Annotated in this window: 58 protein-coding genes and 2 pseudogenes (1 of these 60 running past the window's edge); 20 read left to right on the top strand and 40 right to left on the bottom strand. The window is 63.9% G+C overall.

The window, feature by feature from the left end:
* From FJ414_RS11095 to FJ414_RS11075, 5 genes are all read right to left on the bottom strand, one after another.
* Positions 1–162: the 5' portion of an ROK family transcriptional regulator gene (locus FJ414_RS11095; RefSeq protein ID WP_140644430.1), read on the bottom strand. It extends 996 nt beyond the left edge of the window; 162 of the gene's 1158 nt are visible here — the first part of the coding sequence; the start codon lies at positions 160–162; its stop codon lies off the left edge, out of view.
* A 73-nt stretch (positions 163–235) separates the two neighbouring features.
* Positions 236–718, bottom strand: coding sequence for a DoxX family protein (locus FJ414_RS11090; RefSeq protein ID WP_140644429.1), 483 nt, complete (start codon positions 716–718; stop codon positions 236–238).
* Between the two features lie 170 nt (positions 719–888).
* Positions 889–1350: a tetratricopeptide repeat protein gene (locus tag FJ414_RS11085; RefSeq protein ID WP_140644428.1), complete on the bottom strand. Its 462-nt coding sequence runs from the start codon at positions 1348–1350 to the stop codon at positions 889–891.
* Between the two features lie 36 nt (positions 1351–1386).
* Positions 1387–2358, bottom strand: a complete 972-nt coding sequence (locus FJ414_RS11080) for an MBL fold metallo-hydrolase (RefSeq protein WP_140644427.1) — start codon at positions 2356–2358, stop codon at positions 1387–1389.
* 300 nt (positions 2359–2658) lie between these two features.
* Positions 2659–2868, bottom strand: a complete 210-nt coding sequence (locus FJ414_RS11075) for a DUF680 domain-containing protein (protein WP_140644426.1) — start codon at positions 2866–2868, stop codon at positions 2659–2661.
* Positions 2869–3207: 339 nt separating this feature from the next.
* Between FJ414_RS11075 and FJ414_RS11070 the strand changes: the two are divergent.
* Positions 3208–5797, top strand: a pseudogene (locus FJ414_RS11070) (EAL domain-containing protein).
* Positions 5798–5998: 201 nt separating this feature from the next.
* The gene (locus FJ414_RS11065) at positions 5999–6994 is read left to right on the top strand and encodes a transporter (protein WP_140644425.1); all 996 of its coding nucleotides are present in this window, start codon (positions 5999–6001) and stop codon (positions 6992–6994) included.
* A 4-nt stretch (positions 6995–6998) separates the two neighbouring features.
* Here FJ414_RS11065 and FJ414_RS11060 read toward each other — a convergent pair whose 3' ends face one another.
* The 9 genes from FJ414_RS11060 to cysS form a co-directional block, all read right to left on the bottom strand.
* Positions 6999–7685 (bottom strand): glutathione S-transferase family protein, encoded by a 687-nt coding sequence (locus FJ414_RS11060; protein ID WP_140644424.1) that lies wholly within the window; start codon positions 7683–7685, stop codon positions 6999–7001.
* 60 nt (positions 7686–7745) lie between these two features.
* The gene (gene rarD, locus FJ414_RS11055; RefSeq protein ID WP_140644423.1) at positions 7746–8675 is read right to left on the bottom strand and encodes an EamA family transporter RarD; all 930 of its coding nucleotides are present in this window, start codon (positions 8673–8675) and stop codon (positions 7746–7748) included.
* Positions 8676–8974: 299 nt separating this feature from the next.
* Complete coding sequence (gene cimA, locus FJ414_RS11050; RefSeq protein ID WP_140644422.1) at positions 8975–10591, bottom strand: citramalate synthase; 1617 nt, start codon at positions 10589–10591, stop codon at positions 8975–8977.
* 49 nt (positions 10592–10640) lie between these two features.
* Entirely contained in the window at positions 10641–11609 is a 969-nt protein-coding gene (pip, locus tag FJ414_RS11045; RefSeq protein WP_140644421.1) for a prolyl aminopeptidase, read from the bottom strand.
* The gene (locus tag FJ414_RS11040) at positions 11606–12082 is read right to left on the bottom strand and encodes a GFA family protein (RefSeq protein WP_140644420.1); all 477 of its coding nucleotides are present in this window, start codon (positions 12080–12082) and stop codon (positions 11606–11608) included. Before FJ414_RS11040 ends, pip begins: the two co-directional genes overlap by 4 nt.
* A complete protein-coding gene (locus FJ414_RS11035; RefSeq protein WP_140644419.1) occupies positions 12082–12570 on the bottom strand; it encodes a GFA family protein in 489 nt (162 codons plus the stop codon). Before FJ414_RS11035 ends, FJ414_RS11040 begins: the two co-directional genes overlap by 1 nt.
* Positions 12571–12603: 33 nt before the next feature.
* Positions 12604–12990 (bottom strand): VOC family protein, encoded by a 387-nt coding sequence (locus FJ414_RS11030; protein WP_140644418.1) that lies wholly within the window; start codon positions 12988–12990, stop codon positions 12604–12606.
* Entirely contained in the window at positions 12987–13385 is a 399-nt protein-coding gene (locus FJ414_RS11025) for an endonuclease domain-containing protein (RefSeq protein ID WP_140644417.1), read from the bottom strand. The genes FJ414_RS11030 and FJ414_RS11025 overlap by 4 nt, the downstream gene beginning before the upstream one ends.
* A gap of 271 nt (positions 13386–13656) precedes the next feature.
* Complete coding sequence (gene cysS / locus FJ414_RS11015) at positions 13657–15099, bottom strand: cysteine--tRNA ligase (RefSeq protein WP_140644415.1); 1443 nt, start codon at positions 15097–15099, stop codon at positions 13657–13659.
* A gap of 391 nt (positions 15100–15490) precedes the next feature.
* On the opposite strand from cysS, the gene FJ414_RS11010 reads away from it, so the two are divergent.
* A complete protein-coding gene (locus FJ414_RS11010) occupies positions 15491–15646 on the top strand; it encodes a hypothetical protein (protein ID WP_140644414.1) in 156 nt (51 codons plus the stop codon).
* Positions 15647–15759: 113 nt separating this feature from the next.
* Here the strand turns inward: FJ414_RS11010 and FJ414_RS11005 are convergent, their stop codons facing one another.
* Positions 15760–16521 (bottom strand): SOS response-associated peptidase, encoded by a 762-nt coding sequence (locus FJ414_RS11005; protein WP_140644413.1) that lies wholly within the window; start codon positions 16519–16521, stop codon positions 15760–15762.
* Positions 16522–16637: 116 nt separating this feature from the next.
* Here FJ414_RS11005 and FJ414_RS11000 point away from each other — a divergent pair, with 116 nt between their 5' ends.
* The 4 genes from FJ414_RS11000 (at position 16638) to FJ414_RS10985 (ending at position 19034) form a co-directional block, all read left to right on the top strand.
* On the top strand, positions 16638–17057 hold the full coding sequence (locus FJ414_RS11000; RefSeq protein WP_140644412.1) for an NUDIX domain-containing protein: 420 nt from the start codon (positions 16638–16640) through the stop codon (positions 17055–17057).
* A gap of 75 nt (positions 17058–17132) precedes the next feature.
* Entirely contained in the window at positions 17133–17510 is a 378-nt protein-coding gene (locus tag FJ414_RS10995) for a TIGR02301 family protein (protein ID WP_140644411.1), read from the top strand.
* A gap of 352 nt (positions 17511–17862) precedes the next feature.
* Entirely contained in the window at positions 17863–18120 is a 258-nt protein-coding gene (locus tag FJ414_RS10990) for a hypothetical protein (protein ID WP_040984202.1), read from the top strand.
* Between the two features lie 131 nt (positions 18121–18251).
* Positions 18252–19034 carry a hypothetical protein gene (locus FJ414_RS10985; RefSeq protein ID WP_140644410.1) on the top strand — a complete coding sequence of 261 codons (783 nt, stop codon included), beginning with the start codon at positions 18252–18254 and terminating at the stop codon, positions 19032–19034.
* Between the two features lie 66 nt (positions 19035–19100).
* Here FJ414_RS10985 and FJ414_RS31750 read toward each other — a convergent pair.
* Positions 19101–19324, bottom strand: a pseudogene (locus FJ414_RS31750) (hypothetical protein).
* A gap of 52 nt (positions 19325–19376) precedes the next feature.
* Positions 19377–20708, bottom strand: coding sequence for a dihydroorotase (locus FJ414_RS10975; RefSeq protein WP_140644409.1), 1332 nt, complete (start codon positions 20706–20708; stop codon positions 19377–19379).
* An 84-nt stretch (positions 20709–20792) separates the two neighbouring features.
* On the opposite strand from FJ414_RS10975, the gene FJ414_RS10970 reads away from it, so the two are divergent.
* The 3 genes from FJ414_RS10970 (at position 20793) to FJ414_RS10960 (ending at position 24495) form a co-directional block, all read left to right on the top strand.
* On the top strand, positions 20793–21656 hold the full coding sequence (locus tag FJ414_RS10970) for a folate-binding protein YgfZ (protein ID WP_140644408.1): 864 nt from the start codon (positions 20793–20795) through the stop codon (positions 21654–21656).
* Positions 21656–22294: an HD family hydrolase gene (locus FJ414_RS10965; protein ID WP_140644407.1), complete on the top strand. Its 639-nt coding sequence runs from the start codon at positions 21656–21658 to the stop codon at positions 22292–22294. The genes FJ414_RS10970 and FJ414_RS10965 overlap by 1 nt, the downstream gene beginning before the upstream one ends.
* 65 nt (positions 22295–22359) lie before the next feature.
* Entirely contained in the window at positions 22360–24495 is a 2136-nt protein-coding gene (locus FJ414_RS10960; protein ID WP_140644406.1) for an EAL domain-containing protein, read from the top strand.
* A 149-nt stretch (positions 24496–24644) separates the two neighbouring features.
* Here FJ414_RS10960 and FJ414_RS10955 read toward each other — a convergent pair whose 3' ends face one another.
* A complete protein-coding gene (locus tag FJ414_RS10955) occupies positions 24645–25535 on the bottom strand; it encodes a fatty acid desaturase family protein (RefSeq protein ID WP_140644543.1) in 891 nt (296 codons plus the stop codon).
* A 111-nt stretch (positions 25536–25646) separates the two neighbouring features.
* On the opposite strand from FJ414_RS10955, the gene FJ414_RS10950 reads away from it, so the two are divergent.
* Positions 25647–26570 (top strand): LysR substrate-binding domain-containing protein, encoded by a 924-nt coding sequence (locus tag FJ414_RS10950; protein WP_140644405.1) that lies wholly within the window; start codon positions 25647–25649, stop codon positions 26568–26570.
* A gap of 19 nt (positions 26571–26589) precedes the next feature.
* Here the strand turns inward: FJ414_RS10950 and FJ414_RS10945 are convergent, their stop codons facing one another.
* From FJ414_RS10945 to FJ414_RS10925, 5 genes are all read right to left on the bottom strand, one after another.
* Entirely contained in the window at positions 26590–26862 is a 273-nt protein-coding gene (locus FJ414_RS10945; RefSeq protein ID WP_140644404.1) for a DUF3303 family protein, read from the bottom strand.
* A 52-nt stretch (positions 26863–26914) separates the two neighbouring features.
* Positions 26915–28378, bottom strand: coding sequence for a RimK family protein (locus FJ414_RS10940; RefSeq protein WP_140644402.1), 1464 nt, complete (start codon positions 28376–28378; stop codon positions 26915–26917).
* A 4-nt stretch (positions 28379–28382) separates the two neighbouring features.
* Positions 28383–29480 carry a peptidase C39 family protein gene (locus tag FJ414_RS10935; protein WP_140644400.1) on the bottom strand — a complete coding sequence of 366 codons (1098 nt, stop codon included), beginning with the start codon at positions 29478–29480 and terminating at the stop codon, positions 28383–28385.
* Positions 29481–29688: 208 nt separating this feature from the next.
* Complete coding sequence (locus FJ414_RS10930; RefSeq protein ID WP_140644398.1) at positions 29689–30483, bottom strand: anti-sigma factor; 795 nt, start codon at positions 30481–30483, stop codon at positions 29689–29691.
* Positions 30480–30998, bottom strand: coding sequence for an RNA polymerase sigma factor (locus FJ414_RS10925; RefSeq protein ID WP_140644396.1), 519 nt, complete (start codon positions 30996–30998; stop codon positions 30480–30482). Before FJ414_RS10925 ends, FJ414_RS10930 begins: the two co-directional genes overlap by 4 nt.
* A 213-nt stretch (positions 30999–31211) precedes the next feature.
* Between FJ414_RS10925 and FJ414_RS10920 the strand changes: the two genes are divergently transcribed.
* Entirely contained in the window at positions 31212–31463 is a 252-nt protein-coding gene (locus FJ414_RS10920) for a type II toxin-antitoxin system Phd/YefM family antitoxin (RefSeq protein WP_140644394.1), read from the top strand.
* Positions 31456–31851 carry a hypothetical protein gene (locus FJ414_RS10915; RefSeq protein ID WP_181175229.1) on the top strand — a complete coding sequence of 132 codons (396 nt, stop codon included), beginning with the start codon at positions 31456–31458 and terminating at the stop codon, positions 31849–31851. The genes FJ414_RS10920 and FJ414_RS10915 overlap by 8 nt, the downstream gene beginning before the upstream one ends.
* A 28-nt stretch (positions 31852–31879) precedes the next feature.
* Here FJ414_RS10915 and FJ414_RS10910 read toward each other — a convergent pair whose 3' ends face one another.
* Entirely contained in the window at positions 31880–34654 is a 2775-nt protein-coding gene (locus FJ414_RS10910; protein WP_140644392.1) for a DUF2339 domain-containing protein, read from the bottom strand.
* Between the two features lie 299 nt (positions 34655–34953).
* Between FJ414_RS10910 and FJ414_RS10905 the strand changes: the two genes are divergently transcribed.
* Positions 34954–35418, top strand: a complete 465-nt coding sequence (locus tag FJ414_RS10905) for an NUDIX domain-containing protein (RefSeq protein ID WP_140644390.1) — start codon at positions 34954–34956, stop codon at positions 35416–35418.
* A 13-nt stretch (positions 35419–35431) separates the two neighbouring features.
* Here FJ414_RS10905 and recO read toward each other — a convergent pair whose 3' ends face one another.
* The 6 genes from recO to FJ414_RS10875 all read right to left on the bottom strand — a co-directional run bounded on the left by recO (position 35432) and on the right by FJ414_RS10875 (position 39713).
* Positions 35432–36190, bottom strand: a complete 759-nt coding sequence (gene recO, locus FJ414_RS10900; protein ID WP_140644388.1) for a DNA repair protein RecO — start codon at positions 36188–36190, stop codon at positions 35432–35434.
* Between the two features lie 58 nt (positions 36191–36248).
* Positions 36249–37181 (bottom strand): GTPase Era, encoded by a 933-nt coding sequence (era, locus tag FJ414_RS10895; protein ID WP_181181587.1) that lies wholly within the window; start codon positions 37179–37181, stop codon positions 36249–36251.
* Entirely contained in the window at positions 37166–37882 is a 717-nt protein-coding gene (gene rnc, locus FJ414_RS10890; RefSeq protein WP_140644384.1) for a ribonuclease III, read from the bottom strand. The genes era and rnc overlap by 16 nt, the downstream gene beginning before the upstream one ends.
* Before the next feature lie 4 nt (positions 37883–37886).
* Positions 37887–38636 (bottom strand): signal peptidase I, encoded by a 750-nt coding sequence (gene lepB / locus FJ414_RS10885; RefSeq protein ID WP_140644382.1) that lies wholly within the window; start codon positions 38634–38636, stop codon positions 37887–37889.
* A gap of 79 nt (positions 38637–38715) precedes the next feature.
* Positions 38716–39129, bottom strand: a complete 414-nt coding sequence (gene acpS, locus FJ414_RS10880; protein WP_140644380.1) for a holo-ACP synthase — start codon at positions 39127–39129, stop codon at positions 38716–38718.
* Complete coding sequence (locus FJ414_RS10875) at positions 39126–39713, bottom strand: DUF2062 domain-containing protein (protein ID WP_140644378.1); 588 nt, start codon at positions 39711–39713, stop codon at positions 39126–39128. Before FJ414_RS10875 ends, acpS begins: the two co-directional genes overlap by 4 nt.
* Positions 39714–39929: 216 nt before the next feature.
* Here FJ414_RS10875 and FJ414_RS10870 point away from each other — a divergent pair, with 216 nt between their 5' ends.
* The gene (locus FJ414_RS10870) at positions 39930–40460 is read left to right on the top strand and encodes a GNAT family N-acetyltransferase (RefSeq protein ID WP_140644376.1); all 531 of its coding nucleotides are present in this window, start codon (positions 39930–39932) and stop codon (positions 40458–40460) included.
* Here FJ414_RS10870 and FJ414_RS10865 read toward each other — a convergent pair.
* From FJ414_RS10865 to rpoZ, 4 genes are all read right to left on the bottom strand, one after another.
* On the bottom strand, positions 40438–40821 hold the full coding sequence (locus FJ414_RS10865; RefSeq protein WP_140644373.1) for a VOC family protein: 384 nt from the start codon (positions 40819–40821) through the stop codon (positions 40438–40440). The two genes, FJ414_RS10870 and FJ414_RS10865, sit on opposite strands and share 23 nt — an antisense overlap.
* Positions 40822–40896: 75 nt before the next feature.
* The gene (gene pyrE, locus FJ414_RS10860) at positions 40897–41475 is read right to left on the bottom strand and encodes an orotate phosphoribosyltransferase (protein ID WP_140644371.1); all 579 of its coding nucleotides are present in this window, start codon (positions 41473–41475) and stop codon (positions 40897–40899) included.
* Between the two features lie 57 nt (positions 41476–41532).
* Positions 41533–43764 (bottom strand): bifunctional (p)ppGpp synthetase/guanosine-3',5'-bis(diphosphate) 3'-pyrophosphohydrolase, encoded by a 2232-nt coding sequence (locus FJ414_RS10855; protein WP_140644369.1) that lies wholly within the window; start codon positions 43762–43764, stop codon positions 41533–41535.
* Between the two features lie 124 nt (positions 43765–43888).
* Positions 43889–44290 (bottom strand): DNA-directed RNA polymerase subunit omega, encoded by a 402-nt coding sequence (rpoZ, locus tag FJ414_RS10850; RefSeq protein ID WP_140644367.1) that lies wholly within the window; start codon positions 44288–44290, stop codon positions 43889–43891.
* A 304-nt stretch (positions 44291–44594) separates the two neighbouring features.
* Here rpoZ and FJ414_RS10845 point away from each other — a divergent pair, with 304 nt between their 5' ends.
* Together FJ414_RS10845 and FJ414_RS10840 are read left to right on the top strand one after the other, a co-directional pair.
* Positions 44595–45176 carry an NYN domain-containing protein gene (locus FJ414_RS10845; protein WP_140644365.1) on the top strand — a complete coding sequence of 194 codons (582 nt, stop codon included), beginning with the start codon at positions 44595–44597 and terminating at the stop codon, positions 45174–45176.
* Positions 45177–45188: 12 nt separating this feature from the next.
* Positions 45189–45845: a uracil-DNA glycosylase gene (locus tag FJ414_RS10840; RefSeq protein WP_140644363.1), complete on the top strand. Its 657-nt coding sequence runs from the start codon at positions 45189–45191 to the stop codon at positions 45843–45845.
* A gap of 32 nt (positions 45846–45877) precedes the next feature.
* On the opposite strand, the gene FJ414_RS10835 is transcribed toward FJ414_RS10840, so the two are convergent.
* Positions 45878–46351 carry an Lrp/AsnC ligand binding domain-containing protein gene (locus tag FJ414_RS10835; RefSeq protein ID WP_140644361.1) on the bottom strand — a complete coding sequence of 158 codons (474 nt, stop codon included), beginning with the start codon at positions 46349–46351 and terminating at the stop codon, positions 45878–45880.
* A gap of 274 nt (positions 46352–46625) precedes the next feature.
* On the opposite strand from FJ414_RS10835, the gene FJ414_RS10830 reads away from it, so the two are divergent.
* Entirely contained in the window at positions 46626–47426 is an 801-nt protein-coding gene (locus FJ414_RS10830) for a DMT family transporter (RefSeq protein WP_246672362.1), read from the top strand.
* A gap of 60 nt (positions 47427–47486) precedes the next feature.
* Here FJ414_RS10830 and FJ414_RS10825 read toward each other — a convergent pair whose 3' ends face one another.
* The 3 genes from FJ414_RS10825 to dapA all read right to left on the bottom strand — a co-directional run bounded on the left by FJ414_RS10825 (position 47487) and on the right by dapA (position 49735).
* Complete coding sequence (locus tag FJ414_RS10825) at positions 47487–48197, bottom strand: GH25 family lysozyme (RefSeq protein WP_140644359.1); 711 nt, start codon at positions 48195–48197, stop codon at positions 47487–47489.
* A gap of 151 nt (positions 48198–48348) precedes the next feature.
* The gene (smpB, locus tag FJ414_RS10820; RefSeq protein WP_041002108.1) at positions 48349–48828 is read right to left on the bottom strand and encodes an SsrA-binding protein SmpB; all 480 of its coding nucleotides are present in this window, start codon (positions 48826–48828) and stop codon (positions 48349–48351) included.
* A gap of 25 nt (positions 48829–48853) precedes the next feature.
* Positions 48854–49735, bottom strand: coding sequence for a 4-hydroxy-tetrahydrodipicolinate synthase (dapA, locus tag FJ414_RS10815; RefSeq protein WP_140644357.1), 882 nt, complete (start codon positions 49733–49735; stop codon positions 48854–48856).
* A gap of 466 nt (positions 49736–50201) precedes the next feature.
* Here dapA and FJ414_RS10810 point away from each other — a divergent pair, with 466 nt between their 5' ends.
* The gene (locus tag FJ414_RS10810) at positions 50202–52235 is read left to right on the top strand and encodes a lytic transglycosylase domain-containing protein (protein ID WP_140644355.1); all 2034 of its coding nucleotides are present in this window, start codon (positions 50202–50204) and stop codon (positions 52233–52235) included.
* A gap of 200 nt (positions 52236–52435) precedes the next feature.
* Positions 52436–53335, top strand: a complete 900-nt coding sequence (locus tag FJ414_RS10805) for an alpha/beta hydrolase (protein ID WP_140644353.1) — start codon at positions 52436–52438, stop codon at positions 53333–53335.
* Positions 53336–53412: 77 nt separating this feature from the next.
* Here the strand turns inward: FJ414_RS10805 and FJ414_RS10800 are convergent, their stop codons facing one another.
* Together FJ414_RS10800 and FJ414_RS10795 are read right to left on the bottom strand one after the other, a co-directional pair.
* Positions 53413–54489, bottom strand: coding sequence for a site-specific integrase (locus tag FJ414_RS10800; protein WP_140644541.1), 1077 nt, complete (start codon positions 54487–54489; stop codon positions 53413–53415).
* Between the two features lie 242 nt (positions 54490–54731).
* A partial coding sequence (locus tag FJ414_RS10795; protein WP_140644351.1) for a porin occupies positions 54732–55226 on the bottom strand: 495 nt, incomplete at its 5' end.

Below are 55226 nucleotides of genomic sequence, written 5' to 3'. Positions count from 1 at the left end.
GACAAGGCCGGCATCGAGCAGGACGCGCATGGCGTTGCCGATCGTGGCCCTTGTCAGGCCGAGCTGGCGGGCCATGTCGGCGCGGGAGAGCTGCCGGCCGTTTTGCAGCAGTCTCAGGCAACGCCTGGCGTTGATATGGCGCAGTAGGCTTGTCGTATTCAAGGCGACGTCTTCAGTTTGGGACCCGAGCAAATAGCATCCGGCGCCAGCAATCCAAAGAGGTTTCCGTGCCGCCTCAAACCGGCAGGCTCGTCTCCCCCACCGACAGATGCTGCTCAATAGGCGGATCGATCTTGGTGTCCTTCGCGAGCCCGGCCAACACCCTGTCCACCGACAGCCTGCCGGAACCGGAAAGCGCCAGGATGAACATGCCGCCGGCGATGGCGAGATCCTTCTCGAAATGCAGCAATTCGTTCTGGCTGGCGAAATTGGTGTGGAAGAGGCCGGCCGTCATCAGGCAGAACAGGCCGAGGCCGATCGCGCCGAGCCGCGCCAGGATGCCGAGCGCCACAGAGAGGCCGGCGCCGAGCTGCAGCGCGATGGTGGCCAAAAGCAGCGGCGTGCCGACGCCGAGCGCGGCCATCGCCTTCTGAGCGCCTTCGAAATGGGTCGCCAGCTCCAGTCCCTCATGCACGAAGATCAAGGACAGGAGCAGCCGGCCGGCCAGCAGGACCGCGTCCCTGGCGTGAAGTTTTTCGGCAAGTTCGATCGGTGTCATGGTCGGCTCCAATCTTTGGAAAAGGGGTTGGCGCCGCGCGTCCGTATCGACGCGCACCTGCGCGCTCCGAGTTGAAAGGTCGGAGCCGGCGCGAGGGAGAGGAACGCCGGCTCCGGTTTTCGGGCGCTACCGCCGTGGCGCCAAAAGGATGACGAGGCCTTATGGGCCACCTACTTCGTCACCTTGGTGTCGATGGCCTGCTTGAGGTCCGAAAGCTCCTCGCAGCCGGCCGGGCAGAGTTTTTGCAGCGAGGCGAGCTGCTCGTTCGCCTTGGCCATGTCGCCGGTCTCGACATAGAGCTCGCCCAGATATTCATGCGCGGCCTTGTGGTCGGGCTGAAGTTCCAGCGCCTTGGTGTAGTAAGTGAGCGAGGTCTGGTAGTCGCCGGTCTTGCGCAGCGTGAAGCCGAGCAGGTTGTAGACGTCGGCCTGCTGGGTGTCCTGCGCAAGGTCGCGCAGGTCGGCCAGCGCGCCCTTGTAGTCCTTGGCCTCGATCTTGGCCTTGACGGCCGTCAGGTCCGGCGCGTCGGCGCCTTCGATATCGTCCACCGCATAGGCCGGAACGGCGATGGCGATGGGGGCCGCGATCAGGACCGCAATGGCGCCGAGCACCGCGAAAAGTGCGTGTTTCATTGGAGTTGTCGCTTTCTGTTCAGGATCCGATTCTGATCAGATCTGGGTTGGGGTGAAGGCGTAGGCGTTGCCGTCCTTGACGAAGCTGCCTGTGCCGGGGAACGGGAAGTGCGAACCGCAGATGCGGACATTGTCGGCGATCACCTGGTCGATGATCCGGTGGCGCGTGGTGATCGCCATCGGCCCGTCCTGGTCATAAGCGCCCTGCCATTCGGGATGCGGGGCAAGCAGCGCCGGCACGTACATGGTGTCGGCCGAGACGAGGAACTGCTCGGAGCCGGCATCGACATGGTAGACGGAATGGCCGGGCGTGTGGCCGGGCGCCGCCATGAGGCGGATGCCGGGCACCACTTCCGCGCCGTCGTCGACCAGCTTCCAGTTCTTCCATTTCGGAAAGTTCTCGGCGATGCGCTTGCCCGCCGGCTTGCGGCCCTCGGGCAGCTTGGCGAGGCGGCTCGGATCCGTCCACCAATTGTATTCGGTGGCGTTGACGATCAGCTCGGCATTCGGGAACACCGGATTGTTGGTGCCTTTCTCCATCAGGCCCCAGACATGGTCGGGATGGAAATGCGAGATCATGATGGTGTCGATCGCCTTGTAGTCGATGCCGGCGGCCTTCATGTTGGCCGGAAGATGCGTGGCGTTGGCCTGCCACTGGCCGACGCCTGAACCGGCGTCCATCATGATGGTGTGGCCGTTCATCTGGAGCACCACGACGGTGAGCGGGATCGGCATGAATTCGGTGGTCAGTCCGGCCTTGGCGAGTGCCGCCTTGGTGTCGTCGATCGACACATCCTTGATGAAGGCCGGGTCGTGCGGCTTGCGCCAGATGCCGTCATAGACGGCGGTGACCTCGAGCGAGCCCACCTTGTATTTGTAGAAGCCGACCAGCGGCTCGACCGGGGTTTCGGCGTAAGCCGCGGGCGCGAATTCCAGCTTGCCGGCAATGCCGAAGGCGGCCGCGGCGGCGGCGGAACCGAGCACCATGCGGCGTGTCATGTTGAACATCAGAAATCTCCTCTTGTGGCTTGGGCGTTTGCTTCAGGTTTCAGGCGGTATGAGAGAATGGCGGAGGGCCCGGTGCGACCCTCCGCCGGCTGCGGAACCGGAGCCGGCCGGTCCGACTGAAGACCGGCCGGCTCCGGGGAGATCGGGACGTCTGGTCGTTGACCCAGGGCGAGGCGTGCCTTCCTCACACCGGCATCAGGACCTTCGATCCCGCCTCCTGGGCGATGACCTTTCGGTCCCGCCGGGGATCAGGACCTTTTGGTCCTGACTCCTGGGCGAGAACCTTTCGGTCCCGCCGGCTCAGCGACCCCAGGTGCCCTGGCCGGGCTCTTCCGCAGCAATCCTAGCCGCCGGCTTCATATCGGGCTTCGCGATGGAGGCAGTGGTGGTGGTGGTGTCGACGGCCGCGGCCTGCTGGCCGCCATTCGTCCAGGGGAAGCAGTCGCTGCCGGCAAAGGCGCTGCCGGTGGCAACGAGGATGGCGAGAGCGATGAAGACGGTTCTGTTCATACGCGTATTCCTTCCGGGTTGGTTGATGCGTGCCTTGGGAGGACGGCCTCGCTACAGCCAAGACCCGGAAGGCCCGGGCTTTATTCCCGGGACGCGGAAGATTTTTTTGGGAGCAACGGAAGATCGCGATTTTTGCGGGATGAACGGCCCAGTTAGCCGGCGTTAATCATGGCTCGAATTTGTTGGCTCAAGGCAAGCCTCCCAGGCCGTGAACGGCGCAATTTGAGGCGGGCATGGAAGTTCTAATTTAAGCACTTTCCTTTAACTCCGATCGATGGAGCGTCGTCCAGGAAAGCTATTCGGGTTGAATTGACAGCGACAAATTTCAACATCGGCCGTATCAGGCAGGCCGTTTTCTCTTCCGCCAATGTGCCGGCGGCGATTGCTTTCGTCGTGCTCTTGATCTGCGCGATCTTCGTCGACCAGCAGAACAAAACGGTTTCCGATCAACTCACGCGCGCGGACGTCCTCTACAAGGTCAATATCATCCGCGCCAAGCTGGAAGGAAACATCAACGGCAATCTCCAGCTGGTTCAAGGCCTCGTCTCGGCCATCGTCACCGAGCCCTATATGGGGCAGCAGAGATTTGCCTCCCTCGCTGCCAATCTCTTCAAGCAGAAATCGCAGTTGCGCAACGTTGGCGGCGCGCCGGATCTCGTCATTTCGCTGATGTATCCGATGGAGGGCAACGATCGGGCTCGACTACCGCAAGAACGAGGCGCAACGCTTGGCGGCGCTTAGGGCCCGCGACCAGCGCATATCGGTCCTTGCCGGTCCCGTCGACCTCAGGCAGGGCGGGCGCGCCTTCATCGGCCGGATCCCTGTCTTCGTGCCGACAGCGGGGGGCGGCGATCGCTTCTGGGGCCTTGTCTCGGCGGCTATCGATATCGATCGGCTCTACGCCGCAAGCGGCCTCACCGACCCTGATCTTGACATAGATGTGGCGCTTATCGGAAAGGATGCCCTTGGCGGTGGCGGCCAGCGCTTCTTCGGTAGCGCCGACATCGTCAAGAACAATCCGGTGACGGCAGACGTGCAGCTGCCGTTCGGTTCCTGGCACATATCGGCAATCCCCAAGGGCGGTTGGCCGACCGTGCCGAAGAACGAGCGGGGCTTGCAGGCGCTCATGGCGCTCGCCGCTGTGCTGGTGGTGCTGCCCATCCTGGTGGCCGGACGGCTGTTCGGCGAAAGGCAGAAAAACTATGCTGAATTGAGGCGCCTGTCCGGGAGACTGGAACTGGCGCTGGAGGCTTCAGGCATCGGCGTGTGGGAGCAAGATCTCTTCACCGACGAGCTGCTTTGGGACGATCGCGTCAATGAGATCTACAACAAGCCCGCCGACGGGAAGCCGCGCGGCTATGACGACTGGGCACTGGCGATCCACCCCGAGGATGTCGCGCGGGCACGGCGCGAGTTCGACCTTGCCGTGGGTGCAAAAGGTCCCTACTCGTCGCAGTATCGACTGCTTCGCCCAGACGGCACCGTCCGCCATGTGCGCGCGCGCGCAAGCTACTTCCAGGACAGCGACGGCACGCCGAAGATGGTCGGGGCCGAATGGGACGTGACCAGCGACGTTCTGCTCAACGAGAATCTGGTGCGTGAACGGCAATTGTCGGAATCGAAGAATGCCGAGCTCAAGACCGCCAAGGCGCGCATCGAGCATGTCGCGCTGCACGATTCACTGACCGGCCTGCCCAATCGCCGTTACCTCGATGAGATGCTGGCCAACTCGCCCGAGGATCGCACTGCGCTGCTGCATCTCGACCTCGACCGCTTCAAGCACATCAACGACACGCTCGGCCATGCGGCGGGCGACGCCATGCTCATGCATGCCTCGAAGGTCATCAAAGCCAACGCCCGCGCAGGCGACTTCGTGGCGCGCATCGGCGGGGACGAGTTCGTTGTGGTTTGCCAGGGGCGCGATGACAACGAGCTCGCCGCGCTAGCGGATCGTATCATCGAAGAAATGCGCCAGCCCGTCGACTATAAAGGCCACCAATGCCGCTTTGGGGTCAGCATCGGGATTGCGGCGCTTAGCGGCGTCGATGCGAAGCAGTTGCTGGTCAACGCCGATCTCGCGCTCTATCGAGCCAAGAGCCGCGGTCGCAACCGCTATGAGTTCTTCAACGAAGAGCTGCAGAGCGAGATCGTCAGGACCAAGCAGACCGCTGACGAGATCCTCAGCGGGCTGGAGCGCAACGAGTTTATCGCCTACTATCAACCACAGTTCGATGCCAAGACGCTCGAGATCGTCGGCGTCGAGGCGCTGTCGCGCTGGCGCCATCCACGGCGCGGCATCCTCGCCCCCGACATCTTCCTCAAAGTGGCCGAGGAATTGAATGTGGTCTCGCTGATCGACCGCACGATCCTCGAACAATCGCTGGAGAATTTCCAGCGCTGGTCGCGCGACGGCCTCAACATCCCGCGCTTTTCCGTCAACGTCTCAGCACGAAGGCTGGAGGACAAAGACCTGATCAACGGCCTGCGCATGCTGGCGATCAAGGAGGGAACCGTCTCGTTCGAGCTCGTGGAATCCATTTTCCTGGACGAAAATGACGAGCTTGTCGCCTGGAACATCGAGCACATCAAGGAGTTCGGGATCGACATCGAGATCGACGATTTCGGCACGGGCCATGCATCCGTCGTCAGCCTGCTCAAACTGCAACCGCGCCGTCTCAAAATCGACCGGCAGCTCGTCACGCCGATAACGGGCTCGGCGGCGCAGCGGCGGCTGGTGTCGTCAATCATCGAGATCGGCAAATCGCTCGGCATCGGGGTCGTGGCGGAAGGCGTCGAGACGATGGAACATGCGCGCATCCTGAAAGAGCTTGGCTGCGACATCCTGCAAGGCTACGCTTTCGGGCGTCCGATGGACCCAAAATCTTTCAGGACCTTCGCGATGTCGCGCAAATGGCTGGCGACTGGATAGGCAGGCGATGCGAGCTGCCGTTTGATCGCAACGCCACGGCTGCGCAGCCAGTTCGGCCAACGATAGGACGGCTCTGTCGAGAGTGGCTGCAGCCGTAAAGACGGTCACCAAACTGTCACACTGGGCGGCAATCGCCATGGTAGGTTTGCCCTGGCCGCCCCCCCGCGACCCCTGACCGCACCAAGAGCCGGCGAAGCCGCCATGAACATCGCCTTCCCCGCCGACGGCACCGACCTCTCACCCTATCTGCCGGACGAGCACGGGCTGTTCTTCATCTATCATTTCAAGGCCGATGGCTCCCGCACCAAGGATCCCGCCGAGGCGCATTGGAGTTGGCGCAGCTACCAGATCACCGACATGCGCGCCCGCCAGGAGATCGGCGCCGAGCAGGCCCTGCCGGCGCCGGTGCGCGATGCCTTCCTGTCGCCCAGCCATGGCTGCCAGATCGATTTCGAGGACGACTTCCTCTATGGCGACCTGCCCGACCTCAGGCACGATTTCGCCGAGGCGCGCGGGCTCACCCATTTCCGCTTCGCCTTCAACGATAGGATGCTGATCGGCGCCCGCAAGCAGCCGCTGGAATCGGTCGACAAGATCCGCAAGCTGGTGGAGAGCGGCTCGCGAAAATTCCGCACGCCGGCCGAGCTGATCGAGGCGGTGATGGGCCAGTCGCTCGACGGCATGGCGGCCGAGCTCGACAAGATGGGCGACACGCTCGACGGCATCGAGGACCGCATCGTGTGCGATGCATGGCACAATGAGCGCCAGGCGCTGGTCGACGCGCGCCGGCAGCTGGTGCTGATCCACCGGCAGATGGCGACGCTCACCAGCCTCTTCCGCCATCTCGACCATTCGCATCGCAACGAACTGCCCGACCCCATCAACGACATGGCGACCCGGCTTTCGCACCGGGCGCACACGCTGCATCACGACGGCGAGCAACTGCAGGCGCGCACGCGCCTGTTGCAGGACGAGCTGATGGCCAAGCTGACCGAGCAGTCGAACCAGCTGCTCTATATCCTCTCCGTCATGACGGCGGTGCTGTTGCCGATGACCATCATCTCCGGGCTGTTCGGCATGAATGTCGGCGGATTGCCGCTGGTCGGCACGCCGCTGGGATTCTGGGTGGTGACGGCGATCTCGGTCGTCATCGCCGGCATCATCTATATGTTCGTGCGACGGCTGGGGCGCGTGTAGCGTTTCAGGCGGTTGCCCGCAAATCCTCGACGATCGTGCCGGCGGCACGGACTTCGGCTTCGTGGCCAGGCTCGCGCCACGTCTCGGCAAGTCCGGCCGCGTACCATTCGCGCATGGCCGGCAGGTCGAGCAGCCGCCGCGGATAGTTAGCCGCTTCGCCTTCGAAAGTCAGGCCATAGGACTGCGCCCTGAGTGCAATCGGAGCAAAGAAGGCATCGACGGCACCAAAACGGTCGCCGGCCAGGAAAGGTCCGCCGAAACGCGCAAAGCCATCGTTCCACAAGTCTCCCATGCGGAAGATGTCGTGCTTCAGCGCGCCGGACATGGGCGAAAGCTTTACCCGCACGCCGCAGCTCATCGGGCAGTCATTGCGCAGCGCGGTGAAGCCCGAATGCATCTCGGCGACGGCCGAGCGCGCCCAGGCGCGCGCCTTCGTCTCCGACGGCCAGACGCCCTGATGGCGTTCGGCAAGGTATTCGACGATCGAGAGCGTATCCCAGACGGCCCAGCCATCATCGACAAGACAGGGCACGCGTCCATTTGGCGAGAACTGCCGGTAGAGGCCGAAACTCGATCCGGTCGGGAACGGCGTCAGCCGCTCCTCGAAGGGAATACCGAGGACACGCATCAGCAGCCACGGGCGCAGCGACCACGACGAATAGTTCTTGTTGCCGATATGCAGAACGTACATCGGGCGCCCTCTGCTCCTTGTTTACGCAATGCCAGACGGAAAACCGTCTCGCACTTTTGCTTATCTCGTCGCGGGAGCCGGCGGGCGGACCTCGCGCCCCCTGAACATCGACCAGCTATACATGGCCAGAGCTGCCCAGATCAGCGCAAAGGCGACAGCCTGGGTGCCGCCGAACGGCTCGTCGAAGATCAGCACGGCGATCAGGAATACCATGGTCGGCGCGATATATTGCATGATGCCGATGGTGGACAGGCGCAGCAGCCTGGCGCCGAAGGCAAAGAGCAGCAGCGGCACCGCGGTGACCGGGCCGCAGCCGATCAGCAATGCGGTGTCGGCGCCTGTGCCGGAAATCAGATGATCCTGGCCGGTGGCGATCAGGTAGACGATGTAGCAGAGCGCCGGCACCGACAGCAAAAGCACTTCGAGCAGGAACCCCTGGCTCGGGCCGATCGGCAGTGTCTTGCGGAAGAAGCCGTAGGCGGCGAAGGAGAAGGCGAGCGCCAGCGACACCCAGGGCAATTTGCCGGCCTCGATTGTGAGCACCATCACCGCGACCGCGGCCAGCGCCACCGCGGCGATCTGCAACCGGTCGAGCCGCTCGCCGAGCAGCACCGCACCGACAACGACGACCACCAGCGGGTTGATGTAATAGCCGAGCGCGGTTTCGACGGTGCGGTCGACCGCGATCGCCCAGACATAGATGCCCCAGTTGATCGAGATCAGCACCGCCGTCAGCGCCGCCATGGCAAGGCTCTTCGGCGAGCGGATCGCCGCCTTGAAGTCGGCGGTGCGGCCGGCCCAGATGAGCACCGCCGCCGCGATCGGCACCGACCAGACGACGCGGTTGGCGATCACCTCGGCAAGCGGCAGATGCGCCACCGCCTTCATGTAGAAGGGCAGCAGTCCCCAGAGGAAATAGGCGCCGAGCGCCAGGAGGAAACCGCGGCGGGCCTTGGCATCCTGATCGAGATCGGCTGTAGCGGTGACCATGGCCTGACGCTATGGCCCAGCGGATCGCCCAAGACCATCACAAAATTATGATGGATCAACGGACTTTTCGTGATGGTTCAAACGCCTCGCGCAAGTTCCTCGCCCCACGCAGTGGGGAGAGGTGGCCCGGCGAAGCCGGGACGGAGAGGGGTTTTCGCAAAGTGTAGAAAATGGGGAACTAGCGACCTTGCTGCGCCCTTTCCTTCTTGGACCCTGGCTTCGCGCAGGTCGCTCCCCCGCTCCGTCCCGGCTGCGCCGGGCCACCTCTCCCCCGCTTTGCGGGGGCGAGGAAAGGAGCCCTATTCCGCCGCCACCAACCCCGCCATCTCGCGGTTCTTCATCAGCTTGTAGACGATCGAATCCATCAGCGCCTGGAAGGAAGCGTCGATGATGTTTTCCGACACGCCGACCGTCCACCAGCGGGCGCCGGTGGAATCGTGCGATTCGACCAGGACGCGGGTGATGGCCTCGGTGCCGCCGTTGAGGATACGCACCTTGAAGTCGGCGAGCTCGAGGTCGACGATCTCGCTCTGGTATTTGCCGAGGTCCTTGCGCAGCGCGATGTCGAGCGCGTTGACCGGGCCATGGCCTTCGGCCACCGACATCTTCTCCTCGCCGTCGACCTCGACCTTCACGATCGCCTCGGAGACGGTCTTCAGATTGCCGTTGGCGTCGAAGCGGCGCTCGACCATGCAGCGGAACGAGGTGACGTTGAAGAACTCCGGCAGGCCGTGCAGCGTCTTGCGGGCCAACAATTCGAACGAGGCGTCGGCGCCTTCATAGGCATAGCCTTCGGCCTCGCGCTCCTTGACCACGGCGATCAGCGCGTCGAGCCGGTGATCGTCCTTCGGCACGTCGATGCCGCGCCGCTTCAGCTCGGCGAGGAAGTTGGCCTTGCCGCCCTGGTCGGAGACCATGACGCGGCGGCGGTTGCCCACGGCTTCCGGCGGGACATGCTCATAGGTCGCCGGCTCCTTGGCCAAAGCCGAGGCATGGATGCCGGCCTTGGTGGCAAATGCCGATGAGCCGACATAGGGCGCCTGCGCTTCCGGCGCGCGGTTGAGCAATTCATCGAACGCACGGGAAAGCCTCGATATTCCGGTCAGCGCCTCGGCCGAAATGCCGGTCTCAAAACGATCGGCGAAGGCGGGCTTCAGCGCCAGCGTCGGGATGATGGAGATGAGATTGGCGTTGCCGCAGCGCTCGCCGATGCCGTTCAGCGTGCCCTGGATCTGGCGCACGCCGGCCTCGACCGCGGCAAGGGAATTCGCCACCGCTTGTCCAGTGTCGTCATGGGCATGGATGCCGAGATGGTCGCCGGGGATGCCGTGCGCGATGACCTTGCCGACGATGGCGCGCACTTCCGAAGGCTGCGTGCCGCCGTTGGTGTCGCACAGCACCACCCAGCGCGCGCCGGCTTCATAGGCCGTCCTGGCGCAGGCCAGCGCATAGTCCGGATTGGCCTTGAAGCCGTCGAAGAAATGCTCGCAGTCGACCATGGCTTCCTTGCCGGCCGCGACAGCGGTTTCCACCGAAGTCTTGGTCGACTCCAGGTTCTCCTCGTTGGTGCAGCCGAGCGCGACGCGCACGTGATAGTCCCAGCTCTTGGCGACGAAGCAGATGGCGTCGGACCTCGACTGCACCAGCGCCGCCAACCCCGGGTCGTTGGAAGCCGAGACCCCTGCCCGCTTGGTCATGCCGAAGGCGACGAATTTCGCGCGCTCAGTCCGCTTCTTCTGGAAGAAAGCTGTGTCGGTCGGATTGGCGCCCGGATAACCGCCCTCGACATAGTCGATGCCGAACTCGTCCAGCAGTTTGGCGATGGCGATCTTGTCCTCGACGGAAAAGTCGATGCCCGGCGTCTGCTGGCCGTCGCGAAGCGTCGTGTCGAAGAGATAAAGGCGTTGCTTTGTCATGGCTGCGTGGGTGCTTCAGCACCCTCCTCTGGCCTTGCGGCCGGTAATATCATTTCTTGCCGGCGAACCCATCCGTCGCCCGGATCAGCCGATCCAGAATCCCCGGCTCCGAATAGGCATGGCCGGCGCCTTCGACCAGGTGGAAATCCGCCTTCGGCCAGGCCTTGTGCAGCGCCCATGCATATTTTGCCGGACACGGCATGTCGTAGCGGCCGTGGACGATGGTGCCCGGAATGTCCTTCAGCTTCCAGGCATCGCGCAGCAACTGCCCTTCCTCCAGCCAGCCGGCATGGACGAAATAATGGTTCTCGATGCGGGCGAAGGCCACCGCGTAGTCGTCCTGGCCGAACGGCGTGCTGGTTTCCGGCTCTGGCAGCAGCGTGATCGTCTCGCCTTCCCAGAGGCTCCAGGCAAGGGCTGCCTGAACTTGAGCCTTGCGGTCGGACCCGACCAGCCGCTTGCGATAGGCGGCCATCATGTCGCCGCGCTCGGCCTCGGGGATCGGCGCCAGAAAACGCTCCCATTTGTCGGGAAACATTTCCGAGACGCCGAACTGATAATACCATTCGAGCTCGGCGCGGGTCAGCGTATAGATGCCGCGCACGACCAATTCGCTGACGCGGTCCGGATGCGTCTCGGCGTAGGCGAGCGCCAGCGTCGAGCCCCAGGAGCCGCCGAAGACAAGCCATTCGTCGAAGCCCGCCATTTCGCGCAGGCGCTCGATGTCGGCGACGAGATGCCAGGTGGTGTTGGCCTCGAGCGAAGCGTTGGGCGTCGACTTGCCGCAACCGCGCTGGTCGAACAGGATAACGTCGTAGAGCTTCGGGTCGAACAGACGCCGGTGTTTTGGCGAGATCGTGCCGCCCGGGCCGCCATGCAGGAACACGGCGGGCTTGGCGCCCTTGGTGCCGCAGCGTTCCCAATAGATGGTGTGGCCGTCGCCGACATCGAGCATACTTGACTCGAACGGCTCGATCTCCGGATAGAGCATACGCAACGAACTGCCGTGGATCGTCATAGTTTCAAGCCCTGCTGCGGCCAGTTGGCCGTCTCGTGGTCGGGATGCTGGAAGGAGATGATCTGCTCCTGCCGTCGATAGAAGTCGGGATCGTCGAGGATCGGCGCCTCGAAGATCTTTTCCACCCAGGGCAGACGAACCGCGTAGTTGACCTGGATCTGCGGCGCGAGGTCGGAGCGGTCGTCGAAGGCGCCGATGGCGATCTCCAGCGCGCCGGGCTGGCGATAGGTCAGCGGCGTGCCGCAGCGGGGGCAGAAACCGCGATCGATGTTGACCGAGGACTGGAAATAGCTCGGCTCCTCATGGGTCCATTCGACGCCGTCCTTCGGCACCGTCACCAGCGCGCCGAAGAAATTGCCGAACTGTTTCTGGCACATGCGGCAATGGCAGATGGAGGGGCGCCCGAGCTTGCCCTTGATGCGGAAGCGCACGGCACCGCACTGGCAGCCACCGGTTCGAACGTTTTCTGTCATCATCTTTCCTCCGGTGGCCATTGGTCGGTGTCGTGATCGGGATGCTGGTAGGAGACGAGCTCGGCGAGGTAAGGCGCCGAGGCGATATCGGCCATCGTGTCCTCGGACGGCAGCTTGGGGATGCCGTCGACATAGGGAAGTTTTGCCTCCGTCCCCCACTGGATGGTGGGCGCGATGCCGGTCGGGTCATCGAAGGCGGCGATCGCAAGCGCCACGCCGTCGGGGGCCTCGAAGGTCAGCGGCGTGCCGCATTCGGCGCAGAAGCCGCGCCAGGCGGCATTGGACGAGCGGAAGCGTTTGGGCTCGCCGCGCGTCCAGTCGAGCGTGGCGCCGCGCACCGAGACCAGCGGCAGGTAGAAGTTCCCGCTCGCCTTCTGGCACATGCGGCAATGGCAGACAGAGGCTTCGCCCAGCGCCCCTTCGACGCGGAAACGCACGGCGCCGCACTGGCAGCCGCCGGTGTAGACAGGCCGGTTGTCAAGGCTCATGACACACTCCCGATCATGGGCTGCTTTTGGCGCTCACTCCGGATCATGGCAGACCGCCTCGACATTGTTGCCGTCGGGATCGAAGACGAAGGCGCCGTAATAGTTGGGGTGGTAATGCGGGCGCAGACCCGGTCCGCCATTGTCCTTGCCGCCGGCGGCAAGTGCCGCCGCGTGGAAAGCGTCGACCTCGGCGCGGCTGCGCGCAGTGAAGGCGACATGCTGGGCGGATTTCGGCTTGTCCGTGCTGTCGCTCAGCCAGAACACCGGCCGGTCGCGGCCATAGCCGCCTACCTTGGCGCCGCCGGTATATTCCTGAGGCACCATGTAGAGCAGCGATGCCCCCAGCGGCGCCATCGCCTTGTCGTAGAAGGTCTTGGATGCGTCGAAATCGGATACGTTGATGCCAAGATGGTCGATCACGAGACGAGCTCCTCCGTTGGTGGCGCGGGCGCGACGGCCAGGCCGGCCACGATGACGATGTGCTGGCAGACATTGTCGATATCGCGGATCACGTCGTCGTTCCAGAAGCGCAGGATGGTCCAGCCAGTGGCGGCTAGATAGGCAGTTCTCTCCTCGTCGCGACGGGAGTGTTCCCCATCGCCATGCTGGCTGCCATCGACCTCAACTATGAGGCAATGCGCAGAACAAGCGAAGTCAACAATGTAAGGTCCAATCGGCACCTGCCGCCGAAAGCTCATGCCCATGAGCCTGTGCGCACGCAATTCGTTCCAGAGCTTCAGCTCGGCATCGGTCATCGCGCGCCGCATCGATTTGGCGTTTTTGCGCTGATGAGAGGGAACGCGGTCGTGACCCATGCTCAGGCCGCCCTACGCTGGAGATTAGCGAAACCGCACGCGACATCTGATCTCCCCCCTTGCGGGGGAGATGTCCGGCAGGACAGAGGGGGGTGCTGTCCCGCCGGCGTAGCAACTAGGGAGCGCTGCACTCTCAGGAAATGGCTGGCATGAGAGTGGGGAAGTTTGAACGCTGGCGTTCCTTCACACCCCCCTCTGTCCTGCCGGACATCTCCCCCGCAAGGGGGGAGATTGGCCGTCGCCGATGGTTTCGCCAATCGCCGAAGTTGTCTCACCGCTTGATCTCCCACGTCGTCACGCGCTCGCCGGTGGCGGGGTCCTTGCCGTCTTTCAGTTGCACGCCTTGCGCCAGCAGCTCATCACGCAGGCGGTCGGCTTCGGCCCAGTTCTTGGCGGCGATCAGCGCGAGCCGATCGGCTATCGCCTTGGCGATCGTTTCCTCGTCCACCTTGGCCGCGCCGACGTCGAAGCCCAGGAAAGCCAGCGCCGCCTTCAAGGACCCGGCGGCTTTCTCGCCTCCGGCATCGCCCGCCTCGCCGGCGAGCTGCGTGAGCCGCTGGAAGGCTGTGTAGGTGGCGAGGTCGTCCGACAGCGCATCCACCACCTCGGCCGGCAGGTCCTTCGCGGCCACTGGTGCAAGGTCCGCCGCGCGCTTCCATTTGCGCAATGTGTTTTCCGCCTCCTCCAGCTTGCGCACGGAAAAGTCGATCGGTTCGCGATAGTGCGTCATCAGCATCGCCAGCCTGAGCACCTCGCCAGGCCAGGTGCGGCCGCCGAAAGTGTCCGTCTCCAGGAGCTCGTGGATCGAATAGAAGTTGCCGAGGCTCTTCGACATCTTCTGGCCTTCGACCTGCAGGAAGCCGTTATGCATCCAGACATTGGCCATGACCTTGGTTCCGTGGGCGCAGCGCGACTGGGCGATCTCGTTCTCGTGGTGCGGGAAGATCAGGTCCAGCCCGCCGCCATGGATATCGAAGACCTCGCCGAGATAGGCGGCGGACATCGCCGAGCATTCGATGTGCCAGCCGGGCCGGCCCCTGCCCCATGGGCTCTCCCAGCCGGGTTCCTCAGGCGAAGACAGCTTCCACAGCACGAAATCGCCGGGGTTCTTCTTGTGCGCGTCGACGGCGATGCGCGCGCCTGCCTGCTGCTCGTCGAGATTGCGCTTCGACAACTCGCCATAGTCCGGCATCGAAGCGGTGTCGAACAGCACCTCGCCGCTTGCGACATAGGCGTGGCCGCGCTCGATCAGCTGCGAAATTAGCGACAGCATGTCGGCCTTGCCGTCGGCCCGGGGCGCGACGAACTCGGTCGCTCGCGGCTCGTAGGTCGGCTGCAGGCAGCCAAGTGCGGCGACATCCTTGTGATACTGGTCGGCGGTCTTTTCGGTGACCTTGCGGATCGCATCGTTGAGCGAGAGCTTGCCGGCCGCGATCGCCTCGCCGAAGTCGCGCAGCGCCCTGGCATTTATCTTGTCGTCGACATCCGTGATGTTGCGCACATACGTGACATGCGTTTCGCCATAGACTTGGCGCAACAGACGGAAAAGCACGTCGAAGACGATCGCCGGACGCGCATTGCCGATATGGGCAAAGTCGTAGACGGTCGGGCCGCAGACATACATGCGCACGTTCAACGGATCGATCGGGATGAATCGCTCCTTCGTCCGCGTTAGCGTGTTGTAGAGGTTGAGGCCCTTCGATGCGTCAGACATGCGGTCCCGGTCCTTAATTTGTGTTTGCCGGAACCAACTTCGCGCCGAAGGCACAAATCAGGCTCCAGCCTGCTGGCCGGGGCGTTTTTCCGATCTGGGGAAAGATGAGGCGAAAACGTCCGGACCAGCGCGAGGCTAGCCAATAATGCAAATGCCACAAATGGCGAAAGACGTTTTCATGGGCGGCTTTATCGCGCTGGCAGGTGTTGCCGTCAAGTCGCTCAGCTGAGGAAAGATGTGGCTGAATCATAGGTAAAGACAGGACGAAACATTTTATTAAACATGTCGGCACAGTGATGAAACATTCGCCGGCTAGACCGTCAGATGTCACGATTTGGTCGGAATCGGCCGCCAAACGCTGGACACGAAACCGTTACCAGGGAAGAGAATCATGGCTCGCACCAAGCAGGAACAGAACCGACAAACGCAGCCCGCACTGGCCAGCCACTACCGCGCGATCGGCCCGGCAGCAATCGTCGCGGCCCTCCTCCACACCGCAAAGAAGAAGAAGCCCGCGCAGAAGATCGTTTCGCCGCGCGTTGCCTGAAAGGGCACGACCGGCACGGTCCCCGACAATGGGGACGCCGGCGATGAGGGCGCCAAAGAGCGCCCTGGAGATGAAGGCCTCCGGAAGCAGCCTCGCAAGGCTGATAACCTTCGCTAGAACAAGCTCATCTGGTTTTCGTCCGGGCCATGCTTCTGGCGCCCGGGTTTTTCGGCCTGCGGCGAAACGATGCCGCGCTCCTGAATCTCCGGCCCGGTGTTGGCGACCTTGTTGACCAGGTCGGAAACCGGAATCGCCTCGAAGAAATCGGGTTCGGCGGGCTTCAGCAGATCGAGCACGTCGCGCGGCTCCTGCGTGCGGCAATCCAGCCAGCGGGCGAAGTCGCGTTCCTCGATCACCACCGGCATGCGGTCGTGGATATGGGCGATGCCGGCATTGGCCTCAGTCGTGACGATCGCTCCGGTATCCATCTCCGAACCGCCCGGCTCGGCATAGGTCTCGATCAGGCCGGCGAAGGCGACCATGCCGCCGCGTCGCGGGCGGATCCAGTAGGGTTGCCCCTTGCCGCTGCCCGACTGCTGCCACTCGTAGAAACCCGATGCCGGCACAAGAGCGCGCCTGTGGCGCATCGCGGTCTTGAACGAGGCCTTTTGCAGCACACCCTCGGAGCGGGCGTTGATGAGCAGCGGAAACGCCTTGGTGTCCTCGACCCAGGCCGGAATCAGGCCCCACCGAACCAGCATCGCCTGGCGGTCCGGCAGGTTCGAGCCCGGCTCCCGCTGCGGGCCGGCAAGCGCCATCAGCACCGGCTGCGTCGGCGCGATGTTGTAGCGCGCCGGAAATTCCTCCAGCTCGGCCAGGCCGAGGAAGGCGGCGGTCTGGTCCGGCGTGGCGGTCAGGGCAAAGCGTCCGCACATGGATCTGGCTCTTCGATTGACGTGCAATGAAAGTGGCGATGGAACCGCCACGCCGCAACGGCTAAAGCTTGTTTCACCCAATCGGTCCACAAAAGGCTGCGGAAAGATCGATACGCATGGAACAGCGCAAGCTCATACCGGCCGTTTCCGTCGCCGTCGTGCGCGGCGAGACGGTGCTTCTGGTCAAGCGCGCGCGGGCGCCGTCGCAGGGGCTCTACGCCTATCCCGGCGGCAAGGTCGAAGCGGGCGAGACGCTGGCCCAAGCCGCGGCGCGCGAGTTGCAGGAAGAGACCGGGCTCGAAGCGGCAGGTTACCGGCCGCTGCGCGACATCCATATCGACGGCAGCAGTGAAAACCACGCGGTCGACTATCTGCTGACGGTGTTCGGCGCGGCCTATGCCGGCGGCGAGCCCGTGGCCAGCGACGATGCCGAGACGGCGGCGTTCTACACGCTGGCGCAAATGACGCAGATGCCGCTGGCGGGCGACGTGTTCTCGGTCGCCGAGGAATTGCTAGGGGCCGCTGCGGGCGATTAGACACCCATAAAAATCGCCTTGCGGGCGACGAAATGTTTCGCCACAAAGCTTTAACTCCCTCACGCCAAGGCTTTGATGACCCGCGCTTCTGCTCTTCTCGCCGCGTGCCTCGCTGTCAGCATGATCGTCGCGGCATCCCCGGCCCCCGCCGCCGAAGCGCCGTTCGAGCCCGGCCTGATGCGGCTGGCGGAAGTGCTCGGATCGCTGCATTTCCTGCGCAACCTGTGCGGCGAGAAGGGCGACCAGTGGCGGGCCGAGATGGAAAAGCTGCTCGAATCGGAAAATCCCGATCCCGACCGGCGCGCCCGCTTCATCGCATCGTTCAACCGCGGCTACCGCTCCTTCAGCGGCACCTACACCCAATGCACGCCGTCGGCGACCGAGGCCATCGCCCGCTACATGAAGGAAGGCGAGACGTTGTCGCGCGACATCGCTTCCCGCTACGGGAATTGAGGCCGGCTCGGCCGCTGCGCGTTTTGCGCAGATTTTTTGCGGGCAATCGGCGCCAATGTGACGTGCCTTATTGTGTCCTGTCCCGCTCTGGTGCAATCATGTGTTGCACTTGCGCAACAGCGTTAATGAAACGTTAGCGCGCGATTGTGGAATTAACTCAAACTGAAGGTTTTGATGCCCCAAGCCGGTCTAATCGGCTAAGCTCGGCATCGATTGAGCGCAGTCTCGATCGCAATGTAGATTACGACCGTAAAAATGTCGTATTTACAAAGACTTAAATGAGGCTGCGGACGAACTGACAGACCAAGCCTGATCTCTCGTCGGATCGATGCTTGCAGAAGTGGACATCGCAATGGAACATGGCGTCAGCGACATCGACGCGTTGGTCAGGGAAGAAAAGCGGCTGACTGCCGTTGAGAGCCACAGCGAAGCGTGGGCCGAAGGCCTATCGGCCGGCATCGAGCCGGAAATCATCGCCGAGGCAGCGCTGGAGACCGCTTTCGGCGAGATGTTGCGCGCCAATGGCGAGACCTCTGCGCTCGCGCTCCTCGACCGCATGCGGGAAAAGGTGATCGCCGGCGCCTTCGAGCCCGAACGGCTGAAGCATTAGCCACCTGTTTTGACAGCGACTTTTTGACCACGAGTTTTGACGGCGACACGCCATTTGGGCATCATGTCCATGCGCCTGGACGCTCGGAGCGCCGGCCGGGGCCGAACCCGGGAACCATGGAGAGGCAAGCGGTGAGATTTTCGATGTCAGGCCGGCCGCGCGGGCTGGCCCTCAGCATCCTGATCGCCGCTTCCTGCCTGACGCTGCCCCTGTGCCTCACGAGCACGCCTTCCTACGCGCTGAGCGAAATCCAGCGCGAGGACCTGCCTTCGCCGGGCACCCCGCCCGCAACTGGCGACAGCGCCGCGCCCGGCACCACCGTGCCGATGCCGCAGGCGCCCGGCACCAAGCCCTCGGACCAACCTGCCGACGATACGGACAAGTCGGAGCCGGAGACGCCCGCCAATGGCGGCATCACCAGCCCGCGCGCCGATCCGGACGCACCACCGCCTGCGGTCGTCTATGACCTCGACACGCTTCCCGAACCGGTCAAGCGCATGCATGGGCTGATCATCGAAGCCTGCCGGACCGGTGACATCGAGAAGCTGAGATCGCTGATCGGCAAGGGCGATTCCATGACGCAATTGTCGCTGGGCGACATCGACGGCGACCCGATCACCTTCCTGAAGAGCCTCTCGGGCGACGGCGACGGCCAGGAAATCCTCGCCATCCTGGAAGAGGTGCTTTCGGCCGGCTACGTCCATATCGACACCGGCACGCCGCAGGAACTCTATGTCTGGCCGTATTTCTTCGCGCTGCCGCTCGACAAGCTCGATCCCAGGCAGCGTGTCGAGTTGTTCAAGCTGGTCACGGCCAGCGATTATGACGACATGAAGCAGTTCGGCGCCTACATCTTCTACCGCGTCGGCATCACGCCGACCGGACAGTGGCTGTTCTTCGTCGCCGGGGATTGAGACGCAACAGGTACGGCAATGTTGGCGGGACAGCGCAACGACAGCGGCTGGGATTGTCGCTACGGCTCAAGCCGTGGTCAGAAGGATACCGTGGCCAAATTCGTCGGCCAATTTCATGATAAGCAGCTTCTCACGCGCCGTAAGGCGCTTTTGGTCGACAAAGCGCCAGTTGCGTTCGTAAAGCGCAAAGGCCTCTTTAGCGGGATAGGACACATGACATCGCGGTTCCAGGCGAGCGCCTGAAGTTCAGGAAACTCCGCAGGAATGATCGCCGCAATATTCGCGGTCATGGTGCATCCAAGATAATGCAGAGCGCTTAATAAATCCAATTCTTGGCAAGGGCTAGGCCGGCAGCGCCTCGGAGAACTCCACCGCCGCGCCCTGGCCGGGCGTGACGATCTCGCCTTCCCACATGACGCGCCTGCCGCGCACGACCGTGCCGACCGGCCAGCCGGTGACCTCCCTGCCGTCATAGGGCGTCCAGCCGGCCTTGGAGCCGGCCTGGGCGTTGGTGATGGTCTCGCTGCGCTTCAGGTCGACGACCGTAAAATCGGCATCGTAGCCGGCGGCGATGCGGCCTTTCCTGGCCATGCCGAATATGCGCTGCGGACCATGGCTGGAAAGGTCGACGAAGCGCTGCAAAGTGAGCCGGCCTGCGTTCACATGATCGAGCATGATCGGCACCAGGGTCTGCACGCCGGTCATGCCCGACGGCGAGGCCGGATAGGGCTTTGCCTTTTCTGCTAGCGTGTGCGGCGCGTGGTCGGAGCCCAGCACATCGACGATGCCTTGCGAAATGCCATGCCAGACGCCGTCGCGGTGGCGAGCGGCGCGCACCGGCGGATTCATCTGGATCAGCGTACCCAGCCGCGCATAGTCGTCGGCGCTCAGCGTCAGATGGTGGGGCGTCGCCTCGCAGGTCGCGACATCCTTGTGCTGTTCGAGGAAGACGATCTCCTCGGCTGTCGAGATGTGCAGCACATGGATGCGCGCGCGCGTCTGCCTGGCAATGCGCACCAGCCGCTCGGTGCAGCGCAGCGCCGCGATCTCGTCGCGCCAGACCGGATGGGACGACGGATCGCCCTCGATGCGTTCGCCGAGCCGCTCGCGCAGGCGGAACTCGTCCTCGGAATGGAAGGCGGAGCGGCGGCGGGTGTTGCGCAGGATCGAGGCGACGCCTTCATCGTCCTCGACCAGCAGGTCGCCGGTGGACGAACCCATGAACACTTTTATGCCGGCCGCTCCCGGCAGCCGTTCCAGTTCGCCGACATCGCCGGCATTGTCGCGCGTGCCGCCGACCCAGAAGGCGAAGTCGCAATGCATGCGCCCGGTGGCGCGGCGCACCTTGTCGGCAAGTGCGGCCTCGCTGGTGGTCAGCGGATTGGTGTTGGGCATTTCGAAGACGGCGGTGACGCCGCCCAGCACCGCGGCGCGGGAGCCGGTCTCCAGATCCTCCTTGTGCTCCAGCCCCGGTTCGCGGAAATGCACCTGGCTGTCGACGACGCCCGGCAGGATGTGCAGGCCCGTGCAGTCGATGGTTTCGCCGGCCGAAGCCTGGCCGAGATCGCCGATCCGCGCGATGCGTCCGGCCTTCACGCCGATGTCGCGCCGGCCCTCGCCGTCATGATTGACCACCGTGCCGCCTGACAGGATGAGGTCGAAGGTGGTTGCCATGGCAGGTCCAATCTCTTGCGGGGGGAGTGTGGCCGGCTTACGTAATGGCCGAACGTTTTGCAAGATTAGGCCGATTTTACGCCCATGCCCTTTGCCCAACTCAAAGACCGCGCGCTCATTTCCGTGTCAGGCCCCGATGCCGAGCATTTCCTGCAGAACATCCTCACCACCGACCTCGACGCGCTTCGGCCCGGGGAAGCCAAGCCCGGCGCGTTGCTTTCGCCGCAGGGCAAGATCCTGTTCGATTTTCTGATCTCGCGCGCCGGCGAGAATGGTTTTCGCCTCGAATGCCGCACCGATATCGCGGACGATTTCGTGCGCCGGCTGATGCTTTACCGGCTAAGGGCGAAGGCCGATATTGCCAAACAGGATCAGGCGCTTGTCACGGTCGAATGGGGCGATGATTCAACCGCCTCACCTTCCGATTCAATGGCGCTTGCCGACACGCGCTTCCGCGATGTGTCGGTGAGGCGCGCTTACGGAGGCGAGGCAAAGGACGGCGGCGACTCAAATGCCTGGCTGGTGCTGCGCATCGGCAACGGCATCGCGGAGAGCGGTTCCGACTACCAGCTCGGCGATGCCTTTCCGCATGACGTGCTGCTCGACGAAACTGGCGGCGTGGGCTTCAAGAAGGGCTGCTATATCGGCCAGGAAGTGGTCTCGCGCATGCAGCATCGCGGCACCGCGCGGCGCCGTGTGCTGATCGCGTCGGCCGATGGTCCCCTGCCCGCTGCCGGGACCGAACTCACGGTCGCCGGGCGGCCGGTGGGCACGCTCGGGTCTGTCGACGGCCGGACCGGTCTTGCCGTTGCCCGCATCGACCGTGTCAAGGCGGCGGTCGACGCCGGCGAGGCGATCATGGCGGATGAGGTTCCGGTAGCGCTCGCCATTCCCGCCTGGGCGAAGTTCACCTTCCCCGAAGGTGCGGTCAGCGCGGAGGAGGCCTGATGGCGGCCGACCGGGCCGGCGCGCCGCCGCGCGCCTGGCAACGCATGCTGTCCGGCCGGCGGCTCGATCTGCTCGATCCGTCGCCGCTCGACATCGAGATCGCCGATATCGCGCACGGCCTTGCCCGGGTCGCCCGCTGGAACGGCCAGACCAGCGGCGACCATGCCTTCTCGGTGGCGCAGCATTCGCTGCTGGTCGAAGCTCTCTACGGTGAACTGGTGCCTGCCGCTCCGGCCGAGGCGCGGCTTGCAGCGCTGCTGCACGACGCGCCCGAATACGTCATCGGCGACATGATCTCACCGTTCAAATCGGTGATGGGCGGTTCCTACAAGGATTGCGAATTGCGCCTGCAGCGCGCCATCCATCTGCGTTTCTCGCTGCCGGCGGAGCTCGTCGCCTCCTTGCGCAACGACATCAAACGCGCCGACCAGATCGCCGCCTATTACGAAGCAACGCTGCTGGCCGGCTTTTCGACCGCTGAGGCGACCGAGTATTTCGGGCGGCCGCGCGGCTTCTCCGCCGACCGCTTCGACTTCACGCCAAAATCCGTGACCTGGGCGCAAACGGCTTTTCTCAAGCGTTTCAAGACGCTGGAAGCCAAGCGCCAGTCTTCGCTTGCCGTGAATACAACCCCATAAAAGAACGCTAAATTAACCGGCGACCGCGACAGTATTGCGTTCGGTCACGGTCCGAAGGCGTGCTCATGCCCGGCGCACATGTCAAGACTGCTTCCACCGCCGGCAAGCGAAGAACGGCCGCCATTGGTCCGGCGCGGCGGATCGCGGAAGAATTGCGGGCTCAGAACGAGCGCTTCGCGGCGGCTGTCGAGAACATGTCGCATGGCCTGTGCATGTTCGACGCCGATGAGCGGATGATCATCTGCAACCACAACTATCTCGACATCTTCAGCCTGGACGCCAAGGTGGTGAAGCCCGGCATTCCTTTCTTCGACATACTGCAGCACAGCGTCGACATCGGCATCGCCTCGCAGAGCGCGAGCGAGCTTTATGCCATCCGCAAGCCTTACATCGACGGCGCCAAGGCCTCGACCTATGAGGAAGTCCTGTCGGACGGGCGCATCGTCGTCATTTCGCACCGGCCGATCGCCGTCGGTGGCTGGGTGTCGATCTACGAGGATGTGACCGAGGAGCGGCGCGCCGAGGCGGAGCTGAAGGAGCAGCACCGCCGCTTCGACGCCGCGTTGGCCAACATGTCGCAAGGCCTGCTGATGTACAGCGCCAAGGGCCGGCTCATCGTGCGCAACCAGCGCTTTCTGGACCTATGCAATGCCAAGGCGTCGGATTTCGCGCTGGGCATGACGCATCGCCAGATGCTGGACAAACTCATTCGCCTCGGCATCTTCGCGCCGCTGGAAATCGACGTCGAGGTCGGGAAGACGAGGGCCAGCCTGGATGCCGGCCAGTCGCGCTCCAGCTATCGCGAACTGGTCGACGGCCGAACGCTCTTCGTCTTGCGGCGGCCGCTGGCCGGCGGCGGCTGGGTGGCGACTTTCGAGGACGTCACCGAGCGCCGACGCACCGAAGAGCGCATGACGCATCTTGCGCATCACGACACGCTGACCAACCTGCCCAACCGCTCGATGTTTCGCGATCGGCTGGACCAGGCGCTTGGCGAGGCCAAGCCGCTGGCGATCCTCTCGCTCGACCTCGATCGCTTCAAGGCGGTCAACGACACGTTCGGCCACCCGGCCGGAGACTGGCTGCTGCAATGCGTCGCCAAGCGGCTGCAGCATTCGGTGCGCAGCAGCAAGGACGTGGTGGCGCGCTTCGGCGGCGACGAGTTCGCCATCATCCAGTTCGGCATCAGGAGCGTCGCCGATGCCGAAAAGCTCGCCAAGCGCATCGTCGAGATCGTCGGCAAGCCTTATCGCGACAAGGGGCGCGAAATGCATGTGGGCGTGAGCCTCGGCATCGCGCTCTATCCCGGCGACGGGCACGACGCCGACACACTGCTCACCAACGCCGACATGGCGCTCTACCGGGGCAAGAGCGAAGGACGCAATGTCTATCGCTTCTTCGAGCCGGGCATGGATGCGCTGATGCGCGAGCGCCGGGCGCTCGAGGCCGATCTCGAGGCGGCGCTCTCCAGGCGCGAATTCGAACTCGATTTCCAGCCGATCCTCGACATCGGCTCCGGCAGAATTGTCGGCGCGGAAGCCCTGATGCGTTGGCGCTCGCCGTCGCGCGGCCTGGTGTCGCCGGAGAACTTCATCTCCGTCGCCGAGGAAACCGGATTGATCGTGCAACTCGGCGACTGGGCGCTTCGCAAGGCGTGCAACGTGGCGGCGAACTGGCCGCCGGACATGCGCATGGCCGTCAACGTCTCGGCCGCGCAGATCAAGAGCGGCGGCTTCGCCCGCAGCGTGATCGCGGCGCTTGCCTTCTCCGGCCTGCCGGCCAACCGACTGGAGCTCGAAATCACCGAAACGGTGATGATGGACGAGAGCGACGCCGTGCTGAAGACGCTAAGCCAGTTGCGCGGTCTCGGCGTGCGCATCGCGCTCGACGATTTCGGCACCGGCTATTCCTCGCTCGGCTACCTCCGGCGTTTCCCCGTCGACAAGATCAAGATCGACCGCTCCTTCACCAGCGATCTCGACAAGCGCGACACGGCGGCTATCGTGCGCACGGTGATCGGGCTCGGCGCCGAGCTCGGCATCACCGTCACCGCCGAAGGTGTGGAGACCGAGGCGCAGCTGGACATGCTTCGCAAGGCCGGCTGCGGCGAGGCGCAAGGCTATCTGATCGGCGTGCCGGCGAAGGCCGCCGAGGTGAGCCGGCTGCTGCGTGCGCAGGCGCTGCTGCGCCAATCGGGCTGATTTCCCGAGCACGTGTTGAGATTCGGGTTAGGCCGCGCCGAAAATGGCGGATTCCGAGAACCGGAGCGGAGCGTACTTGAAGTACGTGAGCACCGGAAGCGCGGGAAGCCGGCATTTGCAGGCCGGCATCACCTGAATATCAATACGCGCTAGCGCAGCGTCTCGATATATTTCTCATGGAAGCTCACATAGCCGGGCTCGACCACCTTGAGGTGCCGCTCGATCAGCCGGTGGAATTGCGGCAACTGGTGGAACGGCACGCCGGGATAGGCGTGGTGCTCGGCATGGTAAGGCATGTTCCAGGCGAGCTTGCGCACGAACCAGTTGGTCAGCGTCGTACGGGTGTTTTCCAGCATGTTGGCGACGAAGGGACAGCGGCCGTGCTCGGCCAGCAGATAGAGCCTGAGGAACGGCTGGCCGAGCAGCGCCGGCACGATCCAGACATAAAGCAGCACCGATGCCTTGAACCAGACCGCAAGCGCCAGCAGGACGACATAGAAGGCGATCATCGCCCGCGCCTCGGCCTTCACCTTCGGCAAGCCCTTTGGCGGCACGTAGCTGTCGCGGCAGCGCCCCATTGCATTGGTGTAGAGCGTCTTGAAATGGCCCCACCATACCGGAAGACCGGAGACGTGGACGATGTATTGCCGCATCGTCTCGGGCTTCGGAAAGGCCAGTTCCGGATCGTTCTCGGGGTCCTGGGTGAAGCGGTGATGGGCGAAGTGGAAATAGCGGAACCAGTCGGCCGGCAGCGCGATCGCCAGGCTGCAGAAGCGCGCGACCATATCGTTCAGCCACTGTGTTTCGAACGCCGTCCTGTGGACCGTTTCATGCAGCAGCGTGAACAGGAACACGATCAGGACGCCCTGCGGCAGCATCAGGACCGGCCAGAACGGCACCTTGGCCACGATCAGCGCGCCGAGGAGGATGATCGCGCCGAGATGGAGCGCGAGCTGGGCAAGGCCCGGCCCGTCCGATTTTCCGGTCAGCCGGCTGCGCTCCTCATTCGTCAGCGAGGCTATCACGGAGCGGTGGTCGATGGCTGCATCGTGGTCGATTGCGTTCATGAGGCCACGATACCCAGAAATAAACCTTTCGAAAAACGAGGATTTCTGCGAAATAGATAAGGTAGACTTATCTATTGGATCGCCATGGTCGCTCTTCCCTCCTTGCGCGGACTTCAGGCCTTCGAAGTGGCGGCGCGCACGGGCAGCTTCGCGGCCGCGGCGGAGGAACTGTCGATTTCGGCGGCGGCCGTCAGCCAACTTATCCGCACCGTCGAGGAGCAGATGGGACGAAAGCTGTTCCACCGGGTCAACCGGCGCGCGGTGCTGACCGAGGCCGGGGTGGAGATGCTGCCGAGGCTCAGCATGGCCTTCCGCGAAATCGGCAGCGTCGCACGCGATGTCGGCGGCGATGCGTTCCGGCCGAGGCTCGTCGTTTCGGTGCCGCCCTCCATGGCGATGGGCTGGCTTTCCGAGCGCATCGCCGGCTTTGTCGCATCGCATGGCGCCGCCGACATATCGCTGAGAGGCGACGACGATCCGGTGCCGTTCGATCATGAACTGATCGACATCCGTCTCTCCTACGGTCCGCACTATCGCGAGCATCCAACCGAGGAGATCGTCAGGGATGCCGTCTATCCCGTCTGCGCGCCGACGCTGGCCGGCGCGACCGAATCCGACGGCCTTGCCGGCCTGCCGCTCATTCACACCGACTGGGGACCGACGGGGGCATCCTTTCCATCCTGGCGCAACTGGTTCGAGGCTGCGGGAAGCGAGCCCGGCCGCGCGGCACAGCGCGGGCTTTCGGCCAACTCGTCTCGGGCAGCGCTCGATCTCGCCATTTCAGGACTAGGCGTGGCGCTGGCGCAAGGCATCTATTGCGCCCGGGCGCTGGAGGATGGCAAGCTGGTGCGGGCCGCCGCGCAATCCCTGGAGCTGCGCCAGCCCTATTGCCTGACGATCCCCGAGCGCAGCGCAAGGCGCGACGTGGTGGCAGCGTTCCGCGAATGGCTGATCAAGGAGTGCCGGCGCGCGGTCAGATCGCCGGCGCTGGTCACGCCGTCAATCTGACGGCCCGCGAAACATGCGTTCACAGATGCCCGGCCAATGCCGCTACCATATCCTTGCTGTTAGCCACCGGAACGATCTCGAATTCGACCAAATCCGCCCATTCGATGACCCAGCGCTGCAGCACCGTCGCATCGTCGGCTTCCACCAGCATGAAGCAGCGGCTCATGTCGCCCGCGATCCAGCTGTGATGCACGACGAGCTCGTCGGGCTTCAGCCGGCCTTTGTCGCGGAAGCGGCGGTAGATCCCCTTGCGGTCCGAGCCGTGGAAATCCTCGATCACGAAAAACAGCATTTTGTTCCCTCAAATCAGGCGGTTGGTTCTCCGGCCGCTATTTGTCCGGCCGCTACTTATCCGGCCTCTCCAGGCGCTCCAGGAACCATTGCGTCAGCCGCACCCACAGCTCGTCCTTCTCGCCCGAATCCTCCCAGCCATGGTCGAGATTGGGATTGTCGTTGACCTCTATGACGAAGACGCCGTCCTTGGTCTCCTTGAGGTCGACGCCGTAGAGCCCGTCGCCGATGCATTTTGCGGCCTTGACCGCCGTCTCGACGACATGAGGCGGCGTCTGCTTCAGCGTGAATGTCTTGATCCCGCCCTGGTCGGGCTTGCCGCTGGCCTTGTGGTTCACGATCTGCCAGTGCTTCTTCGCCATCAGATAGTGCACGGCAAAGAGCGGCTGGCCGCCGAGCACGCCGACGCGCCAGTCATATTCGGTCGGAATGAATTTCTGCGCGATCAAGAGATCGGAATCGTCCAGCCATTCGGTCGCGAGCTTGGTCAACTCGGCCATGTTCTCGCATTTCTTGACGCCGCGCGAGAAAGACGAATCCGGGATCTTCAGCACCAGAGGGAAGCCGAGCGTCTGCGCCGCCACTTCAAAGTCAGACGTGCCGGCGATCATCACCGTCGGCGGCACCGGCACCTTGTTGTAGGTCATCAGTTCGTTGAGATAGACCTTGTTGGTGCAGCGGATCATCGACAGCGGATCGTCGATCACCGGCATGCCTTCCTGCTGGGCGCGGCGCGCGAAGCGGTAGGTGTGGTTGGAGATCGAGGTGGTCTCGCGGATGAACAGCGCGTCGTAGTTGGCGAGCTTGGCCAAGTCCTTCCTGGTGATCGGCTCGACTTCGACGCCCATCTTCTCGGCAATCCTCGCCCAATAGCGCAGCGAGGAGATTTCCGACGGCGGCAGTTCCTCATGCGGATCGACCAGCGTGGCGAAAGTATAGCGCGCCGGCGTGCGGCCCTTGGTGTCGCGCCACTCGCGGTTGGTGTAGGTGTCCAGGCATTGCAGGAAGAATTCTTCCTCATCCTCGGTCATGCGGGCGAGCGGCAGGAAGCCGATCTTGCGGATCGAGGCCCATTCGGCGCTGTCCTTGATGTGGACCTCGAGCGCCGGCGCGCGGAACCAGTCGAACAAAAGCTTGGCGAAACGGTCCCAGACTTTCGACGGACCGATGCCGAAGAAGATCGCGACCTTGGCCGGGAAAGTCCCGCCGAGGTCCTTCCTGCATTTGTTCAAGGCAAGCTCTAGTTCCGGCAACGCGTGCTCGTAAAGCTTGCGCTCCGACAGGTCGATCATGGTCTCGACGGTCGGGATCACCCGGTGGCCGCGCGAGCCGGCCAGCAGCGAGGCGTAGTAGCCGCGGCTCTGGTAGCCGTAATTGTTCGACAGGTTGATCACCTTCGGCCGTTGGCCGCGGAACAGCGCCGGATGCGCGAGATAGTCGCGGTTGGTGATGATCTTGTGGGGTGTGGCCACCTGATCGATGTCGTTCTGCCTGCCTGTGAGGATAACCCAGGTCATTGTCTCAGCGTTTTCCCAGAGTGATGGCGGCGCGTAAACCGTCGCGGCCGAACTGCGCCATGTTCATGAAAATGTCGTAAGGCACCGGAATGTTCGCGGCATCGAGGATCGTTTCCTGCCTTTCATCCTCCACCCATGGGTCGTGGATCAAGATATGATCGCCGTCGTCGCCGATGGCCAGCACCCAATGCGGCACCTTCTTGCCGAACATCAGGAAACCGCTGACCAGCACCACCACCAGCTTGCCCTCGGCCAGGGCGTCGCGGATGTCGCCGATGCCGAACGGACGGTAATTGACGGGAATGCCGTAGAGTTCGGCGCGGCGGCGGAAATCGACCTGGGCGAGCTCCATCACCCGGCGCTTGTCCTCGCTCCTCACCGACTGCAGGAACAACGCGCCGTAGAAGGAGACGAATATCTCGGCCGCGAGCCCGCTCTCGTAGCCGGCGACCGCCAGGCCGAAAGGCTCGCAGCCGCCAGGGCCGGACATCATGAAGACCGTGGTCGCCTCGCGCCACAGGCGGATTTCCATGACCGGGTCGGGCACGAAGCCACGGTCGAAATTGGCCATCGCCATCATCAGGCAGCACGGGCCGCAGGTGAACTCGCAGGTCTGTTGGTAGAACGGCACCTTGGTCGCGGTCGGGGTGTCGCCGCGCAGCGTCTTTTCATAGCGCAGCGCCGTCGCGCCGTCTTCGTAGTAGTCGGGCTCGCGGCCCAGTCTTCGATAACCGGCCTGCTCGTAGATACGGATGGCGCGGTCGTTGTCCTCGCGCACTTCGAGGCGCAGCAGCAGCCGATCGTGCTCGAAGGCCGCTTCCTCGGCGGCCGCCAACAGAAGGCGACCGATGCCGAGCCGGCCGAAGAAGGGGCCGACGGCGATGGAATAGAGCCGCGCGACTCCGCTGCCCTTGCGAAACAGCACCACGGCATAGCCGGCGACTCGGCCCTCGCTCTCGGCCACCAGCATCTCGGCGGTTTCACGTTCGATGAACTGGCGGAAAGAGCGGCGCGAGAGCCTGTCGCCCGGAAAAACGGCCTTCTCGATGGCGGCGAGGTCATCGACGTCTGACGCGCGGGCCTTGCGGATCTCGGCAGGCATGCGGGCTTGGGAGAACCTCGATTGGGTTTAAGAAAACGGCCCCGGTGGATGCGTCGCGAACACTGGCCGAAGCGCGGGCATTCATCAAGCGCTATCGCTCCTTGATTAGGGCCGAATTGTGACAGTTTCCGCCACGGCAGGAAAGGGCCAGGCGCTTGAACGGAATTGCCGTTCGACGGGCTGCCGGCCGCCGAAAAACGCAGCCGGTTCAGCTCGATATGCCGGCCAGGAGCTGGCCATAGGCGCTCTTTGCGACATCCGACAATCGCTCCGGCGGCAACGAGCCGACGACGGCGCAGGCATAGCCCTTGTCCAGCCAGTAGACCGCCTCCGGACCGCCTGCCTCGGCCGTATAGGTGCCCTTCGATGTTTGAGCCGATTCGGCGGTGACGAAGAGCGAGATGCGCTCGCCCTTGGCGTCCTCGTAGAGCAGCATCGCCGCCTTGCCTTGCTCACCGGCCGGCAGCAGCCGGCCGCCGATCAATTCGAAGCCCTCGGCCGTCAGGTCGGGCGCAACCAGCTTCAGCCCGACGCGGTTCGACAGCCAGGTCTGGAGATGATCCTTGTCGCTCGCCGGGACTTCGACGGCATGGCGCTTCTCGGCGGCGTAGACGACATGGGCGGCGATCGCCTGCTCGGCGAGCTGGTCGTCGCCGTCGCCGCCACGGGCGATGCCGTCGATGCCGGCGATATAGCCGCCAAAGCCGCCGACGGCGAGCACCACGGCAGCCGCGGCCGAGAGCCACCAGCGCGAGCGCCAGGCCGATGCCTTTGCAGGGGCCTGGCCGAGCAATGCCTGCCGCAGCCTCGCCGGCACCGGCTCGTCCATCACGCCAGCGAAAGCAGCGCGCATGGCGGCGCGATCGGCGATGTAGCGCGCGGACTTCGCCTTCATCTCGGGATTGGCCTCAAGCCAGGCGTCATAGGCCATGCGTTCGTCGCCCGGCAGCTCGCCGTCGAGGGCCATGTGGATATCGCGTTCGGAAAAATCACGACGGGTCATTTCTCGACGATCCTCAGCGAGCGGCGGCGCGATGAGTCCTCAAGCAGGCCTCGCAATTCCTCGCGGCCGCGGGCGATGCGCGACATCAGCGTGCCGGCCGGCACGCCAAGGATGTTGGCGGCCTCGGCATAGGAAAAGCCCTCGATGGCGACCATCACCAACGCCGCGCGGCGATCGGGGCTGATCGCCTGCAAGGCATCCATGATCTCGCGCGAGGCGATGGTCTCGACCTGATCGGCGGGCGCGGACTGGGCCTCACCGGCTTCGAGCGGCAATATCGCCGCCTCGCCGCGCCGGTTGACCTTGCGCATCTGGTCGATGAACAAGTGATGCATGATCGTAAACAGCCACCTCCGGGGGCTCTCTCCAGTCTGCCAGTTGTCGAGCCGCACAAGCGCCCGCTCCAGGCAATCCTGGACGAGATCGTCGGCGGAATCGCGGTCGCGCAGCAGCGAGCGCGCATAGCGCCGCAACCGCGGTATTTCGCTCAGGATCGCTGCCTTCTTGTCGTCCATGACCGCTTGTTTCGAGGTCGCTTTCCATCCCGATAGAACGCGCCTTCCAGGCGCGGTGCAAGCAGTCAGCGCGAAGCGGCCGAACCGCTGCGATTACCCAAGCAAATGAATAACGAAGGCGTGGGCCGGCTTATTCCCGTTCGAGTCCCAAACCGACTCATTGTTTAATTACGTAAGATACGTATATTGCGTATATCGCGTATGAGGCAATCGATGAAACAATTCACCTTTTCAGACATGAACCGCGTATCGGGCGAAATCCTCGAAACAGCAATGATCGAGCCTGTCGCGCTGACAAAACGCGGCAAGGAAAAGCTGATCATCCTGTCGGCCAGGCAATACCGGCAACTCGTTGGTTCGTCTCATGCCGCGGCTTACACGCTCGAGAATGCGCCTGACGAGATCCACAACGAACTGATGTCGGGGTTGGAAGCCATCATAAGTGGCGATGAGCCGGATGTTTAAGCCCGGCGATCTGCTTCGATATTACTATTTGTGGGCACGGCAGGCTGACGCTGGTGAGGAGTCCGGCCGCAAAGCGCGCCCTGTCTGCATCGTGGTCAGAACGCCGACTACGCCGGCAGCGCTGTTCCTGTTCCCGCTCACCTCGCAGCAACCCCACGCGACCCGCACTTATATTGCCATCAGTGAGATCGAGTGTCGTAGGGGCGGCCTCGATTTTCCGTCATGGCTGATCCTCGACGAGTACAACCGTGCGCGTGTTGACGAAGCTTACGACCTCGTGACGACGAAGCCGATCGGTTCCTTCAGTCCGGCATTCGTCCGCAAGATTGCTGGCCTCATCAAAGAGGCAGCCGAAGAGCGCCGCCTGCGCGGCGTTGTCCGGAAATAGTGGCAGCAGTCCAGGAAACCCCAGACTTTCACCCTTTCCTCGCCGCCCGCGTCAGCAGCCGCTGGTAGAACAGGCCGATGCCGATCAGCACGGCGCCGAGGCCGATGAAGGAGAGCGCGCGCAGCACGCCTTCCAGCTCCGACATATCGAACAGGAAGACTTTCAGCACCGCGACCGCGATCAGCACCGCGGAGCCGATGCGCAGCACTTGCGACTTCAGCCAGACGCCGGCGGTGAGCAACGCAACGCCTATGACCAGCCAGAGCGCCGAGTAAGTGTAGGTCTCGAGCTGGCCAAGCCCGCTCCACAAGGCGATGAACTCGCCTTTGAACAGGCGGCGCACCGAAAGCGTAGCATAGGCGAAGGCAAGCAGCGAGGCGATCAGCGCCAGCATCGCCGCATACCATCTCGGACGCTTGTCGCGGACATAGAGCGCCAGCGCGCCCGCCGCGATCGCCGGCAGCAGATAGGCGAGGAACAAAAGGTTGAAGACAGGAATCGTGCCGGTCGACTCGTCCGTCAGCAGCGGGTTCAGCACCACGAAATGCTGCACGGCGATCAGGCCCGCCGAGATCACGCCGGCGGCCATCGAGCCATAGCGCAGCACCGAGCTTGGCGAGCGCATGTCGATGGCGACCAGCATGGCGCCGGCGCCGAGCGCGATCAGCGTGTAGATCGCCTGTTCGGCAAGGGTCACGGTGCCGGTGTCGATAACGCCACCATGCATGGCGTGGCGCACCAGCATGGCGATGGTGAGCAGCGCGAACAGCGCCGAGGCTGCCTCCATGGCAAGGCGCGGCCGGCCATTGGTGGTGCGGGCGAGTTGCCAGGCGGCGAAGCCGGAGGCGAGCGCCGGCACGCCATAGCCAGGCAGCAGCCAGTTGAAGACCGGCGTCCTGGACAGAAACGCCGCGCCGACGATGGTCGGATCGAAGGCGACACGGGCGAGCACGGCGACCGCCGCGCCCACCGCGACCCAGCCCAGCACGGGGTAGGACCGCCAGCGCGTGGCCAGCGCCGGGACGACCGCGGCGGCGCCCAGGAGCACTGTCGTCCAGCCGGAACCGAAGGCCATGTGCAGCATCAACAGGCCGGCGACGCCGGCGCCGCCAAGCGCGAAGGACACAGCCGGGCCGCCGGTCAACGGCGGCTCCTCGGCGCGCGCGATCCATTCACCGCCGGCGGCGAAGGCGAGCACCAGCAACAACGCCGGCAACGCGTAGCCGAGGTCGCGGTCGATATCGCCGAAGGTAAGCCACAGCGCGGTGAGCACCGTCAGCGGAGCAATGACGCCCCAGGCGGCCCAGCAGGCCGCGCGCAGCGAAGCGGTGGCGGCAAACCGACGCGCCGCCCAGAAACCGGCCGCGAGGAAGATCAGGCCAAGCGCGATGCCGATGCGGAAAGTCAGCGTGTCGGACGACGCCAGGGGCTGAGCGTCCAGCCCGACATCGAGCGCATTGGCGCCGATCGTGGCGGGCGGGATGATGCCGAGATAGATCAGCACTGTCGCGATGCCGGCGGCGAAGACCAGCGGCAGCGCGCGCGGCCGGTAGAGCGCCACCGCGACCAGCGCCGCCAAAAGGACCGCGCCGTGCAAGGCATCGCCGGCGCTGGCAAAGGCCGGATCGACGGACAGCCCAAGCGCGCTCAACGCGATGAAGAAGCCGGGCACGATCGACGGCCAGTCGAAGCCGCGCGCCGCATCGTCGCGGCCAGTAACCAAGAAAAGGCCGAGCCAGACGAAAGCCAGCACGGCGAGCGTCGCCAGGCCGATGAACAGGACGGCGGCAAGATTCACGTCCGGCGCGTCGACCATGTAAAGAATGGTCCAGATGCCGGTGCCGGCGAAAGCGGCGGCAACCAATGCCCTCCAGTCGCGGATGCGGGCGATTGCCGCCGTGGCGGCGAGCACGATCGCCAGATAGACGAACAGCGCCCAGGGATTGGGCGCCTGCGAGGCGACCAGCGCCGGCGTGACCATGGCGCCGACGAGGCCGATGCCGGCCAGCGCCATGCCATGCAGGAGCGATGCGCCAATGGTCGCGACGCCGATGGCGCCAAGCAGCACGAAGGCCGTCGCCGGGCCGATGAAGCCGTAGATGCCGTGCGCGGCGTAGACCGTGCCGAACAGGATGAAGGCGCCCGCCCCGGTCAGGATCGCGGGGATGTAGGCGCCGGCGGCGCCTTGCACCGGCACCTTGAAGCCGGTGCGGCGGATGAATTCGGCACCGCCAATCAGCACCAGGCCGAGGACGCCGGCCATCGTCAGGCGCACGCCGGGGCCGAAGATGCCGGCTTCGATGGTGTAGCGGATCAGGAACAGGCCGCCCAGCGCCAGTGCGATGCCGCCGACCCAGACCGCCCAGCGCGTGCCCAGCGCCGTCTCGACATCGCTCTGGCGCGCCGCCTTCGCGGGCGCGGGCGGTTCTGCTCCGGGCGTCTCGGTGGCGGAGACAGGTTGCGCCGGTTTGGACGGCCCGGCGGATTGCGCCGCGGGCGCTTGGGCCTTCGTCCAAGGTCCTGCCGCTGCCGCCGCCTCTTCGGCCGCCTCGGGCTTCGCGGCGATCTCTTCGGCCGCGCCGTCCGCCGACCGCGCGGCAGGCGCCACGGCTGCCTTGGCCTCCTCGGGAAGACCCTCCTGCGTGGCGTCCGCCGCCTTGGGCGCGGACAGCGAAGCGCCCGACTGCACCAGGCCGCGCAGGACGCCGAGCTCGCGCTCGACCAGCGCGATGCGGTTCTGCTGGCGTGAAACGATGACGAAAAGAGCTATGACGGCGGCAATGGCGATCAGGCTGAAAAACATGGCGGTTTCCCTCAAAACCAGACCAGTCGTGGCCAACAAATGCGGCGATGAGACGGCTGGTCGAAATCAGCGTCTTGCCTACTAACAAGATTGGGCCGACTAACAAGATCGGGCCGACTGACGAGATCGGGCCGACTGACAAGATCGAGCATGTTTCGTCGCCGATTGCCAGCAACTTGCCGGTTCATCCCATGCCGGGCCGCCGGGGCTGATGGCATTGCCGACGGGACTGCGTGACCTCGGCAGCGAAATACTCGTGCTATTCTCGCGCGGGCGAAGAAGATGCCGCGAGGTGACCGATGCCGCAGAAAAGCGCGGGCCTGCTGATCCACAGGCGCATTGCCGGTGTGTTCGAATTCCTGCTCGTCCACCCGGGCGGGCCGTTCTGGGCAAGAAAGGATGAAGGCGCGTGGTCCATCCCGAAAGGACTGATCGGCGACAATGAGGATGAGCTGGAGGCCGCCAAACGCGAGGCCGAAGAGGAGCTCGGCGTCGCCGTCGCCGGCGATTTCCGGCCGCTCGGCGGCTACAGGCAGCCGGGCGGCAAGATCGTCATCGCGTGGAGCGTCGAGGCCGACATCGATGCGGATGCCATCAGGAGCAACATGTTCACCATGGAATGGCCGCCAAAATCGGGACGCATGAAGGAATTCCCGGAAGTGGATCGAGCCGGCTGGTTTCCATTGCCCGAAGCCGGGCTCAGGATCCTGAAGGGCCAGCGCGCCATGCTCGACGATTTCCTGGAGCGGCGGGGAGCCTATTAGGCGCTCGCCTCAGCTATCCTGCCCCGCCCGCAATCGCCTTCACCGCCGTATGGTGCCGGCGCAGCGCGGCCAGGAAGCCGGCGCGGGCGTCGGGCGGCTCGACGCCGCGCGGCTCGTAGACATGGCGGGTGAAGAAGAAGCCGGTCAGCCGGAAGGCGTCTTCCAGCGCCGCCGCATCGGCGCGCAGGCCGGAACCGCGTTGCAGGAAGGCGGGCAGCGCCAGCATCTTGTCGTGCCAGGCCGCACCGGCTTCGCGCGACACTGCGCGTCCGGATCTCGGCGAGACATAGGCGAGATCCTGCCTGGAGCCGGTCGCCGCGCATTGGCTGAGGTCGAGGCCGAAGCCCAATTCATCGAGGATGAGCAGCTCGAAGCGCGCCACCAGCTCGCCCGCCGCATCGGCATCGCCCAGATGCGAGATCATCACGGCAAGCGCCTCGTAAAGGCCGCCATGGGCATCGCGCTCGGGCAGGAGCCTGAGATGCGCGGCCATGGTCAGCAGGCCGTAGACGGCGACCGCACTGTCCATCAGCCGCGCGGCGTTCATCTCGATCGCCTCGGCCTGGAAGGTGCCCAGATGCTCGTCGAGCCGCGCCCGCCACAGAAGGTCGACGCGGTTGCCGGGCTGCAGCACCGGCTGCTGCTTGCGCGAGCGCCCTCCCCGCACCAGGCCGAGATGGCGGCCATGCGCACGCGTCATCACCTCGAGGATGGCGCTGGTTTCGCCATGCTTGCGAGTGCCGAGAACTATTCCCTCGTCGCGCCATTCCATGGGCGGAGCTTTTCACCTGTTGCGCGGCGAAATCAAGTTTGGAGCGACGCAAACCGGCTTACCCTGGAAATTCCAGCCCCATCTCGCGGTAGCGCTCGGGGTCGTCGCCCCAGTTCTCGCGCACCTTCACGAACAGGAAGAGATGCACCTTCTGCTCGAGGATGCCGGCGATTTCCATCCGCGCGGCCTGGCCGATGGCGCGGATCGTCTCGCCCTTGTGGCCGAGCACGATCTTCTTCTGGCTGTCGCGCTCGACATAGATGACCTGCTCGATGCGCACCGAGCCGTCCTTCTTCTCTTCCCATTTCTCGGTTTCGATATGCGAGGAATAGGGAAGCTCCTGATGGAGCCGCAGATAAAGCTTCTCGCGCGTGATTTCGGCCGCGAGCTGGCGCATCGGCAGGTCGGATATCTGGTCCTCTGGATAATACCAGGGACCGGCTGGAAGCGTCTCGGCGAGATAGTCGAGCAGGTCCTTGCAGCCGGAGCCGGTGAGCGCGGAGACCATGAAGGTGCGCTTGAACGGAACGCGTTCGTTCGCTGTCGCGGCCAGCGCAAGAAGCGTTTCCGGCTTGACGCGGTCGACCTTGTTGAGGACCAGAAGCATCGGCTGCCGGACGTCCTTCAGCCGGTCGAGGATGGCATCGGCGTCACCTTTGATGCCGCGCTCGGCGTCGATCAGCAGCACCACGACATCCGCGTCCTTGGCGCCGCCCCAGGCGGTGGTCACCATCGCGGTGTCCAGCCGCCGCTTCGGCTTGAAGATGCCGGGCGTGTCGACGAAGACGATCTGCGCGTTGTCATGCGTGGCGATGCCGCGCACGATGGCGCGGGTGGTCTGCACCTTGTGGGTGACGATCGACACCTTGGCGCCGACAAGCTGGTTGACCAGCGTCGACTTGCCGGCATTGGGCGCGCCGATCAGCGCGACGAAGCCGGAGCGGGTGTTGGGGCTCTCGGGGGATTGGTTTGCGGTCATGCCGCGCTCCATACGCCCTCGCGCAGCAAAAGAGTAGCCGCCGCCGCCTGCTCGGCCTCGCGCTTGGACCGGCCGCTGCCGGTCGCGGGAGCAAAAGAGCCGACCTCGACGCTGACCGTGAACAGCGGATCGTGGTCCGGTCCCTCGCGGCCGTCGATGCGGTAGGCCGGCACGGCGCCGGCGGCCGCCTGGTGCGCCCACTCCTGCAATTCGGTCTTGGCGTCGCGCCGCGCAGCCCCTGTCGCTTGCGAGCGCGGCCGCCAGTAGCGGTGGATGAACGCACGCGCCGCGTCCAGCCCGCCGTCGAGGTAGAGCACGGCTATCAGCGATTCCAGCGCATCGGCGCGTAGATTGGTGCGCTTGCGTCCCTCGAGATTGCGCACATCGGAACCGGCGCGCACGAGTTCCGGCAGGCCGATCTGTTCGGAGATTTCCGAGAGCGCCTCGGCATTGACCAGCGCGTTGAGACGCAGCGAAAGCTCGCCCTCGGCGGCATCGGGAAAGGCCGCGAGCAGCATGTCGGCCACGACAAGGCCGAGAACGCGGTCACCCAGGAATTCGAAACGCTCGTAGTCGACGCCGGCATGGGTCGAACGGGCGCTTGCATGGGTCAGCGCCCGCTGCAGGCGCTGAGGGTCGGCGAAGACATGGCCGGTGCGCTCGACAAGCGCTTCGGCGAGGGCATCGGCGGTCAAACGCTTGCTGGCCGCCATCGCTCTAGTGGACGAAATGGAACAGGCGCCCGGCGCGCATCAGCGACGGCCACTTCCATATCTCGAGCGGGCTCGCCTTGCCGGCGATCGAGAAGAAGATGACGTTGGCGCGGCCGACAAGGTTCTCGGCCGGCACATAGCCGACGGCAAAGCGGCTGTCGGAGGAATTGTCGCGATTGTCGCCCATCATGAAATAGTGCCCGGCCGGCACGACGAATTCGCGCGTGTTGTCGCCGATCGAATCGGAGTTGATGTCGAGCGTGTCGTAGCTGACGCCGTTCGGCAGCGTCTCACGATAGACATCGATCGGCCGGTTTTCCTCGGTGACATCGGGATTGTCGATCTGGCCGGTCTTTACGCGCGGCACGCCGACGTCATTGATGAAAAGCTGGCCGTCCTTCACCTGGATCTTGTCGCCGGGCAGGCCGACGACGCGCTTGATGTAGTCGACCGACGGATCCGGCGGGAACTTGAATACCACCACGTCGCCACGCTTGGGCTCGGCGCCCCAGATACGACCCGAGAAAAGATCTGGGCCGAAAGGCAGCGAGTAACGCGAATAGCCATAGGCCCATTTGGTGACAAAGAGATAGTCGCCTTCGAGCAGCGTCGGGCGCATCGAGCCCGACGGAATGGAGAAAGGCTGGAAGAGCAGCGTGCGGATGACGAGCGCGAGCAGCAGAGCCTGGATGATGACGGAGAAGGTTTCACCAAGCCCGCCGGATTTCTTCTGCGATTTTTCAGCCACGCTCATGTCGTCCTCGATTGTGCGATGTTGGTATAGAGTCTCGGCGGGCGCTGAGCAACGTCATGCCGCTCGTGGTCAAATGGAATCAATGTGGCGCTTGTTCGGCGGGCACCGCCTCGATGATCACAAAGGCTTGAGCAAGCGGGAAATCGTCGGTGATGGTGAGATGGATCAGCGCACAGTGGCCCTTCGGCAGGATTTTCTCCAGCCTGGCCGCGGCGCCGCCGGTCAGCGCCATGGTCGGCGCGCCGCTCGGCAGGTTGACCACGCCCATGTCGCGCCAGAACACGCCCTCGGCCATGCCGGTGCCCAACGCCTTGGCGCAAGCCTCCTTGGCGGCGAAGCGCTTGGCATAGGAGGCAGCGCGGGCGGCGCGCTTTTCCGACTTGGCCTGTTCGACCTCGGTATAGATGCGCTGGACGAAGCGCCGGCCGTGCCGCTCCAGCGATTTTTCGATGCGTCTGATGTCGATCAGGTCGCTGCCGATGCCGATGATCATTCCGCCGGCACTTCCCGTCCGCCCTGCCGCGCTTTCTTCTCGGCGCGCTCGACCATGCGCTTCCTGCGCTGCTCGCGAAACACGGTCATGCCCCAGCGCGTGATGGCGTAGAACACGAGTCCGAAGACGAGGCCAAGCGGCACCGCGCCAATGAGCATCGGCTCCAGAACGGGGTGCCAGAGCTTCGCGAAGGAGAGCTTGTGCATCATTTCGCCCAGATGCTCGGGCGGGCCGTGCTTCGGCAGGTGCTCATGCAGGAGCAGTTTGCCGGTTTCCCAGGACGCGCCCCACAAAAGCGGGAAGGTCAACGGATTGCCGAAGAACACGGCGCCGAGCGCCGCCGCGACCAGATTGCCGGCGATGATCCAGCACAAAACGGCAGCGACGATGAAGTGGAAGCCAAGCGGGAAGAAGGAAGCGAAAACGCCCGCGGCAACGCCGGCAGCGACGGAATGCGGCGTCGCCTTCAGCCGCAGGATGCGTTTGGAGAAATATTGCACGGAACGCGAGAACGAGCGGCGCGGCCAAAGATAAGTACGCACCCGCTCAAGGAGGCCATCAGGCTCTCGGCGTCGAAAAAGCACTCTGTTCCAGTTCCCGGTCCAACATGCGCTGCCCCTGCCACCACCGGGTCGCGCCAAACATATCTTGCGCTTCGATGGCGCAGAAAGGCAACAAGTCTTTGATATAGCGACGGCCAGGCCGCGTAACAACGAAACGCCGCCGCGATGGTCTGCCGCAGGCTGTAACAACGGCTTCATTCTGGCGAAACTGAGGAGAAGAACCAGGATGCGGAGCCGATGATCACCATTCGACTGGCGCGGGCCGAGGACGCCGAGGCATTGCCGCCTATTGAACAATCGGCCGGGGAAGCGTTCCGCGCCATTCCGGAACTGGCGTGGCTCGCCGACGGAGACAATGTCAGCCCGGAGCGGCACTGCGCGCTGATCGCCGGTGGCGCATGCTGGGTTGCCGCCGACGATCAGGACCGGCCGGTCGGGTTCCTGAGCGCCGGGATGGAGGGCGATACGCTGCATATCTGGGAGTTGGACGTTCGCCTCGACCGGCAGGGTTCGGGCATCGGCCGGGCTTTGCTTGAACGGGCGGTCGGGGACGCCAGGCAGCGCGGCCTGGCAGCGGTGACGCTGACCACGTTTCGCGACGTCCCCTGGAACGCGCCCTTCTATCAGCGGTGCGGATTTCGCATCCTGGAAGGCGCCGAGATCGACAGACGGCTGGCCGATCTGCTCAGCGACGAGGCCGATCACGGCATGGCTTTGGGCCAGCGCTGCGCCATGCGGCTCGATCTCAGTCGAGCCGGTACTCGCTGACCTCGACCAGATTATCGTCGGGATCGCGAAAATAGACCGACATCATCGGGCCGCGCGCGCCGGTGCGTAAGACCGGGCCGACTTCGATCGCCACGCCATTGGCTTCGAGGCTGGCCTGGACTTCTGCAAGCGGCACCGCCGCCACGAGGCAGAAATCGCCGGAACCGGGCGTCGGCGTCTTGGCCTTCGGCTCGAACGTGCGGCCGACCTCATGCAGGTTGATCTTCTGCGCGCCGAACAGAAGCGCGGTCGGCCGGTTCGGTTCATCCAGGCGCCGCATGCCGAGCACACGCTCGTAGAACTCGCAGCTCGCTTTCACCGAGCGGACCGTCAGCACGAAATGGTCGATGCCCGCGATCATTGCGGCCTCGGCGCGCGTCGCTGCGAAAGAGATTCAAGCGATGCGCTCAAGTGGTTGGTTTCATACATTGGGGAGTCAGATGTTGCGGCTTCCCGGCTTAACGGCGGGAATGGCGGCGAGTTCCGGCGGCAGGCGGTCGGCGGGATAGGCCGGCACCTCATATTCGGCAAGCGCGATCAGCGGCACGCCGACATCGGTCTTACCGGCCGAGCGGTCGATGATACAGGCGGCCGCCACCACTTCCGCGCCGATCTCGCGCAGGCAATCGATGGTCTCGCGGATCGACAGGCCTGTTGTGACGATGTCCTCGACGATGACGACGCGCGAGCCTTCGGCAATCTCGAAGCGGCGGAGCCTGAATTCGCCCCCTTCCCGCTCGACCCAGATCGCCGGCGCGCCGAGATGACGGGAGGTCTCATAGGCCGGGATCAGGCCGCCGATCGCCGGGCCGACGACATAGTCGATCCTGCCCGGCACCGCTTTCCGGATTTTCTCGGCCAGCGCCTTGCACAGGCGCTCGGTCTTGTCGGCATGCATGAAGACCCGCGCCTTCTGCAGGAAGACCGGACTGCGCAGGCCGGACGTCAGGATGAAATGACCTTCGAGAACGGCGCCGGCCTCGCGGAAAATGCCCAGCACTTCGTCGGTGTTCATTTTTATCCCCATTCAATCCCTGACCCGTTCCACTTTTCGCGGTCAGGGTCCAGTCATTTAGCCGTTAACGCGCCGCGCATCGCTGACGCTCGAATTGTCCTTCAGCTGCGACAGCAGCCGGTTGAGATGCTTGAGGTCCCAGACCTCGAGATCGATCAGCATCTCGGTGAAATCGGGCGCCGTGCGTATCATCGACAGCGTGTGGATGTTGGCGTCGTTGGACGCCACCACCTGGGCGATGTCGGCCAGCGAACCCGGCGCATTGATGGCGGTGACCGAGATGCGCGCCGGGAAACGTTCCTTGGTGCGTTCGTCGATGTCCCAGCGCACGTCGATCCAGCGCTCGGGCTGGTCGTCGAAGGCCTGCAGCGCCGGCGACTGGATCGGATAGATGGTAATGCCGGTTCCGGGCTGGATGATGCCGACGATGCGGTCGCCGGGCACCGCCCCTTCCGGGGCGAAGCGCACCGGCAGGTCGCCGCGCACGCCACGGATCGGCACCGCGCCATCGCGCTGCTGGTCCTTGTCCTTCTTCGCGGCGCGGGTGCCGGGCATCTGGAACAGCATGCCGGCGGCGTTGCGGATCTTCGACCAGCCTTCCTCGCGCTGCTTGGGCGGCGCGACGGTGACGCGCTCGTCCTTATAGTCGGGGAAGACCGCTTTCATGACATCGGTGGAGCTCAGTTCGCCGCGGCCGACCGAGGCCAGCACGTCCTCGATGTCCTTGCGCGCCAGCCGGTGCAGAACCGGCTTCAGGCTCTCCTTGGTGAAGGTCTTGCCGGCGCGCTCGAAGGCGCGCTCGAGAATGCGGGCGCCGAGACCGGAATATTGCTTGCGTATCGCATTCTTGGTGGCGCGGCGGATGGCGGCCCGCGCCTTGCCGGTGACCACGACCGATTCCCAGGCGGCGGGCGGCACCTGCGCCTTGGAGCGGATGATCTCGACCTCGTCGCCGTTCTTGAGCTCCGTCATCAAGGGCATGATACGGCCATTGACCTTGGCGCCGACGCAGGTGTCGCCGACATCCGTGTGGACGGCGTAGGCGAAGTCGATCGGGGTGGCGCCGCGCGGCAGCGCGATCAGCATGCCCTTGGGCGTGAAGCAGAACACCTGGTCCTGGAATAGTTCCAGCTTGGTGTTTTCGAGGAAATCCTCGGGATTGTCGCCTTCGGCCAATTGCTCGATGGTGCGCCGCAGCCAGGCATAGGCGTTGGTCTCCCTGGAGATCGCGTGGCCGGCGCCGTTCGTCTTGCCGCCGCTGTCCTTGTAGATCGAATGCGCGGCGACGCCATATTCGGCGATTTTGTTCATCTCCTTGGTGCGGATCTGCAATTCGACGCGCTGGCGCGACGGGCCGACGATGGTGGTGTGGATGGAACGGTAGTCGTTCTGCTTCGGCGTCGAGATGTAGTCCTTGAAGCGGCCGGGCACCATCGACCAGGTGGTGTGGATGGCGCCAAGCGCGCGGTAGCAGTCATCGACGGAATCGACCACGACGCGGAAACCGAAAATGTCGGAGAGCTGCTCGAAGGAAAGCGCCTTGGCCTCCATCTTGCGGAACACCGACCACGGCTTCTTCTGCCGGCTCTTCACGCTCGCCTTGATGGCGTGCTTCTCGAACAGGCCCGATAGCGCCGTCTCGATCTCCTGCAGGACGCCCTTGTTGCGCTCGAAAATCTCGGCAAGCCTTGCGGTAACGGCGCGATAAGCCTCCGGATTGATGTAACGGAAGGCGATTTCTTCCAGTTCCTCGCGCATGCCCTGCATGCCCATGCGCCCGGCCAAGGGCGCATAGATGTCCATCGTCTCCTCGGCGATGCGCAGGCGCTTGGACTCGGGCATATGATCGAGCGTGCGCATGTTGTGCAGGCGGTCGGCGAGCTTGACCAGAAGAACGCGAATATCCTCGGAGATCGCGAGCAGGAGCTTGCGCAAATTCTCCGCCTGCTCGGCCTTCTTCGAGACCAGGTCGAGCTTCTTCAGCTTGGTGAGGCCTTCGACCAGCTTGCCCATTTCCGGACCGAACAGCTCGTCGATCTCGGCTCTTGTCGCCGTCGTGTCCTCGATCGTGTCGTGCAGCAAGGCAACAGCGATCGTCGCCTCGTCCATATGCATGTCGGTGAGGATGGCGGCGACTTCGAGCGGATGCGAGAAATAGGGATCGCCGGAGGCGCGTTTCTGGTGGCCATGCTTCTGCATGGCATAGACATAAGCCTTGTTGAGCAGCGCCTCGTTGACGTCAGGCTTGTAGCGCTGGACGCGCTCGACAAGCTCATACTGACGCATCATGGGCGGGATCTCGCGGTGCTGAAATGATTGATGCGCCGCACTGGCGTGCGACGCACCTCATAGATAGCCACGAAACCTAAGATACGGAAGTCCTGGATGGTTGATCCAACCCGGACAATAGCTCTTAGTAGTCGTCGCTCTTTTCGGGCGGCACCAGACCTTCGATGCCGGCGAGCAGATCTTCCTCGCTCATGCGGTCGAACGTAACGTTCTCCTCGGCGTCGTCGGTGTCGGCAGCAGCGACGGTCGCGCCGGTCTCGTCGGTGATCGCCTCGCCCTCGGCTTCCGGCTCGTCGACCTCGACATGCTTCTGCAGCGAATGGATCAGGTCTTCCTTGAGGTCGTCGGGCGACAGCGTCTCGTCGGCGATCTCGCGCAGCGCGATGACAGGGTTCTTGTCATTGTCGCGCGGAACGGTGATCTGCGCGCCCTGGCTGATCTGGCGGGCGCGGTGGCCGGCGAGCAGCACGAGTTCAAAACGGTTGTCGACCTTGTCGATGCAATCTTCAACGGTTACGCGGGCCATGGACTGCCCCTTTCATGCGATGGATTTGATGGAAAGCTGGCGCGCTCCATAACGCGGGCGCGGCCGAAATACAAGCTTCATGGCGTCGACGTCAGCTTTGCGGGTCGTTGCCTGGCTCATCACCGCGCTACGCCATGAAACTGCCCATATAGTGGCGATCACAATTGCTTGCAATGCAGGGGCCCGCCCTTGGATATCCACAAATTGCGCGTTATCTCGGATGTGACGGCACCGCGGCCCATTTGTCGGACCTATTCGTCAAACGCTTTTAGACGACAGAAATTTTCGAAAGGAATGTTTTTCAATGTTCGATCCCCGTGAAAAGATCGCTCTTTTCATCGACGGCGCCAATCTCTATGCCACATCCCGGGCGCTGGGCTTCGACATCGACTACCGCAAGCTCCTGTCGAGCTTCCAGAAGCGCGGCTATCTGTTGCGCGCCTACTATTACACCGCGCTGGTCGAGGATCAGGAATATTCATCGATCCGGCCGCTGATCGACTGGCTCGACTATAACGGCTTCAAGGTGGTGACGAAGCCCGCCAAGGAATTCACCGACTCAACCGGCCGCCGCAAGATCAAGGGCAACATGGACATCGAGCTGACCGTCGATGCGCTGGAGCTCGCCGATGTCGTCGATCACTATGTGATCTTCTCCGGCGACGGCGACTTCCGCACACTGGTCGAAGCGCTGCAGCGGCGCGGCCGCAAGGTGTCGATCATCTCGACCATGGCCTCGCAACCGCCGATGATCTCCGACGACCTGCGCCGCCAGGCCGATCATTTCATCGACCTGATGTCGCTGAAGAGCGAAGTCGGCCGCGACCCGTCCGAGCGGCCCGCGCGCCGGCCGGAACCTGCCGAGGTCGACGAGGACGATTATTGACGGGCGGTGGCGTTGAGCGCCGCGCCCTCCCCCGAACCCGACCGTGACTGCCCGCTTTGCCCGCGGCTGCATGATCTCATCGCGGCTTGGCGCGAGCGCGAGCCCGGCTGGTTCAACGCGCCGGTGCCGACCTTCCTGCCGCCGGAAGGCGAAGATTCAGTCCGCCTGCTGATCGTCGGGCTGGCGCCCGGCCTGCGCGGCGCCAACCGCACGGGACGCCCCTTCACCGGCGACTACGCCGGCGACCTGCTCTACGGCACGATGATCGCGCATGGCCTGGCGCGCGGCGAGTTCAAGGCAAGGCCGGATGACGGGCTCGAGCTTGTCGGCGCGGCCATCACCAATGCGGTGCGCTGCGTGCCGCCGGAGAACAAGCCGATTGGCGCCGAGATCGCCACCTGCCGGACCTTTCTCAAGCCGACCATCGCGCGCTTTCCCAATCTCAGCGCCATACTGACGCTGGGCTCGATCGCGCATCAGTCGACGGTGCGGGCATTGGGCGAGCGCGTGGCGGCCATTCCGTTCCGCCATGGCGGCCGGCAGCAGGCCGGCGGCGTCGCGCTGTTTTCCAGCTATCACTGCTCGCGCTACAACACCAATACGGGCGTGCTGACACAGGAGATGTTCGTCAATGTGTTCAAGGAGATTGCGGCGTTCCTGAAGACCTAGATTCAGGCGCCCTGGAGTAATCCCGCGCCCGCTTATACCGGCAGCAGCGCATCCGGCTTCACCTCGCCGATCGAGGCGTAAGTGTGCGTCTCCTTCACCCCGGGCAACGGTAGGATGACCCGGGTCAGAAAATCCTGATAAGCGGCCATTTCCGAGATACGCGCCTTTACCAGATAGTCGAAGCCGCCCACGACCATATGGCATTCCAGCACCTCAGGCGCCTTGATAACAGCTTCGGCGAAACGCTCGAAAATATGAGGCGCCGTATGATCGAGGCGTACCTCGATGAAGACCAGCGTGCCGCGGCCGATCTTGGCGGGATCGAGCACGGCTCTGACCGCGATGATGTAACCTTCGCGGTACAGTCGTTTCACCCGCTGGCTCGTGCCGGTCGGCGACAAGCCGACACGCGCCGCCAGATCAAGCGTAGTGCGACGCCCATCCTCCTGCAGCAGCCGAAGAAGATTGCGGTCGACCGCGTCGAGGTAGCTTGCTTCTTGATTCACTTTAAAACTGCCTTTTTGATGTGAATTCCGCTATCATTTTCGAAAAACAGCGTATTTCAACACAGAGGGCTGAACAATAGTCTGCGCTTTCGCCGCAGCGGTGGAGACGGTCTTCACCTCCGACGACCTTATGGGTGGCAAGTCGTGGCAGACGCAGATGACGCAGGGAACACGAGACTGGCGATTATCGCCGGCCTCACCATGATCGGCATCTACGCTATCCAATTCGTCGCCGCTCGCTTCAGCCTCCGGGAGCATTCTGACGGCGACAGATTTGGCCGTTTTGCGCTTTGGCGGCGCGGGGGTGGTCTTTCTGCCGATCGTCTGGCGCAGCGGCTTCGCTCCCATGAGGGCGCTGGGCTGGCGACGGGCTCTGGCGTTGGCGGCACTGGCAGGCTTGCCTTATCCGCTGATCATCAATTGGGGCCTGACCTATGCGCCTGCCGCCCACGCGGCCGCGCTCTGTCCTGCGTCGATCGTCTTCTTTTCGTCCCTGCTGTCGCGCGTCTTCTTCGACGACGGCGTTTCGCAACGACGGACAATCGGCGTCGGCGCGATCATCGCCGGGCTGTTGCTGTTCATCGCCGCGGCGCGTGGCGGCACCGGCGGCGCCCTGATCGGCGACGTGCTGTTCATCGGATCGGGCCTCATGTTTTCGACTTATGCCGTTCTCGTGAGGCTATGGCGTGCCGATCCGGTCACGGCGACGGCCGCGGTGGTGCTCCTGTCGTGCCTGCCGTTGCCGGTTCTCTATCTCTTGGCGCCAAGCCATATCCATGCCGCGGCGGCTACGGAGATCGTCAGCCAGATCGTGATCCAAGGGATTCTGGCCGGCGCGGCGGCCATGTTCCTCTACACCTACATCGTCCGGCAAATGGGGCCGCAGGCGGCGTCCCTGTTCCTGCCCGGCATACCGATCGCAACGGTGATTGTCGGCATGGCGGTACTCGGCGAAACGCCGATGGCCATCCAGTTCGCAGCCATCGCGATCATGGCAGCGGGAATGGCCTTCTCGGCGACCGGAAGACCTAGTGCCGGCGCAAGCCTGAATGTACCGGCGTCACGCGGATCATGAGACTTTTCAGCGATATACGCAAAACGCCGCAGAAACAGATTCAAGGCTGCCGCCGGGCACTCACGGCGTCGGCGCAAACAACACGGCCAGCGTCTCGCGGCTGCCCTTCAAAACGTTGAGATCGACATCGCCTTCGATGCCGTCGACGCGGCCCATGTTGTGATATTGCCAGTAGATCCAGTCGTTCCCGCGCGGCCTGATCGCCAGTGACCGCAGCCAGTGCTGGCGATTGAGGATGGTGCCGGAATAGGCGTCCGCCGCCTCGTCGGTCAGATAGAAAATCGCCTGCTTGCCGAACGCCGTCTCGACCGGGCCGAGGAAGGCGGCGAGCTCGGCGTTCAACTGTTCCGGAGACGGACGCTGCGGGCAGTTGCCGCCGAACTCGATGTCGACCACCGGCGGCAGAAGCGGCTCGCCGCGCGGCACCACCGCAATGAAGTTCCTCGCCTGATCGGCGCCGGGGCGGCAGAAGGTGAAGAAATGATAGGCGCCGACCGCCAGGCCGGCCGCGCGGGCCTCGCGCAGGTTGGTTGCGAATTGGGTATCGACATGGGTGCCGCCTTCGGTTGCCTTGATGATCGCGAAGGCGACATCGTCTGCCGCGACGCGTTGCCAGTCGATCTTGCCCTGATGGTGGGAGACGTCGATGCCTCGGATCGGGAACTCCGCGCGGTCCGGCGAAAAGCCACGGAACCACAAATAGGCGCCTGCCACGACGGCGCAGGCGACAACCACGCCGGCAAGGCCCCAGAAAACAATCCGCTTCCCCAAGACCCGTCCCCGTCGGAAGGTGAGAATTGCGCCGGACCAGAGAGCCGGCCGGTGGCTTTTTTCAGGCGGCCTGTTTCGCCGGCGGCGAAAGCTCTTTTGTTTTGACGCAATTCCGAACGGAAAACCGCTACGCACTTTTCCTGGAATTGCTTTAGCCGCGCTCCTTCAGCAGCCGGCCCTTTTCGCGCGACCAGTCGCGCTGCTTTTCGGTCTCGCGCTTGTCGTGCAATTTCTTGCCCCGGGCGATCGCCAGCAGCAGCTTGGCGCGGCCGCGGTCGTTGAAATAGATCTTCAGCGGCACCAGCGTCATGCCTTCGCGCTCGACGCTTTGCGAGAGCTTGGCCATCTCGCGCTTCGAGACCAGCAGTTTGCGGCGGCGGCGCGGCTCGTGGTTGAAGCGGTTGGCCTGCAGATATTCCGGCAGATAGGAGTTGATCAGCCAGATCTCGCCGCCTTCGGCCGAGGCATAGCTCTCCTGGATGTTGGCCTGGCCCTGGCGCAGCGACTTGACCTCGGTGCCGGTCAGCACCAAGCCGGTCTCGATCGTGTCGAGCACCTCATAGGAAAAGCGCGCCTTGCGGTTTTCGGCGACCGTCCTGTTGTTGGGGTCGGCTTTCTTGACTTGATTCATAATGCGGAGAGGTGGCGCCTCATCCCTAATTAATCAAGCCGGCGTGCTTGAGCGCCGCGTCGATCTTTTGCGCGGTCGAAGCCTCGACCGTCACCAGCGGCGAGCGCACCACGTTCTCGATCCTGCCCAGCTTCGAGAGCGCGTATTTCGACCCGGAAACGCCGGGCTCCATGAAGATCGCCTCGTGGAGCGGCAGTAGCCGATCCTGCAGGTCGAGCGCCTTGGCGCTGTCGCCGGAGAGTGTCGCTTCCTGGAATTCGGCACAGAGCCGTGGCGCGACATTCGAGGTGACCGAAATGCAGCCGACACCGCCATGGGCGTTGAAGCCGAGGGCGGATGCATCCTCGCCGGAGAGCTGGATGAAATCCTCGCCGCAGTGCATGCGCTGATAGGAGACGCGCTCGACCTTGCCAGTCGCGTCCTTGACGCCGGCGATGTTCTTGAAGTCGTGGCGCAGCCTGCCCATCGTCTCCGGCGTCATGTCGATCACCGAACGCGGCGGGATATTGTAGATGATGATCGGCAGCCTGGTCGCCCTGGCGACGGCGGCGAAATGCTCATAGAGTCCGCGCTGCGTGGGCTTGTTGTAATAGGGCGTGACCACCAGCGCTGCATCGGCGCCGGCCTTTTCGGCGTATTGAACCAGCCCGACCGCTTCCTCGGTGTTGTTGGAGCCCGCGCCGGCCACGACGGGCACCCTGCCCTTGGCCACCTCGATGCAGACCTTGACGACCTGACGGTGCTCCTCATGCGACAGCGTCGGCGACTCGCCGGTGGTGCCGACGGGAACGAGACCTTTGGTGCCCTCGGCGATCTGCCATTCGACAAACGAGCGAAAGGCTTTCTCGTCGAAGCGCCCGCTCTTTTCGAACGGTGTCACGAGCGCAGTCAGCGAGCCTCTCAGCATGTCGTCCAAACTCCTTGGAACTTTGTCGGTTTATGCGTGTCGTCGTCCCAAAACCGGTTCCCACTTTTGGGCGACATGCATCGGTGTTCATTAGATCGGTTGGTTGCGCGCCTTCTACCCGAAAGCGAAGCCGCGCACCATAGTCTCGACATGGTTCAGCGGCAAGCATCGGCGTAGTGCCAGTGTCGTGGTTTTCGATGTTCGCCAGACGTTGATATCAGGCTCAGGGCGAACATCGAAAACCAAAACGACACTGGATTCGACAGTTGGCTGGTGTCCCTGCGATTCTGAAATTCGCGCCGCAACCGATATCAAGGTCATGTGAATTTCAGAATCGGGACACCAGTAAGCGCAATTCGAACGACCTCGATAACCTTTTGTTTACGAGCCCTTCACGACCTAAGTTTAGGCTTCGCATCGGGTTCTCAAATGCCCGCGCCTGCTGACGATGTGCTAGGATCGTAAAATGCCGACGAGGCGGCCCCATCTTTTCGCGCTTTTGGGCGCGATCGTCGCGCTGATGCCCACCGTGGCGATCGGCGGCAGCGTCGATGTGCGCGCGACGGCCTCGATTCCGGCACCCGATGCGCCGCAGGCGACGGGCCAGATGTCGACCGCCCCCGACATAGCGCAACTGAAGAGCGGGCTCGATGCGCTCGCCGCCAACAACATCGTCGGCGCGCGCAATGCGCGCGACACGCTGCCCGCCACCTCGCTCGACCGGCACATCCTTGCCTGGGCGATCGCGCTTTACGGCGGCGATCAGGTGCCGAGCGGCGAGATCGCCAACGCGGCCAAGATGCTGCCGGGATGGCCTGGCACGATCGCGTTGCGCAAGAACAGCGAGCGCGCGCTCTATCGCGAGAACCCGCCGCCGCAAGTGGTGGTGCAGGCCTTCGGCCGCAGCCAGCCGCTGACGCCCGAGGGTGTGATCATTCTTGCCCGCTCGCAGATGGCGCTGGGCAACCAGGCCGCGGCGCGCGCGGTGCTGGTGCCGTTCTGGCGCACCGAGAAGCTGGAAGCAAAGGACGAGGCGACCGTCATCAAGGAGTTCGGCGCGCTGATCCCGGCGGCCGACCATCGCTACCGCATGGAGCGCATGTTCTATGCCGACCGGCCGTCCTCGGCGCTGAGGGTCGCCGGCCTCGCCGGAGCACAGCCCCTGGCGGATGCCTGGGCGGCTGCCGACAAGGGCGACAAGAACGCCGCCAAGCTGTTGAAGGCGGTACCCGCCGCGCAGCGCTCCGCCGGCTATTTCTTCGCCGAGGCGGAATATCTACGCAAGCAGCAGAAATTCGCCGATGCCGCGGCAATCGTCATGAAGGCGCCGACCGATCGCGATTTGCTGGTCGACCCCGATGCCTGGTGGGTCGAACGCCGCGTGCTGGCGCGTGAGCTGGTCGACCAGGGCGACATGAAGACCGCCTACAAGATCGTCTCCATGCACGCCGCCGAGAGCCCGCTGAACGCCGCCGAAGCCGAATTCCACGCCGGCTGGTATGCATTGCGCGGCCTCAACGACCCGGCGACCGCCGCCGGGCATTTCACGCGCATCACCGAATTCGCCCAGGGACCGGTGTCGCTGTCGCGCGCCTATTACTGGCTCGGCCGCGCGGCGGAAGTCGGCGGCCCGGGCAACGCCAAGGATTATTTCACGCGTGCGGCCGGCTACGGCACGACCTTCTACGGCCAGCTCGCGGGCGAGCGCGTGGGCTTGAGAACGCTCAACATCGTCTATCCGAAACCGAGTGCCGCCGACCGACAGAGCTTTGACAATCGAGAAGCAGTCGGCGCGATCAAGCGGCTGCAGGAAGCAGGCTACGACCGCTACGCCGAGACGCTCTACCGCGACCTTGCCGGGCAACTGACCAGCCCGGGCGAACTGGCGCTGCTTGCGGTGCTGGCCGAAAAGCAGGGCAACCATTTCATGGCGCTGAAGGTCGGCAAGATCGCCGCGCAGCGCGGCATCGATGTCGGCGCGCTTTCGCATCCGCTGGGTGTCATTCCCGATTCGGCCAACATTTCGGGGTCCGGCAAGGCGCTCGCCTATGCCATCGCCCGCCAGGAAAGCGAGTTCAATATCGGCGCCGTTTCGAGCGCCGGCGCGCGCGGCCTGCTGCAGTTGATGCCGGGCACCGCCAAGCAATTGGCGAAGAAGGCCGGCATGACCTTCTCGCAGGCGCGGCTGACGACCGATGCCGGCTACAACGCGACGCTGGGCTCGGCCTTCCTCGGCGAACAGCTCGACCGCTTCGGCGGCTCCTACGTGCTGACCTTCGCCGGCTACAATGCCGGCCCGAACCGCGCCGCCCAATGGGCGGTGAAATACGGCGATCCGCGCGGCAAGGACATCGATGCGGTCGTCGACTGGATCGAGCGGATTCCCTACACGGAAACAAGAAGTTACGTGCAGCGCGTGATGGAGAATTATGAGGTTTATAAGATGCGTATTTCAGGGAAATACGACATCGTGGGCGACCTCGTGAACGGGCGCAGTTGAAGTTCTTTCCTTCTCCCCTTGTGGGCCTGTTGCGCTCCAGGAAACGCCGACGTCTCACTCCGCTGGAAAACCCCTCATCCGTCTCGGCGCTGACGCGCCGATCCACCTTCTCCCGCAAGGGGAGAAGGAAAGAACTCCCCATTTGACGATCCCTGCCCTCGCCTGTAGCTGTCGATCATCCAGCGAGGAGCGGCATTGCGATGGCGAGCGACGAAGGTTTCTCCGACTTCTTTTATCCCGCGCCCGACGGACTGAAACTCCATGCGCGGATCTATGGCGAACCGAATGCCAAGGGCTGCCCGGTAGTCTGCCTGCCCGGCCTCACCCGCAATGCGCGCGACTTTCATGAACTCGCGATCCATCTTTCCAGGAAAACGGAGATCCCCCGGAAAGTCATTGCCTTCGACTACCGCGGCCGCGGGCAATCTGGCCACGATCCCGATATCGGCCACTATAAAGTCGGGGTCGAAGCCGGCGACGTGCTTGCCGGGCTGTCTGCGCTCGGCATCGAACAGGCCGCCTTCGTCGGCACGTCGCGCGGCGGCCTGATCACCCATGTGCTCGGCGCATTGAAGCCGGCGGTGCTGAAAGCCGTCGTCCTGAACGACATCGGCCCAGTGATCGAGGCGGAAGGCCTCGCCCATATCCGCTCCTATCTCGACCGTGCGCCGAAACCGAAGACCTTCGCCGAGGCGGTCGCGGCCCAGCGGCGCGTGCACGGCGCCGACTTCCCGGCGCTCACCGACGCCGACTGGGCGCGGATGGTCCGGGCGATCTGCCGCGAAACGGATGCCGGCTGGGTGCCGGATTTCGATCCGGCCCTGGTCGACACGCTGGCCGGCATCGATTTCAGCAAGCCGTTACCGGATCTGTGGCCGCAGTTCGACGCGCTCGCCGCCATTCCACTGCTCGCCATTCGCGGCGCAAACTCGAAACTGCTTTCCACGGCGACGCTTCAAGCGATGCAGGAGCGGCACCCCGGCATGGAACAGATCACCGTCGAAGGCCAGGGCCACGCGCCCTTCCTCGAAACCGGTGACTTGCCTGGAAAGATTGCCGCATTCCTCGATCGGATCGAATATCGAGTAGAAATGAAATAAAGCCCGAGACTATGTCAGTCCCGGGCTTACCATCCAAATATAGATTTGCGCATGCCGGCGGGAGCGATCCGCTCGGTCTACTCGCCTTTCGAGCGCTTGCGGGGCGCCTTGGCCGGCTCCGGCCGTTTCGCTTTCCGAGACGGCGGGGCAGAGGTCGGCGTCGTGAGGGGCGAAGCGAAGACGGAGGCTTCGGCCGAGCGGGACGACGCTTCGTCGCCGCGCGGTTTCTCGAGAACGACGACACAGCCATCGAGATCGTTGGTGGCCAGGTGCGCGTAACGCATGGTCATCGACAACGTCTGATGGCCCAGCCACATCTGGACGCGCCTTATGTCGATACCGCCCTGGACCAGACGTGAAGCGCAGGTGTGACGCAGGATGTGCGGCACCACCTGTTCGTCGGCGCCGAGACCGACTTCCGTCTTCGCCTCGTTCCAGATCGCGCGGTACTGCGCTTGGGTGAGCTTGGTGAACGGGCCTTTCGGCCGGCGTCCTTCCGTGTTCGGTGGCAGCTTGATGACTTCCTTGACGCGCTCGGTCATCGGAATGGTTCGGCTGCGGCCGGATTTGGTGATCCAGAAGGAGACGCGATGTTCCTGGATGTCGTTCCAGATCAGGCCGAGCGCCTCGCCGAGGCGGCAGCCGGTATCGACCAGGAAGACGGAAAGCCTGTAGGCATCCTCGCTGCGGCTCCTGATCGCCGCGAACAGCCTTGCTTCTTCGTCCCTTTCGAGGAAACGAATCCGTCCCGCCCGCTCCTTCTGGCGGCGGAACTCGGGCAGGCTGTGTATATCTCCCATCTTATGCGCCTTACGCAGCAATTTGCTGAGGGCAGCCATCTTGCGATTGATGGTTGCGTTGCTGTTGCCGCGCTGGCGCAATGTACCGATAAGATTGTCCAGGGTGTTCTGGTCGAAGGTACTGAAACGCTCTCCCAGAAGGATCTCGTCTATTTCACCGATGAAAGAGCTAACATTGTATTTATGCCGCCCATCATCCCAGAGTATATCTCGATAAGCTGCGAAAAGCTCTCCGATCCTATACGACTTTACTTCTCGGATCTTGTTGTAGGTGTATCGAAAGTTCGAATTCTGAGAAGAAAATACCGCAAAATGACCAGAGGGCTCACCCTCTTGAACCGCTTCGTTCGACATTTTAGCCACACCCCCTGTGGTTAAGGGACCAGCCCTAACCGCTTGAGAGTGTCCTTTCAAGAGTTTTCGAATCTTATCGACGATCTCATCCGCCAGCGCGGAACCCACAAGATCGATCAACAGACTCGATCAGCTTACCGTTTCACCCCCATCCTTTCGTTCGAATTGCCGCAGTCGCGGAAACAAAGACGGCCCGGGCGTGGAAGCGCCCGGGCCGGATTTCACCTGTAGGGTTCCAGCCCTTAGAAGTCGCGCTGGAAGCGGACGAAGCCGCCGAGAGCGTTCTTCTTGCCGTCCGGGATACCGGTCCAGTTGAAGCCGTTGTTGTCGTGGTCGTTGTGGGCCCAGTCGAGTTCGGTGATGACCGAGAAGCCGGGAACGATCGTGTAGGCAACGTTCGCCGCGAGACCGAATTCCTTGGCTTCGTCATACGAAACCTGAAGGTTGAACGAGGTCTTCTCGTTGAACTTGTAGGTACCACCGCCCCACACTGCCCAGTTGCCACCCCACACCTTGTAGAAGTTGCGCGGAGCATTGTCGTCGGTGCCGTAGCCGCCCATGATGAACAGCGAGAAGGCATCGTTGACGTTCACATCCAAGCGAACCTTGCCGGCCCACTCTTCCCAGTTGCTGTTGTAAGCAACGACGCCGCTGATGCCGCCCCAGCCCTGCGTGTACTTCACGCCGCCGACGATATGCGGAACGTAGCTGTCGATCGTGCCGACGCCATAGCCATA

The organism is Mesorhizobium sp. B3-1-6 (genome assembly GCF_006439555.1).
Taxonomy (GTDB): Bacteria; Pseudomonadota; Alphaproteobacteria; order Rhizobiales; family Rhizobiaceae; genus Mesorhizobium.
The sequence above is the reverse complement of the archived record's forward strand: the minus strand, read 5'-3'. Positions and strand labels throughout refer to the sequence as shown.

Coding starts and splice junctions, on each gene's coding strand:
- FJ414_RS11090 (WP_140644429.1), bottom strand. CDS start 718: ATGACACCGATCGAACTTGCCGAAAAACTTCACGCCAGGGACGCGGTC.
- FJ414_RS11085 (WP_140644428.1), bottom strand. CDS start 1,350: ATGAAACACGCACTTTTCGCGGTGCTCGGCGCCATTGCGGTCCTGATC.
- FJ414_RS11080 (WP_140644427.1), bottom strand. CDS start 2,358: ATGTTCAACATGACACGCCGCATGGTGCTCGGTTCCGCCGCCGCCGCG.
- FJ414_RS11075 (WP_140644426.1), bottom strand. CDS start 2,868: ATGAACAGAACCGTCTTCATCGCTCTCGCCATCCTCGTTGCCACCGGC.
- FJ414_RS11065 (WP_140644425.1), top strand. CDS start 5,999: ATGAACATCGCCTTCCCCGCCGACGGCACCGACCTCTCACCCTATCTG.
- FJ414_RS11060 (WP_140644424.1), bottom strand. CDS start 7,685: ATGTACGTTCTGCATATCGGCAACAAGAACTATTCGTCGTGGTCGCTG.
- rarD (WP_140644423.1), bottom strand. CDS start 8,675: ATGGTCACCGCTACAGCCGATCTCGATCAGGATGCCAAGGCCCGCCGC.
- cimA (WP_140644422.1), bottom strand. CDS start 10,591: ATGACAAAGCAACGCCTTTATCTCTTCGACACGACGCTTCGCGACGGC.
- pip (WP_140644421.1), bottom strand. CDS start 11,609: ATGACGATCCACGGCAGTTCGTTGCGTATGCTCTATCCGGAGATCGAG.
- FJ414_RS11040 (WP_140644420.1), bottom strand. CDS start 12,082: ATGACAGAAAACGTTCGAACCGGTGGCTGCCAGTGCGGTGCCGTGCGC.
- FJ414_RS11035 (WP_140644419.1), bottom strand. CDS start 12,570: ATGAGCCTTGACAACCGGCCTGTCTACACCGGCGGCTGCCAGTGCGGC.
- FJ414_RS11025 (WP_140644417.1), bottom strand. CDS start 13,385: ATGGGTCACGACCGCGTTCCCTCTCATCAGCGCAAAAACGCCAAATCG.
- cysS (WP_140644415.1), bottom strand. CDS start 15,099: ATGTCTGACGCATCGAAGGGCCTCAACCTCTACAACACGCTAACGCGG.
- FJ414_RS11010 (WP_140644414.1), top strand. CDS start 15,491: ATGGCTCGCACCAAGCAGGAACAGAACCGACAAACGCAGCCCGCACTG.
- FJ414_RS11005 (WP_140644413.1), bottom strand. CDS start 16,521: ATGTGCGGACGCTTTGCCCTGACCGCCACGCCGGACCAGACCGCCGCC.
- FJ414_RS11000 (WP_140644412.1), top strand. CDS start 16,638: ATGGAACAGCGCAAGCTCATACCGGCCGTTTCCGTCGCCGTCGTGCGC.
- FJ414_RS10995 (WP_140644411.1), top strand. CDS start 17,133: ATGACCCGCGCTTCTGCTCTTCTCGCCGCGTGCCTCGCTGTCAGCATG.
- FJ414_RS10990 (WP_040984202.1), top strand. CDS start 17,863: ATGGAACATGGCGTCAGCGACATCGACGCGTTGGTCAGGGAAGAAAAG.
- FJ414_RS10975 (WP_140644409.1), bottom strand. CDS start 20,708: ATGGCAACCACCTTCGACCTCATCCTGTCAGGCGGCACGGTGGTCAAT.
- FJ414_RS10970 (WP_140644408.1), top strand. CDS start 20,793: ATGCCCTTTGCCCAACTCAAAGACCGCGCGCTCATTTCCGTGTCAGGC.
- FJ414_RS10965 (WP_140644407.1), top strand. CDS start 21,656: ATGGCGGCCGACCGGGCCGGCGCGCCGCCGCGCGCCTGGCAACGCATG.
- FJ414_RS10960 (WP_140644406.1), top strand. CDS start 22,360: ATGCCCGGCGCACATGTCAAGACTGCTTCCACCGCCGGCAAGCGAAGA.
- FJ414_RS10950 (WP_140644405.1), top strand. CDS start 25,647: ATGGTCGCTCTTCCCTCCTTGCGCGGACTTCAGGCCTTCGAAGTGGCG.
- FJ414_RS10945 (WP_140644404.1), bottom strand. CDS start 26,862: ATGCTGTTTTTCGTGATCGAGGATTTCCACGGCTCGGACCGCAAGGGG.
- FJ414_RS10940 (WP_140644402.1), bottom strand. CDS start 28,378: ATGACCTGGGTTATCCTCACAGGCAGGCAGAACGACATCGATCAGGTG.
- FJ414_RS10935 (WP_140644400.1), bottom strand. CDS start 29,480: ATGCCTGCCGAGATCCGCAAGGCCCGCGCGTCAGACGTCGATGACCTC.
- FJ414_RS10930 (WP_140644398.1), bottom strand. CDS start 30,483: ATGACCCGTCGTGATTTTTCCGAACGCGATATCCACATGGCCCTCGAC.
- FJ414_RS10925 (WP_140644396.1), bottom strand. CDS start 30,998: ATGGACGACAAGAAGGCAGCGATCCTGAGCGAAATACCGCGGTTGCGG.
- FJ414_RS10920 (WP_140644394.1), top strand. CDS start 31,212: ATGAAACAATTCACCTTTTCAGACATGAACCGCGTATCGGGCGAAATC.
- FJ414_RS10915 (WP_181175229.1), top strand. CDS start 31,456: ATGTTTAAGCCCGGCGATCTGCTTCGATATTACTATTTGTGGGCACGG.
- FJ414_RS10910 (WP_140644392.1), bottom strand. CDS start 34,654: ATGTTTTTCAGCCTGATCGCCATTGCCGCCGTCATAGCTCTTTTCGTC.
- FJ414_RS10905 (WP_140644390.1), top strand. CDS start 34,954: ATGCCGCAGAAAAGCGCGGGCCTGCTGATCCACAGGCGCATTGCCGGT.
- recO (WP_140644388.1), bottom strand. CDS start 36,190: ATGGAATGGCGCGACGAGGGAATAGTTCTCGGCACTCGCAAGCATGGC.
- era (WP_181181587.1), bottom strand. CDS start 37,181: ATGGAGCGCGGCATGACCGCAAACCAATCCCCCGAGAGCCCCAACACC.
- rnc (WP_140644384.1), bottom strand. CDS start 37,882: ATGGCGGCCAGCAAGCGTTTGACCGCCGATGCCCTCGCCGAAGCGCTT.
- lepB (WP_140644382.1), bottom strand. CDS start 38,636: ATGAGCGTGGCTGAAAAATCGCAGAAGAAATCCGGCGGGCTTGGTGAA.
- acpS (WP_140644380.1), bottom strand. CDS start 39,129: ATGATCATCGGCATCGGCAGCGACCTGATCGACATCAGACGCATCGAA.
- FJ414_RS10870 (WP_140644376.1), top strand. CDS start 39,930: ATGATCACCATTCGACTGGCGCGGGCCGAGGACGCCGAGGCATTGCCG.
- FJ414_RS10865 (WP_140644373.1), bottom strand. CDS start 40,821: ATGATCGCGGGCATCGACCATTTCGTGCTGACGGTCCGCTCGGTGAAA.
- pyrE (WP_140644371.1), bottom strand. CDS start 41,475: ATGAACACCGACGAAGTGCTGGGCATTTTCCGCGAGGCCGGCGCCGTT.
- FJ414_RS10855 (WP_140644369.1), bottom strand. CDS start 43,764: ATGATGCGTCAGTATGAGCTTGTCGAGCGCGTCCAGCGCTACAAGCCT.
- rpoZ (WP_140644367.1), bottom strand. CDS start 44,290: ATGGCCCGCGTAACCGTTGAAGATTGCATCGACAAGGTCGACAACCGT.
- FJ414_RS10845 (WP_140644365.1), top strand. CDS start 44,595: ATGTTCGATCCCCGTGAAAAGATCGCTCTTTTCATCGACGGCGCCAAT.
- smpB (WP_041002108.1), bottom strand. CDS start 48,828: ATGAATCAAGTCAAGAAAGCCGACCCCAACAACAGGACGGTCGCCGAA.
- dapA (WP_140644357.1), bottom strand. CDS start 49,735: ATGCTGAGAGGCTCGCTGACTGCGCTCGTGACACCGTTCGAAAAGAGC.
- FJ414_RS10810 (WP_140644355.1), top strand. CDS start 50,202: ATGCCGACGAGGCGGCCCCATCTTTTCGCGCTTTTGGGCGCGATCGTC.
- FJ414_RS10805 (WP_140644353.1), top strand. CDS start 52,436: ATGGCGAGCGACGAAGGTTTCTCCGACTTCTTTTATCCCGCGCCCGAC.
- FJ414_RS10800 (WP_140644541.1), bottom strand. CDS start 54,489: ATGTCGAACGAAGCGGTTCAAGAGGGTGAGCCCTCTGGTCATTTTGCG.